The sequence below is a fragment of the Novosphingobium taihuense genome (genome assembly GCF_007830315.1).
Taxonomy (GTDB): Bacteria; Pseudomonadota; Alphaproteobacteria; order Sphingomonadales; family Sphingomonadaceae; genus Novosphingobium; species Novosphingobium taihuense.
The window spans coordinates 57672-115342 of sequence record NZ_VLKJ01000011.1; the positions used below are offsets into that span (position 1 = coordinate 57672).

At 62.2% G+C, this 57671-nt stretch carries 50 protein-coding genes (2 of these 50 cut by a window edge); 16 read left to right on the top strand and 34 right to left on the bottom strand.

Annotation, left to right across the window (positions count from 1 at the left end; genetic code table 11):
- Positions 1–358, top strand: the end of a protein-coding gene (locus IQ25_RS17555; RefSeq protein WP_246415554.1) for a DUF3237 domain-containing protein. 386 nt of this gene lie to the left of the window's left edge; only the last 358 of its 744 coding nucleotides appear in the window; its start codon lies beyond the left edge, outside the window; its stop codon occupies positions 356–358.
- A 4-nt stretch (positions 359–362) separates the two neighbouring features.
- On the opposite strand, the gene IQ25_RS17560 is transcribed toward IQ25_RS17555, so the two are convergent.
- From IQ25_RS17560 to ahpC, 4 genes are all read right to left on the bottom strand, one after another.
- The gene (locus tag IQ25_RS17560) at positions 363–1829 is read right to left on the bottom strand and encodes an ATP-binding protein (RefSeq protein ID WP_144907575.1); all 1467 of its coding nucleotides are present in this window, start codon (positions 1827–1829) and stop codon (positions 363–365) included.
- A 74-nt stretch (positions 1830–1903) separates the two neighbouring features.
- Positions 1904–3835: a glycoside hydrolase family 3 protein gene (locus IQ25_RS17565; protein ID WP_258537066.1), complete on the bottom strand. Its 1932-nt coding sequence runs from the start codon at positions 3833–3835 to the stop codon at positions 1904–1906.
- A gap of 170 nt (positions 3836–4005) precedes the next feature.
- A complete protein-coding gene (gene ahpF / locus IQ25_RS17570) occupies positions 4006–5565 on the bottom strand; it encodes an alkyl hydroperoxide reductase subunit F (protein ID WP_144907576.1) in 1560 nt (519 codons plus the stop codon).
- A 178-nt stretch (positions 5566–5743) separates the two neighbouring features.
- Positions 5744–6307 (bottom strand): alkyl hydroperoxide reductase subunit C, encoded by a 564-nt coding sequence (gene ahpC / locus IQ25_RS17575; protein WP_144907577.1) that lies wholly within the window; start codon positions 6305–6307, stop codon positions 5744–5746.
- Positions 6308–6648: 341 nt separating this feature from the next.
- Here ahpC and IQ25_RS17580 point away from each other — a divergent pair, with 341 nt between their 5' ends.
- The 5 genes from IQ25_RS17580 to IQ25_RS17600 all read left to right on the top strand — a co-directional run bounded on the left by IQ25_RS17580 (position 6649) and on the right by IQ25_RS17600 (position 11807).
- Entirely contained in the window at positions 6649–7788 is a 1140-nt protein-coding gene (locus tag IQ25_RS17580; protein WP_144907578.1) for an HlyD family secretion protein, read from the top strand.
- A 14-nt stretch (positions 7789–7802) separates the two neighbouring features.
- Positions 7803–9374 (top strand): DHA2 family efflux MFS transporter permease subunit, encoded by a 1572-nt coding sequence (locus IQ25_RS17585; protein ID WP_144907579.1) that lies wholly within the window; start codon positions 7803–7805, stop codon positions 9372–9374.
- A complete protein-coding gene (locus tag IQ25_RS17590) occupies positions 9374–10831 on the top strand; it encodes an efflux transporter outer membrane subunit (protein ID WP_144907580.1) in 1458 nt (485 codons plus the stop codon). The genes IQ25_RS17585 and IQ25_RS17590 overlap by 1 nt, the downstream gene beginning before the upstream one ends.
- An 84-nt stretch (positions 10832–10915) precedes the next feature.
- Positions 10916–11104, top strand: coding sequence for a hypothetical protein (locus IQ25_RS17595; protein WP_158637785.1), 189 nt, complete (start codon positions 10916–10918; stop codon positions 11102–11104).
- On the top strand, positions 11055–11807 hold the full coding sequence (locus tag IQ25_RS17600; protein WP_144907582.1) for a TetR/AcrR family transcriptional regulator: 753 nt from the start codon (positions 11055–11057) through the stop codon (positions 11805–11807). Before IQ25_RS17595 ends, IQ25_RS17600 begins: the two co-directional genes overlap by 50 nt.
- On the opposite strand, the gene IQ25_RS17605 is transcribed toward IQ25_RS17600, so the two are convergent.
- Positions 11776–13041, bottom strand: coding sequence for a YceI family protein (locus IQ25_RS17605; protein ID WP_144907583.1), 1266 nt, complete (start codon positions 13039–13041; stop codon positions 11776–11778). The two genes, IQ25_RS17600 and IQ25_RS17605, sit on opposite strands and share 32 nt — an antisense overlap.
- Positions 13042–13163: 122 nt before the next feature.
- Between IQ25_RS17605 and IQ25_RS17610 the strand changes: the two genes are divergently transcribed.
- On the top strand, positions 13164–13997 hold the full coding sequence (locus IQ25_RS17610) for a TIGR00266 family protein (protein WP_144907584.1): 834 nt from the start codon (positions 13164–13166) through the stop codon (positions 13995–13997).
- A 72-nt stretch (positions 13998–14069) separates the two neighbouring features.
- Here IQ25_RS17610 and IQ25_RS17615 read toward each other — a convergent pair whose 3' ends face one another.
- From IQ25_RS17615 to IQ25_RS17640, 6 genes are all read right to left on the bottom strand, one after another.
- Entirely contained in the window at positions 14070–16466 is a 2397-nt protein-coding gene (locus tag IQ25_RS17615; RefSeq protein WP_144907585.1) for a TonB-dependent receptor, read from the bottom strand.
- A gap of 91 nt (positions 16467–16557) precedes the next feature.
- Complete coding sequence (locus IQ25_RS17620) at positions 16558–16743, bottom strand: YezD family protein (RefSeq protein ID WP_144907586.1); 186 nt, start codon at positions 16741–16743, stop codon at positions 16558–16560.
- Positions 16744–17059: 316 nt separating this feature from the next.
- A complete protein-coding gene (locus IQ25_RS17625; protein ID WP_144907587.1) occupies positions 17060–17269 on the bottom strand; it encodes a hypothetical protein in 210 nt (69 codons plus the stop codon).
- A gap of 446 nt (positions 17270–17715) precedes the next feature.
- Positions 17716–18783, bottom strand: coding sequence for a phosphotransferase (locus tag IQ25_RS17630; protein ID WP_144907588.1), 1068 nt, complete (start codon positions 18781–18783; stop codon positions 17716–17718).
- Entirely contained in the window at positions 18783–19976 is a 1194-nt protein-coding gene (locus IQ25_RS17635; protein WP_144907589.1) for an acyl-CoA dehydrogenase family protein, read from the bottom strand. Before IQ25_RS17635 ends, IQ25_RS17630 begins: the two co-directional genes overlap by 1 nt.
- A 39-nt stretch (positions 19977–20015) precedes the next feature.
- Complete coding sequence (locus IQ25_RS17640; protein WP_144907590.1) at positions 20016–20777, bottom strand: SDR family NAD(P)-dependent oxidoreductase; 762 nt, start codon at positions 20775–20777, stop codon at positions 20016–20018.
- A 183-nt stretch (positions 20778–20960) separates the two neighbouring features.
- Between IQ25_RS17640 and IQ25_RS17645 the strand changes: the two genes are divergently transcribed.
- Positions 20961–21575 carry a TetR/AcrR family transcriptional regulator gene (locus IQ25_RS17645; protein WP_246415552.1) on the top strand — a complete coding sequence of 205 codons (615 nt, stop codon included), beginning with the start codon at positions 20961–20963 and terminating at the stop codon, positions 21573–21575.
- Here IQ25_RS17645 and IQ25_RS17650 read toward each other — a convergent pair whose 3' ends face one another.
- The 6 genes from IQ25_RS17650 to IQ25_RS17675 all read right to left on the bottom strand — a co-directional run bounded on the left by IQ25_RS17650 (position 21576) and on the right by IQ25_RS17675 (position 25804).
- Complete coding sequence (locus IQ25_RS17650; RefSeq protein ID WP_144907591.1) at positions 21576–22097, bottom strand: cytochrome c family protein; 522 nt, start codon at positions 22095–22097, stop codon at positions 21576–21578.
- A gap of 11 nt (positions 22098–22108) precedes the next feature.
- The gene (locus IQ25_RS17655) at positions 22109–22651 is read right to left on the bottom strand and encodes a methylamine dehydrogenase light chain (RefSeq protein WP_144907592.1); all 543 of its coding nucleotides are present in this window, start codon (positions 22649–22651) and stop codon (positions 22109–22111) included.
- A gap of 37 nt (positions 22652–22688) precedes the next feature.
- Positions 22689–23291 (bottom strand): thioredoxin domain-containing protein, encoded by a 603-nt coding sequence (locus IQ25_RS17660; protein WP_246415551.1) that lies wholly within the window; start codon positions 23289–23291, stop codon positions 22689–22691.
- The gene (locus IQ25_RS17665) at positions 23291–23851 is read right to left on the bottom strand and encodes a MauE/DoxX family redox-associated membrane protein (RefSeq protein WP_144907594.1); all 561 of its coding nucleotides are present in this window, start codon (positions 23849–23851) and stop codon (positions 23291–23293) included. The genes IQ25_RS17660 and IQ25_RS17665 overlap by 1 nt, the downstream gene beginning before the upstream one ends.
- An 8-nt stretch (positions 23852–23859) precedes the next feature.
- Positions 23860–25035, bottom strand: coding sequence for an amine dehydrogenase large subunit (locus IQ25_RS17670; protein WP_144907595.1), 1176 nt, complete (start codon positions 25033–25035; stop codon positions 23860–23862).
- Between the two features lie 88 nt (positions 25036–25123).
- Positions 25124–25804 (bottom strand): TetR/AcrR family transcriptional regulator, encoded by a 681-nt coding sequence (locus IQ25_RS17675; protein ID WP_144907596.1) that lies wholly within the window; start codon positions 25802–25804, stop codon positions 25124–25126.
- Between the two features lie 184 nt (positions 25805–25988).
- Between IQ25_RS17675 and IQ25_RS17680 the strand changes: the two genes are divergently transcribed.
- The 4 genes from IQ25_RS17680 to IQ25_RS17695 are packed head-to-tail and all read left to right on the top strand — an operon-like array spanning position 25989 to position 30183.
- Positions 25989–26465, top strand: coding sequence for a (2Fe-2S)-binding protein (locus IQ25_RS17680; RefSeq protein ID WP_144907597.1), 477 nt, complete (start codon positions 25989–25991; stop codon positions 26463–26465).
- The gene (locus tag IQ25_RS17685; RefSeq protein ID WP_144907598.1) at positions 26462–28624 is read left to right on the top strand and encodes a xanthine dehydrogenase family protein molybdopterin-binding subunit; all 2163 of its coding nucleotides are present in this window, start codon (positions 26462–26464) and stop codon (positions 28622–28624) included. Before IQ25_RS17680 ends, IQ25_RS17685 begins: the two co-directional genes overlap by 4 nt.
- Positions 28625–28634: 10 nt before the next feature.
- On the top strand, positions 28635–29612 hold the full coding sequence (locus IQ25_RS17690; RefSeq protein WP_144907599.1) for an XdhC family protein: 978 nt from the start codon (positions 28635–28637) through the stop codon (positions 29610–29612).
- A gap of 10 nt (positions 29613–29622) precedes the next feature.
- Entirely contained in the window at positions 29623–30183 is a 561-nt protein-coding gene (locus IQ25_RS17695; RefSeq protein WP_158637786.1) for a nucleotidyltransferase family protein, read from the top strand.
- On the opposite strand, the gene IQ25_RS17700 is transcribed toward IQ25_RS17695, so the two are convergent.
- The 3 genes from IQ25_RS17700 to IQ25_RS17710 all read right to left on the bottom strand — a co-directional run bounded on the left by IQ25_RS17700 (position 30171) and on the right by IQ25_RS17710 (position 36651).
- Entirely contained in the window at positions 30171–32300 is a 2130-nt protein-coding gene (locus IQ25_RS17700; RefSeq protein WP_144907601.1) for a penicillin acylase family protein, read from the bottom strand. The genes IQ25_RS17695 and IQ25_RS17700 overlap by 13 nt on opposite strands.
- Before the next feature lie 72 nt (positions 32301–32372).
- Entirely contained in the window at positions 32373–33392 is a 1020-nt protein-coding gene (locus tag IQ25_RS17705; RefSeq protein WP_144907602.1) for a response regulator, read from the bottom strand.
- Positions 33292–36651, bottom strand: coding sequence for a hybrid sensor histidine kinase/response regulator (locus IQ25_RS17710; protein ID WP_144907603.1), 3360 nt, complete (start codon positions 36649–36651; stop codon positions 33292–33294). The genes IQ25_RS17705 and IQ25_RS17710 overlap by 101 nt, the downstream gene beginning before the upstream one ends.
- Before the next feature lie 369 nt (positions 36652–37020).
- Here IQ25_RS17710 and IQ25_RS17715 point away from each other — a divergent pair, with 369 nt between their 5' ends.
- Positions 37021–39435, top strand: a complete 2415-nt coding sequence (locus tag IQ25_RS17715) for a TonB-dependent receptor (RefSeq protein ID WP_144907604.1) — start codon at positions 37021–37023, stop codon at positions 39433–39435.
- Positions 39436–39541: 106 nt separating this feature from the next.
- On the opposite strand, the gene IQ25_RS17720 is transcribed toward IQ25_RS17715, so the two are convergent.
- On the bottom strand, positions 39542–41104 hold the full coding sequence (locus tag IQ25_RS17720) for a tetratricopeptide repeat-containing sulfotransferase family protein (protein ID WP_144907605.1): 1563 nt from the start codon (positions 41102–41104) through the stop codon (positions 39542–39544).
- Between the two features lie 208 nt (positions 41105–41312).
- On the opposite strand from IQ25_RS17720, the gene IQ25_RS17725 reads away from it, so the two are divergent.
- A complete protein-coding gene (locus tag IQ25_RS17725; RefSeq protein ID WP_144907606.1) occupies positions 41313–41723 on the top strand; it encodes a low affinity iron permease family protein in 411 nt (136 codons plus the stop codon).
- 18 nt (positions 41724–41741) lie between these two features.
- The gene (gene fumC, locus IQ25_RS17730; protein WP_144907607.1) at positions 41742–43118 is read left to right on the top strand and encodes a class II fumarate hydratase; all 1377 of its coding nucleotides are present in this window, start codon (positions 41742–41744) and stop codon (positions 43116–43118) included.
- 12 nt (positions 43119–43130) lie between these two features.
- Here fumC and ligD read toward each other — a convergent pair whose 3' ends face one another.
- On the bottom strand, positions 43131–45653 hold the full coding sequence (ligD, locus tag IQ25_RS17735; protein WP_144907608.1) for a DNA ligase D: 2523 nt from the start codon (positions 45651–45653) through the stop codon (positions 43131–43133).
- A gap of 3 nt (positions 45654–45656) precedes the next feature.
- Positions 45657–46508 (bottom strand): non-homologous end joining protein Ku, encoded by an 852-nt coding sequence (gene ku / locus IQ25_RS17740; protein ID WP_144907609.1) that lies wholly within the window; start codon positions 46506–46508, stop codon positions 45657–45659.
- Positions 46509–46780: 272 nt separating this feature from the next.
- Here ku and IQ25_RS17745 point away from each other — a divergent pair, with 272 nt between their 5' ends.
- The gene (locus IQ25_RS17745) at positions 46781–47194 is read left to right on the top strand and encodes a hypothetical protein (RefSeq protein ID WP_144907610.1); all 414 of its coding nucleotides are present in this window, start codon (positions 46781–46783) and stop codon (positions 47192–47194) included.
- 3 nt (positions 47195–47197) lie between these two features.
- Here the strand turns inward: IQ25_RS17745 and IQ25_RS17750 are convergent, their stop codons facing one another.
- The 11 genes from IQ25_RS17750 to IQ25_RS17800 form a co-directional block, all read right to left on the bottom strand.
- Entirely contained in the window at positions 47198–48265 is a 1068-nt protein-coding gene (locus tag IQ25_RS17750) for a hypothetical protein (RefSeq protein WP_144907611.1), read from the bottom strand.
- Positions 48262–50592 carry a fimbria/pilus outer membrane usher protein gene (locus IQ25_RS17755; RefSeq protein WP_144907612.1) on the bottom strand — a complete coding sequence of 777 codons (2331 nt, stop codon included), beginning with the start codon at positions 50590–50592 and terminating at the stop codon, positions 48262–48264. Before IQ25_RS17755 ends, IQ25_RS17750 begins: the two co-directional genes overlap by 4 nt.
- 229 nt (positions 50593–50821) lie before the next feature.
- Positions 50822–51571, bottom strand: coding sequence for a fimbrial biogenesis chaperone (locus IQ25_RS17760; protein ID WP_258537067.1), 750 nt, complete (start codon positions 51569–51571; stop codon positions 50822–50824).
- A 28-nt stretch (positions 51572–51599) separates the two neighbouring features.
- Positions 51600–52097, bottom strand: a complete 498-nt coding sequence (locus tag IQ25_RS17765; RefSeq protein ID WP_144907613.1) for a hypothetical protein — start codon at positions 52095–52097, stop codon at positions 51600–51602.
- A gap of 71 nt (positions 52098–52168) precedes the next feature.
- The gene (locus IQ25_RS17770; protein ID WP_144907614.1) at positions 52169–52765 is read right to left on the bottom strand and encodes a hypothetical protein; all 597 of its coding nucleotides are present in this window, start codon (positions 52763–52765) and stop codon (positions 52169–52171) included.
- 3 nt (positions 52766–52768) lie between these two features.
- Entirely contained in the window at positions 52769–53338 is a 570-nt protein-coding gene (locus tag IQ25_RS17775; RefSeq protein ID WP_144907615.1) for a hypothetical protein, read from the bottom strand.
- Between the two features lie 6 nt (positions 53339–53344).
- Positions 53345–53935, bottom strand: a complete 591-nt coding sequence (locus tag IQ25_RS17780) for a hypothetical protein (RefSeq protein ID WP_144907616.1) — start codon at positions 53933–53935, stop codon at positions 53345–53347.
- A 42-nt stretch (positions 53936–53977) separates the two neighbouring features.
- Positions 53978–54502 (bottom strand): hypothetical protein, encoded by a 525-nt coding sequence (locus tag IQ25_RS17785; RefSeq protein WP_144907617.1) that lies wholly within the window; start codon positions 54500–54502, stop codon positions 53978–53980.
- 28 nt (positions 54503–54530) lie between these two features.
- Entirely contained in the window at positions 54531–55139 is a 609-nt protein-coding gene (locus IQ25_RS17790; RefSeq protein ID WP_144907618.1) for a hypothetical protein, read from the bottom strand.
- Between the two features lie 36 nt (positions 55140–55175).
- Positions 55176–55754 (bottom strand): hypothetical protein, encoded by a 579-nt coding sequence (locus tag IQ25_RS17795; RefSeq protein WP_144907619.1) that lies wholly within the window; start codon positions 55752–55754, stop codon positions 55176–55178.
- Between the two features lie 603 nt (positions 55755–56357).
- A protein-coding gene (locus IQ25_RS17800) for an AMP-binding protein (RefSeq protein WP_144907620.1) crosses the window boundary here: on the bottom strand, positions 56358–57671 show its 3' portion. 318 nt of this gene lie beyond the right edge of the window; 1314 of the gene's 1632 nt are visible here — the last part of the coding sequence; its start codon lies off the right edge, out of view; it ends in the stop codon at positions 56358–56360.

The window sequence follows — 57671 nt, forward strand, 5'->3', positions numbered from 1 at the left end:
CATAACCGGAGGCACGGTGAGCGGACCGAAGCTTGCGGGCGAAGTGCTTCCGGGCGGTGGCGACTGGCAGGTCATCCTTCCCGGGGGACTTACCAGCATCGAGGCCCGGTACTTCCTCAAGGTGGCCGATGGCACCGTCATCGAAGTGACAAATCCCGGTGTGCGGACGGCAGCGCCAGAGGTCATCGAGAAACTGGCAAAGGGCGAGAACGTCGATCCGTCAGCCTACTACTTCCGCACGACGCCGCGCTTCTCGGTCAAGGCCGGGCCCCATGAATGGCTTCGGCGGCAGGTTTTCGTGGCCCGCGGCATCCGCAAGCCCGACAGCGTCGTGATCGACTTCTACAGCGTGGAATAGGACCTCAGGCCTCGACCGGAGCGGTAGTCAGGCCCAAGGCCGGAATGCCCACCGAGCGCCTGCCACCGTAATCAGTTCGTACGACGATCAGGTTGCTCTTTTCGAGGTGTTCCAACAGGCGCCGGATACGGCCTGAGGAACGCGTGCCATAGATCTCGGCGAGGCGCTCGTCATCAGGGCACGGCGCGCCATCGACGGCGGCGCGGGCGAGCGTCAGGAACGGAGCAAGCAGATCGTCAGGCACGTCCTTGCCGATGCGCAGGAGGTCCTGCCATTCCGAAGCCTTGTCGTCCGCGATACCTGCCACGGCCATGGCAAAGCGACGCCGGAACGCTCCGAGGTCCATGCCGGGCAATATCCGCAGCATCCGGCATCGCACGGTGAAGTCCTGATAGAGCTGCGCTGCAGGCTGGAACGTACAATCAGTCTCGGCGGCCATTTCCGTCAGGATCGAGGCGATGCTTGCAGCCGTCTCCTCGGCTTCGAACAGGCTCGGTGCAACGGGGGGCTCGACCTGTTCAGAAGCGGGAACATAGCCCTCGATCTGCTCAAGAAGCTCGCCACTTTCGGGCACGACCAATTCTGGCTCGGGCGGCCGCGGAGGCGGTTCCATGGCGAGGGGCTCTGACAAGAGGATTGATTCCATCTCTGCCCCGCCCGCGTTCGGAAGCGGCATCAAGCCCTGAATGACATTGCGCGCACGGGTCTGGACATCGGCAATGCGCACGCCGACCGGGCGGCGCGCGATGGCAGGGCCAAGCCCAAGGAAGTGACCGCGTTCAAGATCGCGGATCGTCTCGGCTTGCCGTCGTTCCATGCCAAGCAGATCGGCGGCGCGGGCCATGTCGATGTCCAGAAACGTGCGGCCCATCAGGAAGTTCGAGGCTTCTGCAGCCACGTTCTTGGCGAGTTTTGCAAGGCGCTGCGTGGCAATGACACCGGCCAGGCCGCGCTTGCGGCCACGGCACATGAGGTTTGTCATGGCCGATAGGCTGAGACGGCGCACTTCGTCGGACACGTCTCCAGCAGCAGCGGGTGCGAACATCTGCGCTTCGTCAACCACCACGAGTGCAGGATACCATTCGTCGCGCGGCGCATCGAACAAGGTGTTGAGGAACACGGCGGCACACCGCATCTGGGCTTCGAGTTCCAACCCATCAAGCGTCAGGATCACCGATGCGCGGTGCTTGCGGATGCGGGCGGCGAGCTTGGCGATCTCCGCGCCATCATAGGCCGAACCATCAACCACGACATGGCCGAACGCATCAGCCAGCGTGACGAAATCGCCTTCGGGATCGATCACCACCTGCTGGACGATGCTGGCGCTTTCCTCGAGCAACCGGCGCAGCAAATGCGACTTGCCCGACCCACTGTTGCCCTGCACCAGCAGGCGGGTGGCAAGCAGTTCCTCGACGTCGATCCTGACGGGGGCGCCGGACCGGTCGGCGCCGATGACGATATTTGCGCTCACGCAGGAGGCTCTGGCGAAGCCCACGAGAGTCGGCAAGGCCGGGGCATGGCGATTTCCCCGGCCTTGATCGATATTCAGGGCAGAACGATGCCGTCGCCTCGCTTGTAGAGAGGTGCGACACTGTCGTCGGGGCGGCCGGGGTGTTGTTCTTCCACCGCCTTGGCAGACGACGGAAGTTCGAACGGCAGGTGTCCGCGCGCCTTTGCCTTGCCTGTGACGAGATCGACCAGCACAGCATCGCTGGCGCCGAACAACCCATAAAGTGCGCTAGCATTGTCCTTGAGCAGCGTGAGCACAGCGGGACGATCAAGATCGACTGCGACGATGGTGGGCACTTTGGCTGCTGCCATTGCCACGGTCTTCGTGGCCACGTCTTCAGCGCGAAAATCGAGGCGGCCCTCGTGCTGACGCGAGCCGAAGAAATGGTTGGGATGGAGAACCTCGAACGGCGTGGCGACACGGACCAGCGCGACGTCCGCCTCATCGAGATTGTCGACCACGGTCAACCCCCGTGCCCGAGCAACATCGGCAGAGACGCCAGAGAGCCAGACCTTCCGTCCTTGAGAGAGCGGCAAAAGGTTGCCCTTGTTCTCAAGCAACACCTGCGCCGCGCGCTGGGCCTTGTCCGCCTCGGCCTGGGTTGCCGGATCGCCGATCACTTTCGCGGCCTGCTCGACATCGACATAGGGGTTATCGAACAAGCCGAGCTTGAATTTGAGCGTGAGCACGCGGCGGGCTGCCTGATCGATGCGGGCGCGCGACAGCTTTCCGGCCTTGTATGCGGCAATCAGCGGGGCGGGATCGTCGACGCCGCCGAACTGGTCGATGCCAGCGTTTGCACCGAGAGCATAGCGATCGATTTCCGACAGGTTCTCGACGCCCCATGGCATCGCAATGTTATAACCTTGCGGCTTCTCGGCGGTTGGCCGCATGCACTGTTCGAGGCAGGTATTGGTGATCGCCCAATCGGAAATGACAATGCCTCCGAACTTCCGGGTCTTGCGCAAGAGACCTTCGATAAGCGGCTTGCTGAACCCTGCCCCAACCTGCGGCAGCGGCTTGCCACGGATGGTGACACCCTCGGCAATGACATAAGTGGGCATGACGCCGGCCGACTTTGCAGCGAGCGCCCCATCGAACGCGGCGACGTGCTGTGCGAAGCTCGCGTTGTCGAGCTTGGCGATACGGCCGTAGTAGTTGTGGCCATCGAAGCCTTCGGGTTCGGCTCCATAACCGACCCAGTGCTTGACAACCGTGGCGACGCCCGAGCGCACGAGGCCGTTCGGGCTACCCTGAAATCCGCGCACATAGGCTCCGGCAAGGCGGGAAACCATGGCCGCATCGGCTCCAAAGGTGGCCACGCCACGCGGCCAGCGCGGTTCGGTATAGAGGTCTGCCTGAGGACTGAGTGCCATGTGGATGCCAACTGCGCGATACTCGGCCGCAACCAGCTTACCGAAGCGCTCGACAAGTTTCTCGTCCCCGATTGCTGCCATGCCGAGCGTCTCGGGCCACTGCGAGAAACCCCCGCTGGCCGAACTGACGCCGACCGTGACCTGAAAGTGGTTGCGAGGGTCCGTGCTGATTGTGGCTGGGATGCCGAGGCGCGTGGCCTCAGCCATCTTCTGAATTGCGTTGTTCTCTTCGGCAAAGCCTTTGGCGTCAGGCGACAGCCGGGTGATGAAGCTGTTGACGCCGCGCGCCAGCAAAACCTGCGCGGCAGACTTGTCGTAAGCCTTGCCCACGCCGATGAGCGCCCCGCCTTCGGCTGCGAGCGTACCATGTAGCATCAGCGCGATCTTTTCCTCGACCGTCATTTGCCCGAGCAGATCGTCAACCCTCTTCGACGTGGCGAGTGTCGGGTCCTCATAAGGATCGAGCCGACCATTGTGATTCAGATCGCGATGGGGCGTGTCGGCAAGAGCAGGCCCGCTCAGTGCGGCATTGAACGTGACCGTTGCCAGAAAACTGGATGCGAAACGGAGTACGTGCCTGGAAATCGCCACTTATTCCCTCCCAAACATACTTGACAGCGCAAGACAGGGTGGACGCTAGGCGAGCGTGGTGCTGGATGCAACGATCAAAGCAGAAGCGGCGACGCAAACTTGTTGCGCCGCCGCCTGTGCGACCCGTCGGGCTTGAGACGAGCATTGCCCTCGGGATTTCAGCCTGAGATTTATCCCTGTCGGATCAAGTAGTCGAAGGCAGAAAGCGCAGCTTTGGAACCTTCGCCCATGGCTATGATGATCTGCTTGTAGGGCACCGTCGTGGCGTCGCCCGCAGCGAAGATCCCGGGAACGCTCGTCGCGCCGCGAGCATCGACCTCGATCTCACCGCGCGGGCTGAGATCGACGGCGCCCTTGATCCACTCGGTATTCGGGACGAGCCCGATCTGCACGAAGATGCCTTCGAGCTCGACCGTGTGAAGCTCCCCGGTCTCTCGGTCCTTGTATACCAGCCCTGTAACCTTCGCGCCATCCCCGAGCACTTCGGTGGTGAGCGCCGACGTGACGATCGTAACGTTGGGCATCGAGCGCAGCTTGGCCTGCAGCACGGCGTCGGCACGAAGCTGATTGTCGAACTCGATCAACGTGACGTGAGCGACGATCCCGGCAAGGTCGATTGCGGCCTCCACGCCCGAGTTGCCGCCACCAATCACGGCGGTGCGCTTGCCCTTGAACAGTGGGCCATCGCAGTGCGGGCAGTAAGCCACACCCTTGTTACGATACTCGTCCTCGCCCGGCACGCCCATCTGCCGCCAGCGCGCGCCGGTCGATAGGATCAGGGTCTTGGCCTTGAGGCTTGCGCCATTTTCCAGCGTGATCTCATGCAGGCCGTCCTCACCAGCTGGAACCAGCGCGGTTGCCTTCTGCAGGTTCATCACGTCGACTTCGTATTCCTTGACGTGGTTTTCCAGCTGTGCAGCCAGCTTGGGCCCTTCGGTGTGCTGGACCGAAATGAAATTCTCGATCCCCATTGTGTCGAGCACCTGGCCGCCAAAGCGCTCGGACAAGACACCGGTGCGAATGCCCTTGCGCGCGGCATAGATCGCAGCGGCAGCCCCTGCGGGCCCACCACCGACGACGAGCACGTCGAACGGCTCCTTTGCCGCGATTTTCTCTGCAGCGCGCGCCGAGGCGTTGGTGTCGAGCTTTGCGACAATCTGCGCGAGATCCATCCGGCCCGAGCCGAAGGGCTGGCCGTTGAGAAATACCGTTGGCACTGCCATGATCTGGCGACGCTCGACTTCGTCCTTGAACAGCGCGCCATCGATGGCGACATGCGTGACGTTGGGGTTCAGCGCGGCCATGATGTTGAGCGCCTGGACGACGTCGGGGCAGTTCTGGCAGGTCAGCGAGAAGAACGTCTCGAAGTGCAGCGGGCCTTCAAGGCCGCGCACCTGCTCAAGCAGATCCGCATCCTCCTTGGGCGGGTGCCCGCCGACATGGAGCAGTGCGAGGATCAGCGAGGTAAACTCGTGGCCCATCGGAAGCCCGGCGAAAACGGCCTGGGCCCTACCCTCGTCGGCACGGATGGCAAAGCTGGGCGCTCGCTCGTCGGTGCCGTCGAAGCGCACAGTTACCTTGTCTGACTGCGCAGCGATCTCTTCGACAAGACTGCGCATTTCGGCAGACTTGGGGCTGTCGTCGAGGGTTGCCACGAGCTCGATCGGACGGCGCAGGTTGCCTAGGTAGGCCTTGAGCTGGGCGGTGGTGGCGGCGTCGAGTACGGGCATGGTAACTTCCTTTGGACAGCAGGACCCGCGCGTCACCGATTGGTCGGCGCACGGGGGATCATTTCAGTTGCATGATCGGATACGTGGAACCGGCGGGCCGCCCATCAGCGGCACGGCCCATCCGGTGATTTTTGGCAGGACGTTCAACCCCACGCGGCGAACGTCCTGCCGAACTGGATCAGATCTTGCCGACGAGGTCGATCGACGGGGCCAGCGTGGCCGAGCCTTCTTCCCACTTGGCCGGGCAGACCTGGCCGGGGTTCTCGCGCCAGTACTTGGCGGCCTTGATCTTGCGCAGCAGTTCCGCAGCATTGCGGCCCACGCCCTCGGGGGTGATCTCGACCAGTTGGATGGTGCCGTCCGGATCGGTCACGAACGTGCCGCGATCGGCAAGGCCGACGCCTTCGCGCAGGATGTCGAAGTTGTTCGAGATCGTGTGGTTCTGGTCGCCCAGCATGTAGTAGTTGATCTTGCCGACAGCAGGCGAGGTCTCGTGCCAAGCCTTGTGGCTGAAATGGGTGTCGGTGGAAACCGAGTACACTTCAACCCCGAGGCCCTGCAGTTCGCCATAGATGTCGGCGAGGTCTTCGAGCTCGGTCGGGCAGACAAAGGTGAAGTCGGCCGGGTAGAAGAAGAACACGCCCCACTTGCCGAGCACGTCCGCATCACTCACGTCGACGAACTTGCCCTGATGGAACGCGGTTGCCTGGAACGGCTTCAGCTTGGTTCCGACGATCGACATAGACTTAAATCCTTCTCGTTGTGGATGGGTGAACCGTGGTGTGATTGGCGAGGTAATGCATGGGACGCCATTTTTCCAATGAGCAAATTTGCCCTGTTTGATTTACTGGCTCGATCAATAGCTCAAAATTGATGGTCCATTCGTAATGGAAGCGGCCTGACTGACCTAATGGGCAGCAATGACCGAATGCCGGAGAACAGCGGTTTTAAGCGCGTTCGGCGGCCTAGATGCAGATTTTGCACTATGCCTCGCAATTTCCTCACTTGAATTTCTCCCCGCCCTGAACCAAGTGGCAATTCGCAACGGAACGATTTCGTTCAATTCTTCCGAATGGACCCCTGATGGCTGCCACGACCGAATCCACCCCTGCCCCGACGACAGATGCAACCGACGGCCGTCGCAGGACGATTGGCCGGATCGCGGTGGGCGCTCTGGCCGCTGGCGCTCTCTACGGCGCGTGGGCGCTCTACGATTACGAGACAGTGGGCCGCTATATGCAGGACACCGAAGACGCTTATGTGAAAGCGGACGGCGTCACGATCAGTTCCAAGCTTGGCGGTTATGTGCGGCGCGTTTCCGTGACCGACAACCAGGCGGTCGAGCAGGGAACCCTGCTGGTCCAGATCGACCCAACCGATTACGACACGCGCCTCGCCCAAAGCAACGCGCAAGTCGATGTCGCGCGGGCCACCGAAGCGGCAGCGCTGGCTGCGATTCAGGAGGCGCAGTCCGCAACCGGGCAGGCCCGCGCCGCCCTGCAGGCATCACAGCGTGAGCTAGCGTATCTCAACGGTGAGGTGGCCCGCATGCGGCCGCTGGTGGCCAGCGGCGCAGAGCCGCGTCAGGCCTTCGACCAACTCGTTGCCAACCGCGACAAGGCGATGTCCGACGTATCTGCCAAGCAGGCAGCACTCGCCGCGGCCAATGACCGCATAGCAAGCGCACGTGCGCAGGCTGGCCAATCGACGGCCCAGATCAAGGCCGCGCAGGCCCAGCGCGAGGCTGCCAGCACCGACCTTGCGACGACCCGCATTATTGCGCCGATCGGCGGCAAGGTGGGCAATTCCACCGTCCGCCTCGGCCAGTTCGTCCAGCCCGGCCAGCGTCTGATGACAATCGTCCCAACGCAGGCGATCTATGTCGAAGCGAATTTCAAGGAAACGCAGATCGGCCTGATGCGTCCCGGCCAGCCTGTTACCGTGCACGTCGACGCCCTGCCCGATGTCGAATTCCACGGAACGGTCGAGAGCATCACTCCGGGTACCGGCGCGAACTTTTCGCTGATCCCTCCGCAAAACGCGACCGGCAACTTCACCAAGATCGTGCAGCGCGTGCCCGTTCGCATTCGCATCAACGCCGGTCCTGAATCGCGCAAGGTTCTGGTCCCCGGCCTTTCGCTGTCTGTCGAAGTCGACACGCGCTCGGCCAAGTCCGCAATCGATGCGATCCGCGACGAACAGGAACGGGCCCAGGCCAAGTGAGTGCGGCGGCGATCATGGATGAGGAATCGGCCAGCGCGCCCACACCGCCTTCTGACAAGGCCGATGTCGGCGCCTGGCTTGGCGTTGCTGCAGGCGCGATCGGCTCGCTCATGGCGACGCTGGACATTTCGATCGTCAACGCATCGCTGCCTACGATTCAGGGCGAGATCGGCGCGTCCTCGAGCGAGGGCACATGGATTGCCACCGCCTATCTCGTGGCAGAAATCATCATCATTCCGCTGACTGGCTGGCTGGAACGCGTGTTCGGCCTGCGCCGATTCCTGCTGATCGCGGCGATCCTGTTCACTGGCTTCTCGGTCATGTGCGGATTGTCGACATCGCTGACCATGATGATCTTTGGCCGCGTCGGACAAGGGTTCACGGCGGGCGCGATGATCCCCACTGCGCTGACCATCATTGCCACGCGCCTGCCCCCGAACCAGCAGCCCATCGGCACGGCTCTGTTCGGCTTGACCGTGATCATGGGGCCGGTGATGGGACCGCTCGTAGGGGGGTGGCTGACCGAGAACTTCAGCTGGCACTATGCCTTCTTCGTCAACGTGCCGATCAGTGCAATTCTCATAACGCTGCTCCTTGTCGGCCTGCCCAAGAGCAAGATGCAACTGGGTGAGCTGGTGAACGCCGATTGGCTCGGCGTCATCGGACTGGTTCTCGGGCTCGGCGGTATAACCGTGGTGCTAGAGGAAGGTCATCGCGAACAGTGGTTCGAATCTGTGCTGATCTGGCAGCTTTCGGCCATCACCCTTCTGGGCTTCGTACTTATCGCTGCCGGTCAGTTCACCGCAAAGCGGCCAGTGATCAAACTGGCGCTGCTGCGCAACCGGGCATTTGCAGCCGTGTTCACGCTCGCGCTGGTGCTTGGTGCGGTCATGTTCGGCACTGCCTACGTAATCCCGCAGTTCCTTGCTGCAGTTGCGGACTACAACGCAATGCAGGCAGGCAAGATCGTGTTCATCTCGGGCATTCCGGCGATGCTGATGATGCCGATGTTCCCGATCCTCGTCGCCCGCGTCGACCTGCGCCTGATCGTCGGAACCGGGATCATGCTGCTCGCACTGTCCTGCTACCTTGATGTGAACTTGACGGCGCAATCGCGCGGAGGCGACTTCGTGGTTACGCAACTTCTGCGCGGCCTTGGCACCGTGTTCTGCATGCTGTTCCTGAACCAGGCGGCAATCAGCTCAGTTCCTGTAACAGATGCCGGGGACGCTGCAGGCCTGTTCAATGCCGGGCGGAACCTTGGCGGTTCGATAGGGCTTGCCCTGCTGGCAACGCTTCAGGACGAGCGCTGGGAGTTCCATCGCTGGACCATCCATAGCGCGTTGGGAGCCAATGACCTCAACCTGCAGGATTGGGTTGGCCAGCAAGCGATGACTTATGGTGGCGGGCCGGAAGGTATGGCAATCGCGCTGCGCTCGCTTGACGGCATGGTCCTGCGGGACGCGCTCGTCATGGCTTTCAACGATGATTTCATGGCGTTGACCGTCGGCATCCTGCTGGTGGCACCACTTGTCTTTCTCTTGCGCCCGCTACCCAAGGGCTACCACGCAAAGGCCGCACACTGATGACTGGCACCTCTTCCATCCGTCGCACTGTCGGCATCACGGCTCTGGCTGCGCTCCTCGCCGGGTGCGCTACGGTCGGCCCGAATTACGACGGCGCGCCGCAAGCCGCCCCGCAGGCCGCATCGCGCGGAGCCTTCGTGCGCGCTGGCGATTCAACGCAGACGACGGCGCCGGCCGGACGGTGGTGGGAGAGCCTTGGCGATCCTGTGCTTAACAAACTGGTCGAGGCGGCTCTTTCAGACTCTCCGAGCATCGCCGTGGCAAATGCACGCGTGGCCCAATCGCGCGCATCTCTTGCCGCCAGCCGCACAGCCGTGCTCCCCACCGTCAACACCTCGTTTGCCGCGCCCTATATCAATGTACCGGGCAATCTCGTCGGCAATGGTGGTGGACGTGACGAGATCAATGCGTACAATCTGGGCTTCGACGCTTCTTGGGAGATCGACCTGTTCGGCGGCACCCGGCGCAAGGTCGAAGCGGCTAACGCGCGTGCCGAGGCTGCCGATGCTGCTGCGGCAGATGCCCGCGTCACACTTTCGGCAGAGATCACCCGCGCTTACGTGGGATTGCGGGCGCGACAAGCGATGCTTGGACTGCAGGACCGGCAGGTCGAGATCGATCGAGAACTGGTTTCGCTCGCAAAGCAGCGCTTTGCGGCAGGGACGATCCCGCAGCAACCGGTGAACGCTGCCGAAGCGCAGGCCTTCGCCAGCGAAGCCGACGCCGCGAAGTCGCGTGCCGAAATTGCCGTTCTCATCGACCAGATCGCAGTGCTGACCGGCAAGGAGCCGGGCGCGCTTGATACACTGCTCGGTACGCCTGTAGACGTCCCGCTGCCGCCTGCACAAGTTGCGGTGGGCGACCCGGCGCTGCTGTTGCGCAGTCGTCCCGACATTCGCATGGCAGAGCGACAATTGGCCGCAGCCAATGCCGATGTGGGAGTTCGCATCGCTGACAAGTTCCCCAAGATCTCCTTCTTGGGCTTGCTTGGACTTGGCGGGCAGAACCTTGGCGACGTACTCGATCCGGGCAATATCGTCGGCATCGCGCTTCCACAGATCAAGTGGAACCTGTTCGACGGTGGACGCGCTGATCGTCAGGTCGAGGTTGCAAAGGGCGCGTATGCCGAGGGTGAAGCCAACTATCGCCGCACTGTGCTCTCCGCGTTGCAGGACGCCGAAAGCGCACTCGCACGCTTTGGCGCTCAGCGAGTCGCGTTAGGGAAGGCCATCGATGCCGAAGGTCGGGCGCGCAAGAACGTTGACCTGCAGGCACAAAGGCTCGCAGCGGGGACCATCGGGCGGCCCGACAAGCTAGATTCCGAACGCCAGGCATTACAGCTTGCAATGGCGGCAGCATCGGCCAGAGCCGAGCTGACGACCCAGTTTATCGCGGTGGAAAAGGCACTTGGGCTTGGCTGGATGACTGACCAAAGTGCGTCTGGACAGGCTAAATGAAACGAAATCGCCCAATTTATAGTATATTGACTATCCATACAGCTAGGGCACTCTTCTCCCACAATACGCCGCAAAGGCGAGAAAGTGGGAAAGATGCGCTGGATTACCGATGCGGGCCTCCGCTTCTGGCAGGCCTATCGCGAAGGATTGGAGATGTCCTGCCCGGTTCACAACCGGATCGCCGAAGCGCTGGCAGAACGCCTGTGCGATCGGGATCGTCCGCATGACGGCGCCGCAATCGCCTCCGGAGCGCAGCAACCGAGCGTCCACTGATCTGCCACTGCAGGACATTGAAGGAGGCGATCAGCCATCCGCTGGCAAAGTTGTCGGTCGCCGAGGCCGCCCGTCAGTAGAAGAAGCGCAGCGTCTTCCGGCTCGAATTCTTGAAGCAGGCTGGGAAGTCCTGCGTGACCACGGCTTTGAAGCCTTCACTTTCGACCGCGTCGCGCGCCATGCCCACATCGGCAAGGCCACGATCTACACCCGCTTTGCAGGAAAGCGTGAGTTTCTCGAAGCCCTTCTTGCACAAAAGATGGTCGAGCGTCGGCTGAGGATCATGAAGTTGGGCGAAGGCCTGCCGTTGATCGAAGCTTTCTGCATTCGCGCGGCTGCCGTGATGCACGTGCTGCATTCACCTGAAGGGCTCATGATGGAGCGGCTGGTTGACTGGTGCGACCAGGAGTTCGGCAATGGTGAAATGAATTATCGCCAGGCAATGTACGTCGATGCCCTGACCAACATCACCGAAGAGTTGGAAGAGGTCTCGCGAGAACAGGATCTAACGATCGCCGACCCTGAACTCGCGGCCCGATTCTGGCTTGAAGGCCTGCTTGGCCATGCCCGACTGGAGACTTCGACACAGACCGTCGATGTGGAAGCCAACGAAAAGTGGGCGCGGGCCTACTCGGAGTTTTTCTTCGCAGGCCTTCGCCACAGCGGCGCAATCAGCGCGCCTTCTTCACCGCTTTCAGATTGAAGTCCACGCCGACCGCATCTCTCAACTGATCGGTTGCCGACCATTCAGCTTCACCGACGCCAAAGGCAAGACGCTGCAGCGTTGCATTGCCCGAAGCGGTTGCACGACTGCCGTCGATATTGAGGCTGAAACGAACGGTCAAAGGCTTGCGCTGTCCATGGAGCAAAAGCGTCCCCTTGGCCACGTAACGCCCCTCACCCGCAGCACGGATGCTGGACGATACGAACTGCGCCGTGGGATGGGTGCCGACTGCAAAAAAGCTGTCGCTGCGCAGCATGTCGTCGCGCTGGCTGTCGCCGCTCTCGACCGAGGCGAGGTCGATGGTCACACTGATCGATGAGCCCGGCAGATCCTCGGGATCGAACACGATGGTTGCATCCCACCGGGAGAACGATCCTTTGATCGCTTCCCCGTTGTACTCTGCCGTAAAGGCGAGCCGGCCGCCCTTCTCCAATTTCCAAGGCGTGGCTGTGGCCGAAGAAACAGCGGATTCTGAGACGACCGCAGTGGGTTCTTCAGGCGCTGTCGATTCCATCGGAGCTGCAATGTCTCCTTCAGACGACGCGGACGGAAGCGGGATCGGCGGCGTCACCAGATTTGCCGGAGCAAAAGAAAGCAACCGGCCACAGATGAGCGCTCCAATGCCCAGTGCAATCGCAACGAGCGCCGCAATGCCGATCACACCGTGCGATTTCATAGCGCCGGGCAGCATCCGCCCGATCACGTCCTCGCGCTTGAAATGATGGTAGAGCGCACCTGCAACATGAAGTCCGATCAGGATAATCCCGATCGTTCCCAACGCCCCGTGAAGAACCTCGGCAGGTTCATGGAATCCCTGCCCAACCGGAAGATCAGGCCAAGGAATCTTGCCGAAAAGCATCGTCTGCAGCCGAACCTTTGCGGTCGAGACGATGATCCAACCGGTGATCGGCCCGCCGATCATTACCGCGTAGAGCAATCCGTGCACAGCCGAAGCCAGCAGCATCTGCGCCCTTCCGTCCTTCACGGGCTCCGGCCGAGGCCTGAAAAGGCGCACAGCCAAACGCACAAGGCTCAGCAGCAGGATCGTAATGCCCACGGATTTATGGAACTGGTAACCTGCGAATTGCGCCGCCCCCTTGGGCAAGTCTTCAAGCGCCCAACCGAGCCCGATCTGAAACAGCAACAGCAAGGCGATGGCCCAATGCAGTGCGATGGCCGTTGCCGAGTAGCGCTCAGGACGCAGTGTCGTCATCTTCTTTTCTTCCCCCCGATCCGACGAGCGTCATAACAGCGCCGACGAAGACATGATATGCCCTCTCGCATCCGCGCGATGGATTGCTACATCTGCGTCATTGCTTCTTTCGGGAGACTTGCATGTCCAACAGTCCATGGGCCCACCACCGCAGCGCCAGCATTGCCGACGACATCGACTTCGAGATCAAGGGACAGGAGCTGCAATTCCTCGAAATCGAACTCGATCCCGGTGAAAGCGCGGTTGCCGAAGCAGGCGCTTTGGTGTGGAAGGACGGCACGGTCGGCATGACCACCGTGTTTGGCGATGGTTCGGGCGACGAGCAGGGCGGCTTCATGGGCAAGCTGCTGGGCGCGGGCAAGCGCCTCGTCACCGGCGAAAGCCTTTTCACCACGGTGTTCACGCACAACGGATCAGGCAAGGCACGCGTGGCATTCGCCTCCCCCACGCCGGGCGCAATCCTGCCGATCAAGCTTTCCGATGTCGGCGGAACGCTGATCTGCCAGAAGGACAGCTTCCTTGCGGCCGCACGCGGCGTATCAATCGGCATCGCGTTCCAGCGCCGGGTGATGACCGGCCTGTTCGGCGGCGAAGGCTTCATCATGCAGAAGCTCGATGGCGACGGCTGGGTCTTCGTCCAGATGGGCGGCACACTGGTCGAGAAGGAGCTGCGCCCGGGCGAGGAACTTCACGTCGATACCGGCTGCCTTGCCGCCTACACACCCGGCATCGATTTCGATCTCGTGACGGCAGGTGGCGTGAAATCCGTGCTGTTCGGTGGTGAAGGCCTGTTCTTCGCCCGGTTGCGTGGCCCGGGCAAGGTCTGGATCCAGTCCCTGCCCTTCTCGCGCCTTGCCGGGCGGATGCTCGCAGCGGCCGGGTCGCGCGGCGGCCAGAACCGGGGCGAAGGCTCAATCCTTGGCGGCCTCGGCGACTTTATCGGCGGGAATAATTGACCAAGAAAAAGGCCGGTGGATTACTCCACCGGCCTTGAAGTTACCGCATGCGCTGCGGGGTGGAGGCTCTCGTCAGAAGTTCTTGCGCAGGGTTAAGCCCCAGGTCCGCGGATCGCCGGGCAGGCCTGCGATCAGGCCAGTGTTGCCCGGTCCAACGAAGAGTTGGTCGATGTAATCGTGGTCGAATGCGTTGCGCACCCAGCCGTAGACATCGAAGCCGTCATCCGTGCGAAAACCGGCGCGGAAGTTCGACAGCGAATAGCCATCGACCCAAGTATAGATCGAAGGCGTCGGGTTTGACGAGAAGTTCGACCGGTAGCTGCCGTCATAACCAAAATAGACCTCTCCATTCTGCTTGAGGAAGGTCACCGGCGCATTGGCTTCCAACCCGAACGAGAATGACCACTTCGAAACGCCCGGCAGGCGCTGGCCCGAAATGTCGCAGTTCGCCACGCCGGAAAGCTCGGGCGGGCATGGCGCATCGACAAATTTGCGATACGTGGCATCGGTGTAGGCACCGTTCACGTAGGCATTGAACCGCTCGCTCGGACGGATCGAGAAGTCAGCCTCGATACCCTGTGAGCGTACCGCTCCGGCATTGGCCAGATAGCCACGCAGGACCCCGAACTGGCCATTGTTTACGTTGGCCTGGTAGTCCTCGATGTCTGTACGATATGCCGAGAGATTGAAGATTGCGCGGCGGTCCCAGAACTCGGTCTTCAGCCCGGCCTCGTAGTGCTGAACTGATTCAGGCTTGACCGTGGCAGCGGCGAGGATCGGATTGTTCGCTGCATCGGTGGGCACGCCGTTCTGGTTGATGCCACCGGATTTGAAGGTCTTGGCGTAAGTCGCATAGAACAGGATGCCGGGTGCGACCTTGTAGCTGGCCGTGAAGTCGTAGCTGAAGTTCCAGTCGCTGAACTTGGGTGAGATGGTCTGCGGCGTGAATATCCCAAGCTGCGCAGTCTTTGTGGGGCTCGTCGTTCCGTCGATCAGGATTTCGTTGCCTGCCGCCGTAAACACGCGCCTTTGGTAAAACCCGTCCTTCTTGTCATAGTTCACGCGCACACCCGGTTGCAGGGTCAATTCGGGCGTCACCTTCCAGCTTGCCTGACCGTATACCGCAACGCTGGTGTTCTTCAGATACTGCGTGTTGAGCGCCGTCAGGCCATCGAGCACATTCGAGTTGTAGAGGGCGTTGCTCGGCGCAAGGTTCCATTTGGTCGAAGCGCTGCCATGCTGTTCGGTGCCCTGCGTATCGATCCGCTGGTAGAAGCCGAATGCGCCCAGCACGAAGTCGAAGCGGTCCCCGCTGTAGTTATACCGCAGTTCCTGCGTATACTGATCCTGCTGCGAAGGGTTCTGCGACTTGGTCACGATCGGCAGGCCGGTAAAGTCACGGTCGTTCTGCGGCTTCCAGTCCCAGAAGCGCCATGCGGTGACCGAAGTCAGCGTGCCCGGCCCGATGTCCCACTTTGCCTTGAGCGAAACGCCGCCGATCTTGTTCCCCGCCTGCAGCGTGGCATCGAGATCGGTCAGGCGGTCATAGGGGTTGGTGCTGGGCACGGTATAGCCCTGCGCTGCGGCAAGCGCGGCAAACTGGCGGTCCAACGCGCGCTGCGTAGTACCCGTGCGAACGTAGACGGATCCGCAGCATGCGGCGTCCTGTTCGCTGTAGTCACCGGCAAGCGTGACGCTGAAAGTTTCGCTTGGCTGGAACAGCAGCTGGCCACGTAAGCCTAGGTTGTCCTGGCCCTGTATCCACTGCTTGGACGTCACATTGTAGATCGTACCGCGACGGTTGGTCGAGGACACGGCAAGGCGCGCTGCCAGCGTGTCGGTGATCGGACCGGAAACGGCGGCCTTGGCCTGCACAAAATTCAGGTTGCCGACGCTGACTTCAGCCTTGCCCTCGAAATCGAAAGTGGGCTGGTTGGTCGTGATGTTGATTGCCCCGGCGGTGGTGTTTTTCCCGTAAAGCGTGCCCTGCGGGCCGCGCAGGACTTCGATCTGCTTGACGTCGAGGAAGTCGAAGGTCGCCGACGCAACGCGGGCGTTGTAAACGTCGTCGATGTAGATGCCGACGCCCTGCTCGATCCCGTCGTTCGTCAGCCCGAATGGCGCGCCAAGCCCGCGGATGTTGACCGCTGTGTTCCGCGGATTGGACGAATAGAACTGCAATGTTGGGGTAAGCTGTTGCAGGCGGCCAACGTTGAACGCGCCTGTATTGTCGATATGCTCACCGCCCACGACCGAAATGGCCAGCGGTACGTCTTGTGCAGTCTCCTGACGGCGACGTGCGGTCACGACGATCTCGCCACTGTCATTTGCACCCGTACCGACAGATGTCGTCTGGGGATCTTCAGCAGCGGCAGCTGTGCCGGTGGCAGGTGCTTCGGCAGCGTAGACGCCATGCGAAGCCAATGCGAGCGACGCAACGCCGCCCGCGAGAAGGACGCGGAAATTCATCGTAGGACCTCATGTGTTCCCGAACGATGCTTCCGGCGGTCCGGTCAGCGGTTACGGTTGTTCTGTTCTTGAAACTGTGTGCGTGTAACGATCAGTTCGGCTTGAGCCGTCGCTTCTCGGTCACGTCGATCTGGACGACACGCCCTTCGTGGACAGTCAGCTGGATAGAGCCGTAGCGCAGGCCGGTCAGGGCTTCTCGCACGCTCGCAAGGCTTTCCTCGAGTTGGCGCTCTGCCTCGCCCGTGGTGGCGCCCCGCTTATCTGTGTGTTCGGTCATCGCCGGTTCGATCCTGTTGGCACGCCGGTACCCTGTCGATGATGATTCCATATTCGCAATACCCCTGCGCAGCTTCTGGCGAATCATTTCACCGTTGGACCAAGCCTATACTCAACCTATTCAATAGACATTAAACTTCGCCTGTTGCGTCTCCAAGCTCTCCTTTCAGCATCGAAACGAGAGCAACGGACACGGTGACAGCCACCCTTCGGATGGCCGCTGGATAAAGTCTATTTAAATGATAGACAATTAAGCTGCGTCGAACCGCGCTATTGTCCCGATGAGTTGTGCATAGCTTCTTGAAGGAGGGGAGAGGTCAGGGGTTAGTAACCACCAGCCTGAGTTTCGGAGCTTGGCGCACGATCTTACCCTCGCCACAAGACGCCGCAGCTATGCACTGCTTGAGGCAATCGACTGCCATCGCCACATGAAGCGCAGCCATCGCCTCGCCATGCAGGTCGAGATGAGCTAGCGCGTCCGACAGAGTCTCGAACACTTCTGCGAGTGGCTTTGTTGCAACCTGCATGGGCGACGCCTCATTCTGGGACCGGGCGACGTGCTCCAATCCGACATCCGTGGCCGTAGGTAACGCAGAATTTGCCTGTTCAAAGGGAAGATTACACCGCTTATGAGCAAGCTGGGGCGCAAGAACGTTGGCGCCGACGGGGCTTCTGCGGATAATTACTTACCAAACTGTATGTTAGATGAAGCGTAGGAGGCGTCTTCGGCGGTTTGGCAGAAGTGTGATCTGCATCACAAATCTTGTCCACAATGGACAGAAGGTGCAAATCGCCGCACAACGCCGCTTCTGAAGGCATCCATTACCTGAAGCAGCGCCAGCGATTCGCCGAGTTTCGAATTTTTTGCACAATGCACAGCGGCTCTCGGTCATGCCTTAAGACAGCCAATGAACCGACTTTCGGTTGACCTGCATTAACCTTCAGATCGAACCATTTACTCTTAAAAGGCCTTTCAGACGCAACGCTCCATCGCCTCGCGCGCGAGCCTTGCCAGCACCGGAAATGCCTCCGCTCGAACTTTCGCATTCGCCGATGCAGCGGTCCCACGCAGGTAGCGGCCCTTGATTCCGTGAAAGATGGCCGCGAGCCGGAAGAAGTTGAATGCCATGTAGAAGTCCCACGAGGGGATCGTGTCGCGCCCGGTGCGGCGGCAATAGGCCGCGACATATTCTGCCTCGCTCGGGATGTTCAAAGCTTCCAGGTCAGCCCCTACCAACCCCGCCACGATGTGCGGCGGCATGTGGTACATCATCGCGTGATAGGCAAAGTCCGCGAGTGGGTGCCCTAGTGTCGAAAGCTCCCAGTCAAGCACGGCAATCACGCGTGGCTCGGTCGGGTGGAAGATCATGTTGTCGCAACGGAAGTCGCCATGAACCACGCTGGTCTCGTCGCCGTCAGGAATAGCCGTGGGTAGCCATTCGACCAGAGCATCCATGTTCGGATCGCGCCCGGCCAGTTCGTCCTCGAGATATTGCTTCGACCAGCGCCCGACCTGCCGTGCGAAATAGTTGCCCGGCTTGCCATAGTCGCCGAGACCGACGGCTTCATGATCGATGGAATGCAACTGCGCGATCGTCGCATTCATGGCGTCGAAGTAGGCCGGGCGTTCAGCCGCAGGCACATCGGGGAACGTCGCTTCCCAGAAGATGCGGCCTTCCACCATTTCCATCACGTAGAACCAGCTGCCGATCACGCTATCGTCGGTGCACAGCCCATGGACATGCGCCACCGGGAAGCCGACCGATCCAAGCGCGGCCAGCACTTTCGCCTCACGCTCTACTGCATGGGCTCCCTTGAGCACTGGCCCCGGAGGCTTGCGACGCAGGACATAGGAGCGGCCGGGGGTGAGCAGCTTGTAGGTCGGGTTCGATTGCCCGCCCTTGAACTGCTCGACCGCCAACGGTCCCGCAAAACCATCGACGTTGGCTTCCATCCAGCGAGAGAGCGCAGCTTCGTCGAAGCTGTACCCTTCGCGGACGGGAGTCGTCCCGGCGTTGGCTTCCTGCGTCGCGGCCGACATTACTGTGCGCTCCCGGCTTGGGCATGACGCCAGTCGCGGCGGATCTTCTTGGCAAGGCTCCACTTGTGAACCTCTGTCGGGCCATCATAGATGCGGAAGGCGCGCACTTCGCGGAACATCTGCTCCACGATGGTATCGCCGGTCACGCCCGATCCACCCATGACCTGCACGCACTTGTCGGCCACGCGCATCAGCGCTTCGGACACCGCGACCTTGGCCATCGAGCTTTCGACCGTTCCGAGCGATCCGGTATCGAGCACGCCCGCGCACCAGTCGATCATCAGTTCGGCCTGCTTCAGATCGATCATGTTCTCGGCCAGCATGAAGCCTACGCCTTCGTGATCAATCAGCTGCTTGCCGAAGGCCATGCGGCGGTTGGCATAGTCGGACGCGATTTCCTGCGCGCGGATGCAGCCGCCCAGCCAGCGCATGCAGTGCGAAAGGCGTGCAGGGCTCAGGCGCACCTGCGCATACTTGAACCCCTCACCCGGCTCGCCGAGCATCTGGTCCGCTGACACGCGCAGATCCTTGATGTCGATCACCGCGTGGCCGCCCGGCATGGAACTGTCGATCGTATTTGGCACGCGCACAATCTGGATCGCCGGGTCCGGCAGGTCGACGAGGAACATGCACGCGCCGCCCTCCTCGTCCTTGGCCATGATGATGCCGACTTTCGCGCCCTTGGCCCCGGTGATGAAGGCCTTGCGCCCGTTGATCACCCAGTGGTTGCCATCGCGGCGGCAGGTGGTCTGCATCATCGAAGGGTCGGAGCCCGCACCGCCTCCGCTGGCGGGCTCGGTCATGAAAAACGCTGAGCGCGCCTCGCCCGAGACGAGTTGCTTGAGGAAGCGCTCCTTGAGTTCCGGGCTGCCGACCTTGCCGAGCAGGTACATGTTGCCCTCATCCGGCGCCTGCGTGTTGCACGCCAGCATCCCCAATGGAGACAGCCCCGAGCGGATCAGCACCACCGCCGTCTCACGCTGGTTGAGATGGCGGCCGTCAGACAGAATGTGCGGGGTGAGCACGCCAGCCTCGCGCGCCAGTCCGCGCAGTTCCTGCACCAGTTCATCCGTCGGCGCCCCGTGATCGTCGCGGCGCGGGTCGCTCTCATAAGGAACCACAACCTCGCGGACGAACCGCTCCACCCGATCCGCGATCTCCAATGCGGCGTCCATGCCGATGCCATTTGCCATTACGTATCTCCTGTATCGCGGGATCGTTTGGTAAGCTTGTCAGCGCGGCGCCATGCGGATCGCGCCATCCAGGCGGATCACTTCGGCGTTGAGCATCGGGTTGACGACGATGCTCTCGACCATGCGCGCATACTCCTCAGGCTTGCCAAGACGGCTGGGGAACGGAACCTGCGCCCCGAGCGAGTCCTGCGCTTCCTGCGGCAAAGACTGCAACAGCGGCGTCAGGAACAGGCCAGGCGCGATGGTGTTCACGCGGATGCCATAGCGTGCAAACTCGCGCGCAATCGGCAGCGCCATGCCGACGACGCCGCCCTTGGAAGCCGAATAGGCTGCTTGGCCGATCTGGCCTTCAAACGCCGCCACGCTGGCAGTGTTGATGATCACGCCTCGTTCTTCGCCCACCTGCTCCGCATCGAAAATTCGCGCGGCGAACTTGGACAGGACGTTGAACGTGCCGATCAGGTTGATCTGGATGATCTTGCTGAAGTCCTTGAGCGGGATCGCCTTGCCATCGCGACCGATGACCTTGGCCGGAGGGCCGATGCCGGCACAGTTGACCAGAATGCGGGCTTTTCCATTCATCGCCTCGGCTTCGAGGATGGCATTGTCGACCGCGTCCTCATCCGTCACGTCGACCTTGAAAAACGTGCCGCCGATGGCTGCGGCATGGGCCTGCCCCAGTTGCTCGTTCAGATCGAAAATCGCGACCTTCGCCCCAAGCTCGGCGAGTCGAGCTGCGGTGGCTCCGCCCAGACCGGAAGCGCCGCCCGTGACGATTGCTGCAAGACCGTTGATTTCCATGACCAATCCATCCTTCCGCCAACTGCCAATCCACCGTTCGGAAACCAGCAGGGACAATATCTACTCATCAGTAAGTATTGTCCAATTGGGTATGGTGTCAATCGCCAGTTTGCCCTACCCTGCGCAAACCAAAGCCCGGCCTTACCCGGCTTTCCAACTGGCATAACACGCAGGTATCCGTCCTTGGCTGAACGTTCGCCCTTCAAGACCGCTGCCGAACGCAGCGAAGAGCGCGAGGCAAAGCGCATGGCCGTGCTCAGGGCTGCCGTGCGGATGTTCAACGCGCGCGGCTACCACCAGACCTCGCTCGATGACGTTGCCGCCAGCCTCGGCATCTCTAAGCCTACGATCTACCACTACCTCGGCAACAAGGAGCAGGTGCTGGTAGAATGCCTGACGATCGGCATGAACCAGCTGCTCGCCGCTTCCGACGATGCACGCGAAGTCCACGGTCGCGGCATCGATCGCCTCCGCGCTTTCCTGCAGGGCTATGCCGAAGTGAACATGGAAGACTTCGGCCGCTGCAACATACTGACCGCGAACGAGGCGCTCTCACCCGATGCGCGCGAGACGATCCGCCTGCTCAAGCGCCGGATTGATGGCATTCTGCGCGAACTGGTGGAACAAGCGATAGCGGACGGCTCGGTCGCCCCTTGCGATCCGAAGCTCGCGGCGCTGACCCTTGCCAGCGCGCTCAATGGCCCTGCCCGCTGGCACCGTCCGGACGGTCCGCAATCGCCGAAGGCGATCGCCACGACGCTCGTCGATTTTCTGGTGGCGGGCCTCGCTCCCCGCTGATCACGGATTGCGGTAGAAGTCCTTGAACGAAGCAGGCGCTCCGCATTTCGCGATAGCGGTCGCCACATGCCGTCTGCGTTCTTTCACCAGGGAGGCAGAAGTAAGCGCGAAATGGCGCTCGTATCCAACTTCGTGCGCAGTAAACGGCTTCGTCCCCGGCAGCACGCTTTCTCCGCCCAGGCCAAACACCATGAAGTTGAGCATGTCCGCCAGCTGCTGGTTGTCGTTGATCCGGCTCTTGGCGATGTTGGGCAACCGTAGCAGATAGGCGCGCGTTGCGGGCGTGCACATCATGTAGCCCACCCGCCCACGCAATTCAGGAAGTCTGGCAGGCGCAGACAGCCCCTGCACGCCATGGCAACCGGCGCAGTGCTCGACATAGTCGGCCTTTGCCAGTTCCGGATCGCCGATCGCCGCAAGCCCAAGCGCCACGGTTTCGGCACGCGGATCACCCTTCGCCGCAAGCCCCGGCGCCACGATGGCGAGCACTGCTACCAGTCCTGCCAGAGCCAGCTTGCGCACCGCCGCCTCCGTCAGGCTGCGCCGATCATCATCGCGGTCGAGCAGTGATACTCCATGCTGCTCGTGCCGAAGCACCAGATGACGTTATTGTTGAGTTGCGGCAGATAGAGCTGCGTCTCGCGATCGGTATTGTCGCAACCGCACTGGCCGCAGGCAGGCTTTCCGCAGCAATCACGATAGGCGATCATGTAGGCCTTGCCGTCATCTGGGTTGATGCACGATCCCACCCACGAAACCGGCGAGGGCTCCGCTCCTGCCGGGCAGGTATGAATGCCACCGCCGCAGCAGGTGCACAGCGCGCCGTCGATGGCGCAGTAGCGCCAGTAGTTGCACTTGGTGTCGTCCTTGGTCTGCGCCGTTCGCGCAAACATGGTCTTCGCCTCGGGCGAACGATCCGGCTTTGCAGCTTCTGCGCGGCTCACCGGCAGCAGCGGGAAAACCGGCGCGGCCACCAGCGCGAGGCCAAGGCGCGACAGGATACCGCGGCGCGAGGTGCCACCGGCAAGGCGGCGCAACAGCTTTTCGCCCATCGCATCGGGATTGAAACGCTTCATCGAATGCCCCCTTTTAACGCTTTCCCGTCGCGACCGGTCAGGCCGCCTCGACCTTCTTCAGCTTGCCGATGTAGTCCTGCACCGTTGCAATGCCCATTTCGTGGGCGACCACGAGGCTCTCGAGATGCTCGCGGCTGTTCACCAGTCCCTTTGACAGGATCGTGCCCTCGGCATCGAGCAGCACCGCATAGGGCAGCTTGCCTACTTCAAAAGCCTGCCCCACTTCCGGCCCGTTGATGAAGCGGTAGCTCTCGAGCCCCTGCGCCGCGATCAGCCCGCGCTGGACCTGCACATCATCATCGCCAACGAAGGTCAGTTCCACGCGCTCGTCCTTGGCGAAGGAGCGCGCAGCCGGGATCAGCCCCTTGCACAGTGGACACGTTGCCGAGACGAACATCAGCAGGCGCAACGGCACAGTCTTTGAAGGACCACCGACAATTACGTCCTTTCCGTCAAGCGTATGCGCCGGAACCGCTGGAGCCTTGCCCCCAACCGCCGGACCACCGCTCGTCTGCAGCGCGCCTGCAGGGGCAACGCGCATGTGCAGCACGCCAACCTGGCGGGCCAGCGCCAGCAGCGCCACGACCAGTGCGAGAATGACCACCCAGGAAAGCACCTGGGCTACGATCAGTGCCGTCATCATCGCATATTCCTTTCGATGGCAAGCGGGCCCTTCGCCAAGGCCGCAAGGGCATTGACCAGCAGGGTCAGGAGATAGAGTGCCGAACCACTCGCAAGACCGATCCACCAGCCCGCAGAACCCGGTGAGGGAAGTTGTCCAAGTGTCGGCAGCAGGAGTGCCGCAAGTACCACGTTGCGCAGCACGAGCGTCCCGCTCAATGTCTGGCGCAAGTCGGAGCGACCGCACCCGCAGTCGATATGCGAACGGCCGCGCCGGATGTTAACCGCCATCGCCGCCGCGAACACCAGAAGCAGACCGGCAGCCGGGATTGCAGCAGGACCGATGCCGACAATCAGGCAGGCTCCGATCACCACTTCCGCGGGCGGAAGCAAGGTCGCTACCACGCCGACTAGCGCAGGCGGCAAAAGTCGATAGTTTGCCACCACGCCAGGAAACACCCGACGGCTGCGCAGCTTGGCCAGCCCGGCCGTCAAAAACAACGTGCCAATGCCGAACGCGGCAGCGTATCCGGCAATGCCCAGCGCCTGGCCAAGACTTGAGCCAAGGGTCGAAGCCATCTCGATGATCACATCGACTCCACGACCGTAATCAGGCCGCTGCCACCATTCTCGATCTTGTGCTTCACTTCGCCGGTCTTGGAGTCGATGATCACTGCATCCTTGCCACCGCCGTTAACCATGATCATCGCTGCATCATCTTGCGTGATCTGGATGTTGCTGGGCTCGTCTTCGACAGGGTAGCGCTTGACCACCTTCTTTGCTGCAAGATCGATGCCCCAGATTTCCTCGGCACCTTCCTTGTGGCTCCAGTATTCACCCTTGTGCATCAGCACCCAGAGCATGCCGGTGGGTCGGTGCAAGGCCATCGGCTGCATCCCGCCAGGATACCACGCGATGTCGAGCGGCTTCACGTCCGCCGCCTTCATTCCGCCCGCTTCCTGAATGGAAAACGGTGCCCCTACTTCCACCTTGGCCCCGACAGCTGCGGTGCGGACCACGCCGGTATAGCTGAGCATCACGACCTGCTTCTTCTTCCGATCGTAGACGGTGTTCGACCAGATCGGGTCCGCCGCGGCATCAAAGAAGGGTTCGGTGCGGGTAATGTCTTGCGTCGCCCCCTTGATCGCCACCGTGGCAATCGTCCCGTCGGCGCAGAGCGATGAGAAGCCCACGCCGGGATTGGGGATCATCCCCGCACAGCCCGGAAGCTCGATAGCGCGCACGAACTTGCGCTTGGTCAGATCGATGATGTTGACCGACGAGGCCGGATCGAAGTTGTAGTCATAGGCGGTCTTGCCGTCGTCGGTCAGCACGAAGTTGGTGGTAAACCCGCCGACAATCAAACGTCCCGGTGTCGGGATTTCGCCCAGAAGCTTCAGCGTCTTGCTGTCATAGACCGAAACAAGGTCCTGCCGAGTGCCCCGGTTTACCTTGGACCACATCGTCTCGGCCACGTAATAGAACTTGCCAGACGGGTCGATGCCAAGGTCCGAATCCCGGCTCGTGGCGACCATGCCGATCATCTTGCCGGTGCCGGCATCGAAGATGCTCGTCCCTGCAGACCCCCATCCGCCGCGCACGAAGAACCAGCTTGGCTTCGGCGCCTCCATGGTCATCACGCCGGGCTCTTCGGCCTCGGGCACGACGGCTTCGGCCAGTGCCACGGCGGCATTCATGGTGGCAAGCGATCCCGCTATCGCCGTTCCGATCAGAACCCGCGCCAACTTGCGTCCAAGCGTCATTCCGGCCCCCTTTGCCTAACCGACAGCAAGAGACTTGACGACTGTCCAGATTCGGTCAACGCCTTTTTTGCGCTTGCGAAGAGAACGGCTATTTCCGGTCGGTCAGACCTGCAATCTCTGCCGATGTTACGGTCTTTGCAAGCGCAACCAGCGCATGTGTCGCAATCGCGGTGAATGCACCCTTTCTTGAGGCCCAGGGTTTTTCGTAACCAAGAAACGGCGTCGCCCCCTCCATCGAGGCACTGATGTAGAGCGCAACGTCCCGCATCTCCTGCACGCTCAGCGCCGGGTTCAGCTCGCCTACGTATTCGGCGATGAAATCGTGGACGCGCTGGTAGAACAGCCGCACGCGATCGGCGACGAACTCGTTGTGGTTGGCCAACGCCCACAGCTCGGTGAACAGCCGCGTGGTCCGCTTGCCTGCGATGTCGTCAAGGCACATCACCACTATCAGCCGCAGCCGCTCCTCGGCATCGAGCCCCGGCTGGCGCACCGTGCGCTCGAGCAGCTTGTCGTAATTGCCGATGATGTCGTCCAGCAGCGTCTGGATCAGCAGTTCCTTCTTGGGAAAGTGATAGCTGACGTTGCCGACTTTCATCCCGCACTCGGCCGCGATGCGGCGGATGGTGAACGCACCCGCACCTTCGTCGATCAGGACGCGCAAGGCCGCCTTGAGGATCGCGTCGACGGTTTCAGTGCCGCGCGCGTAAGTGCCCGGACGCGGGGCGGACGGAAGGTCCGTGTCGAGTTTATCCGGGTGGGCAGCCATTGTCAGACGCGCATAACACCACGCAAGGCCAAGACCAAGGACGCACGTGAACAACGGGGCCAAGCTGAAATTTACCCAACAAGGCGCTTGACCGGCCCCTGATGGCTGTCCAGATTCAACTGCGCGCGACTTGGCAGTCCACGTCCGCGATCCCGGCATTCGGAAGACCCAAGGATTTGAGACGATGAGCATTTCCCTCACCGTGAACGGCCGCAAGCGCATCGTGGAAACCGATGCCGACAAGCCCCTGCTCTGGGTCCTGCGCGAGGATCTCGACATGCCCGGCACCAAGTTCGGCTGCGGCGCGGGACTGTGCGGCGCCTGCACCGTCCATCTCGACGGTGACGCCGTGCGCTCCTGCCAGACACCGATCGCCGATGCCGCCGGCAAGGCGATCACCACGATCGAAGGCGTCGGCCTCAATGACATCGGCAAGCGCGTGCAGGAGGCATGGGTCGCTCTCGACGTACCGCAGTGCGACTATTGCCAGGCTGGCCAGATCATGTCCGCCACCGCACTGCTCAAGCAGAACCCCAAGCCAACGCCCGAGGATATCGACGGCTGGATGAGCGGCAACATCTGCCGCTGTGCTACTTACATGCGCATCCGCGCCGCAATCCGCACCGCCGCAGGCCTTCCGGCCGAGGAGTCCGTGGCATGACCGACGCAATTTCGCTTTCGCGCCGCTCGTTCATCGCCACGTCGCTTGCAGGCGGCGCTGTCCTGACGCTCGACGCCTCGGTCGTCCTCGCAGCCACAACGACTACAGCTCCTTCCGATGTGCTTAACGCCTTCGTCCGCATCAACGCCGACAACTCCGTCACCATCGGTGCCAAGAACCCAGAAATCGGCCAGGGCGTGAAAGTCATGCTGCCGATGCTCATCGCTGAGGAAATGGACCTCGCATGGGAGCAGGTCCGCATCGAGCAGACCGATGCCGATGAAACGCGCTACGGCCCGCAAGTCGCCGGTGGCAGCACCGCCACCCCCCGGAACTGGCTGCCCATGCGCCAGGTCGGAGCCGCAGCCCGCGCCATGCTGGTTGCTGCAGCGGCAAAGAAGTGGTCTGTCGATCCGTCCAGCCTTTCCACAGCCAAGGGCGCCGTGATCCACGCCGCGTCGGGCAAGAGCGCGACCTACGCCTCGCTCGCCAAGGCTGCCGCCGCCGAAGCCGCACCCGATCTCGCCAAGGTTCCGCTCAAGGACGAGAAGACCTTCACGATCATCGGCAAGTCCAAGCCTGGCGTCGACGTGCCCAAGATCGTCACGGGTCAGCCACTGTTCGGTATCGACACCCGCCTGCCCGGCATGGTCCACGCAGCCGTCGTCAAGTGCCCAGCGCACGGTGGCACCGTTGCCTCGATCGATGACGCGGCGGTCAAGGCGATCCCTGGCGTTCTGGCCGTGACCGCCGTCAACAGCGGCTTCGTGCCTGAAGGCAAGTCCGATACCGTGGTGATCATCGCCGACAGCTGGTGGAAAGCCAGCAAGGCGCGCGAAAAGCTCGGCGTGAAGTGGGATGATGCTACCGTCACCGGCTTCACCACCGCAAAGTACGAAGCCGACGCCGCCAAGCTGGTCACCGCCGCCCCGCAGGCGAGCCTGCTCAAGACCGGTGATGCTGATGGCACGCTGGCCAAGGCCGCCAAAGTCATCAAGGCGGACTACGATTACCCCTTCCTCGCTCACGCCTCGCTCGAACCACAGAACTGCACCGCGCTGTTCAAGGATGGGAAGCTGGAAATCTGGGCTCCCAGCCAGGCTCCGGCCGGTGGCCGCGCTGAAACGGCCAAGCTTTGCGGCCTCTCGCCCGATGACCTGACCATCCACCTCACGCGCATGGGCGGTGGCTTCGGTCGTCGCCTCATGAACGACTACATGGTGATCGCAGGCCAGGCGGCAAAGGCTCTCCCCGGAAAGCCGGTAAAGGTCCTCTACGACCGCACCGACGACTTCCGCCACGATTTTTACCGCCCGGCTGGCTGGCACCGCTTCACCGCAGGCCTCGATGCCAGCGGCGCGCTGGTAGCCCTCAAGGACCACTTCGTCACCTTCGGCAAGGACGGCAAACCGATCCGCGCCGCGCAGATGGCGCCGACCGAGTTTCCCGCGCCGGTCGTGCCCAACGTCGATCTCGGCATCAGCTACATGGCGACCAACCTCGCCACCGGCTGGCTCCGCGCCCCCACCTCGAACGCAATGTCCTTCGTCTGGCAGTCATTCATGGACGAGGTTGCCGAGGCAGCCGGGCTTGATCTCCCCGAGTTCATGCGCCGCACCCTTGGCGCCCCGCGCGAAATTCCCGGCGAGCGGGTCGGCTTCCACACGGCCCGTGCCCGCGGCGTGATCGATGCCGTGTGCAAATCGGCAGGCTGGAAGGGGCGTGAAAAGGGACGAGGCTTCGGATTCTACTTCAGCCACCTTGGATACTTCGCTGAGATCGTTGACCTTTCAATGAAGAACGGCGCGGTCAGCATCGACAAGGTCTGGGTCGCCGGAGACATCGGAGCGCACGTGATCAACCCGATCAACGCGATGAACCAGGCGCAGGGCTGCGTGATCGACGGAATAGGTCAGGCTCTCATCGGCCAGAAGATCGTGCAGGAAGCGGGAGCCATCACCGCCGAGAACTTCGGCGATTTTGCCCTTATGCGCATCGATGCTGCTCCGCGCGCCATCGCAGTCGAGTTCGTGAAGACCGATTTCCCGCCAACCGGCCTTGGCGAACCCGCCCTGCCACCGGTCATTCCCGCGCTCGCAAACGCGATCTATTCGCTAACCGGCAAGCGGCATCGCCGACTGCCGCTGGAGATGGTATAGCCCGCGATCTATGGTCGCCACGACTCCGCTGGACATTCTCAACTTCCTCGCTGCCCGCGCGGAAGAAGGCATCGACTGCACACTGATCACGCTCGTTGCCGTGATCGGCGGATCGTCGCGTGGGGTCGGCGCGCAAATGGCGGTGGCGGCTGACGGACGGCGGATTGGCTCCTTTTCGGGCGGCTGCGTCGAGGATGCCGTCGCGCGAGAAGCCATTGACTCTCTGGACGAAGGCTGGGGCCATGTCGTGCGCTATGGCGTGGGCTCGCCCTATATCGACATCCGCCTGCCATGCGGCGGCGGGATCGATCTGCTGTTCACGCCTCGCCCCGATCCTGCAGCCATCAAGCAGGCTCTGCGGCTACTGGAAGACCGTCACCAGGCGGCCCTGCGCATCGAATGCGACAAGGTGGCTCTGGTCCGCAGCGCCGAGCAGGCCGCCTGGGATGGCAGGGCGCTCACCCATTGCTACCAACCTCCGCTAAAGGTCCACGCTTTCGGTCAGGGCGAGGATCTCACCGCTTTCTGCCGCCTGGCCAAAGCTTTCGGCACCAAAGTTCATGCGCTGTCTCCGGAATCCGAAACCTGCAGGGAGCTGGAAGCGGATGACATCGGGACGACCTTCCTCCACTCCCGGAACGTCTTGCCGCTGGCAGCGGTCGATCCGTGGTCAGCCATCGTCTTCCTCTTCCACGGGCGGGACTGGGAAGAAGGCCTTTTGCCGCAAACTCTGGCCTTGCCGGCGTTCTATCACGGTGCAATCGGCAGCCGCCGCACCCATGCCGCCCGTCTTGAAGCCCTGCGCGGTGCCGGTGTTTCCGAAGACCGCATCGCCAAGCTTCGCGGCCATATCGGGTTGATTCCGGCTACGCGCGATCCGGCAACACTGGCCATCTCCGTACTTGGCGAGATCATCGTCGAGTACAATGCACTGGCCAGCTGGACTTACTGGACCGGAACCCCACTGGAAACAGAAGCTGCTCAATGAGCCCTGCGAAGTGAGCGCTGAAAGCATCGCGCTCGTTCTTCTGGCGGCCGGACGCGGATCGCGTTTCGGCGGGGCCAAGCTGGCCGCGTTACTCGATGGCAAGCCGTTGGCCCAACATGCCGCCGAAAGCCTGGCCGCCCTGCCCGTTGCACGACGCATCGCGATCTGCTCACCAACCACGCCCGAGTTGCCGGGGTTCGAGCGCGTTCTGCTCACCCCACCCGACGCGCCGCTTTCCCGATCGATTGCGACCGGGATCGCCAGCGCAAGGCAGTCGCAAGCAGTGCTGTTCGCACTGGCCGACATGCCACTTGTGCCCACCGACCACTACGCCCGCCTGATCGCGATGTTCGATGGCAGCATGATCGGCACACGAGTCGGAGCACTGACAATGGTCCCTGCCATCTTCGGCGAAAGCCACTTCTCTGCACTGCAGTCGCTGCGAGGGGATCGTGGCGCAGGCGCTCTCCTGCGCGATGCACCGTCAGTGGACCTTGCCGAGGGGTTCGCTCTGGACATCGACACGCCAGAGGATCTGCAGAACGCCAGACAACTGCTTCAAGGCCGGTAACTGCGCTCCACATGGCCGGAGAGGTCTTCCGGGTAGAAGTACACAGGGCGCATCCTGCCAGAGGCATAGAGGTCTGCCTGGTCGTTGAAGTGCGGTGATGCCTCGCGCCCGCTTGCCCCGCCTGAGGACACCGCCATCGCTCTCACCTTCGGTCCGAACTCCACCACCGCGACAAAACTGTTGCCGCTCGTGCCATACCAGCGCCGCGTACCCGGATACTGCTTGGCTCCAAACGATGCGAGCGAGCCCCAACGCGCCGAAGCGAAGGCGACCGGAAGGCTCGGCTTGTCGTCCGAGAAGGGCTGGATAATGGCGGCAGTCGTCCGCTGATAGCGATTGACCTCGCCCCAGGGCACCTGCCACCCGCCAAAATCCGCAGTCAGCCGCGCAACCGCCCGTGCCAACGCGTCGCGGCGCTGCGCCGCTGACGTCTGCCGCATTGCCTCGAACGCGTTACCATGCCGGGGTAGCGTCGCCTGAACGCTCGCGCTCAGCTCCTCGCCCCAATAGTTGGCAAGGCTCATCGCCTGTGAATCCACCGACCAGCGCCGGTCCCACCCCTTGAGTAGCGCCACTGGACCTGCCAGCGCATCGTCTGCCGCAACTTCGGGCAGACCGGGGATCAGGTCTTCGAACAACGGCATGTGCGGATCGTACGCCAGCGCACGCAGCGCCTCGAGATCAAGCGCCTTGGCCTTGCCCAGCAATTCCAGCGCATGATCTCCGCGCGGATTGGCGCCGACCTGATCGAAGGTCGCTGCCCACCGCGCTGGATCAAGCGTCCCCTCGCCCGCCGCGCGCCAAGGCGCATCGTTAGAATTGTACAGAAAGCCCGATGGCGGATTGAGCACATCGGGTCGTTCGCTCGCCCGATATACCCCGCGCCAATCCGCTGCCGGATTGCTGCCGTCCACCGGATCGCGATAGTCGAAGCGTGCATCGCGGCGCGGCGCGAACTGCGGCAGAAACAGCGAGATATTGCCCGCCCGATCGGCAAAGAGCGTGTTGTTCGAGGAATTGGCCTTGAGTTCGGCCGTCTTCAGAAACTCGGCCTGCGAGCGCGCCTTGGTCCGCAGCCACGACTGGCTGAGCGCCGCTACAGGGCGGTGCATCAATGAGAGGGTGATCCACTTGCTTTTGCTATCACTGCGCACCACCGGGCCATGCTCGCTGGCATAAGTGATGAAAGACTTCTTCCCTATGCTTCCATCCGGCCTGCGGTAACGCAGGATGACTGGCTTTTCGGCGAATGGCTTCAAGACATTTCCACGCTTATAGAACCACTTGCCAGACTTTCTTGATACCACCTCGACAAACTCGTCGACGTTGTCCGCACCGCTGGTCGTGTGCATCCAGCCAAGGTTTTCATTGAAGCCCTGATAGATGAAGAACTGCCCCCAGGTCGAAGCACCATAGGCATGGAGGCCTTCGTCGCTTCGTATCTCCAGCTCTGATCGGAAAAATAGCGAAGTGTGGGGGTTTATCAGCAGAAGTGCGTGCCCATTGTCAGAGAGCTTCGGCGCAATCGCAATACCGTTCGATCCACGCGGCTCGTTGTCGCGCACGGTTTCCATCGCCAGCGCCAGCGGGCTCGCCTCGCCCCCATAGAATGCGGCGAGAGGCTTGATCGGTGCCTTTTCGATATCGCCACCGATCGAGCCCTCGGTGAACGACAGCGCCATCCACGGCTCGAACCGCGAAAGGACCTTGGGCTTGTCATCCGGATGCGTGGCAATGTAGTGATTGAGCCCCGCGGCCCATGCATCCATCAGCCTGCGCAGCCACGCAGGCGAGCTTGCATAATCGCGCCTGAGCGCTTCGGGATCGATCCACAACCGCTGGCGCAGGTCCTGCCACAGGAAGTCTTCGCCCTCTGCCTCTGCCCGCCGCCCCAGTGCCGTCAGCAGGTTCGCCTCTACCCGCGGAAAGTCGTCCTCGGCCTGCGCATAGATCGCACCGAACACTGCGTCGGCGTCGGTCATCCCGCGGACATGGGCGATGCCCCAGTCGTCGCGGGTTATATCGACGTCATGCCGTCGGCCTTCCGCAGCCGATGCAGGCAGGCTGGTCAGCAGAAGCGCCGCAATGGCGCTGCGGGAAAGGGGCCGGATCTTCATCAGAAGAACATAGCGCCTTTCCCGCAGCTTGGCGAAGGAAGAGGGAGAGAGCGGCCCCTTCGCCAAACCGGTTCATGCAATCGTGCGCACCGCAAACGCTGCTGCTGCCGCGCGCGTCTCCACGCCCAGCTTCTCGAACACCTGCTCCAGATGCTTGTTCACGGTGCGCGGGCTGATCCCGAGGATCTCGCTGATCACGCGGTTGGGCTTGCCATAACTGATCCACAGCAACACCTCGGCCTCGCGCTGGGTCAGGCCATAGCGTTCGCGCAGGCGCTCCACCTCGGCACCCTCGCGGATCAGGTTGAGCCGGATCAGCAACTCGCGCCCCCCCGTCTCGTCGCCCCGCATCGGTCCGACCATGACCAGTTCGATGGTCTGACCCGCCGCATCGAAGCGCAGAGAGGCCTCGGGATTGTCCCGCTGGGCCAGCAATCGGGCGACCGGCGCCGCAAACTCCGCTGGCAGCCCTTCCCCTTCGCCCATCCCGCTCATCAGCCGTTCCACCTGGGGCGTAGACCAGAGCAGTTGTCCCGCCCGGTCCACCGCGAAGAGATGCCGCCCCGTGGCGTCGAGCGCCGAGCGCCCCGCCTGCGAGACCCGCGCCGATGACAGATGCACCCGCATCCGCGCCAGCAGTTCCTCTATGGCGATGGGCTTGCGCACATAGTCCACCCCGCCCGCGTCGAGTGCGCGCACCGCATGCTCGGTCTCGGTCAGGCCGGTCATGAAGATCACCGGAATGTCGGCCAGCCGCGGCTGTTTCTTGATCGCCCTTGTCGTATCGAACCCATCCAGCCCCGGCATGATCGCGTCGATCAGGATAAGGTCGGGCGCAACGTGCTCCAGCAATTCCAGCGCATTGCTGCCGTTGGTCGCGATCAGCACGGTCATGCCTGCGCGCTCGATGGTGTCGATCAGAAAGTGCAGCGATTCCGGATTGTCGTCGACGACCAGGACCGTGTCCCGCCCCGCCTGCCCGGTCAGCGCGTCACTGAACTTGGACGACGCCTCGTCGGAGGGCCTCGCGCAGGCCCTTGAAATCGAAGCATTCGAGACTGGTACGCAAGTGTGCGACGAAGCGGGCTGCATCGGGAACGGCATCCTCAAGTTCGGAAAGTCGGTTCTGGATCGCGCGGACGTTGCCGATCCGGGCAAGGCTTTCGATTTCGGGTACGAAGGGCAAAGCGGCGGCTGGCAGGTGCAGTTCGGCAACAGAGGCGGCTGGCACCTTGCGCGGGCTCCCGTCCTCGACGGTCCACGTCAGGTCCAGCTGCCACGACAGCGCATCAAGCAGGCTGTCGAGTTCGATCGGCTTCGTCAGGAACATGTCGTGCGGATCATGCCCGTCCCCCCCGCGGCGGAACTGGTGCGCGTCTGCCGAGACCATGACGATGCGCAACGCGCTGCCATGCGCCGCCCGCAGCAGACCGGCGGTCTCCCACCCGGTCTTGCCCGGCATGGAGATGTCCATGAACACGATGTCCGGCCGCGTCGCCGCCGCCAGCGCGATCGCGGTATCGCCATCGCGCGCACCCATCACGGTAAAGCCGAGCGGCCGCAGCAGATTCTCGATCACTGCCGCCTGTGCGGCGTCGTCGTCCACGACCAGCACCCTGCGCCGCGCGCCCTCATAGCCGCTGATCACGTCCGCCCGATGGCTCTGCACCGGCTGTGTTACCGGGCGCGAGAGCATAAGCCGCAGCGCGAACCGCGTGCCTTCGCCCAGCGTGCTGTCCACCGTCAGATCGCCGCCCATCACGTGGACCAGCGTCGAGGTAATCGCCAGCCCCAGCCCGATCCCCGGCTGCCCCGCCGCCGAAGTGCTGTTGCCGCGCTCGAACGCGCCGAAGATCCGGTCCATGTCCTCAGGCGCGATGCCTATGCCGGTGTCGATAACCTCAAAGGTCGCGATTTCGCCGCGCCAGCCGATACGGAACGTTACCGAGCCGGCGGGCGTGAACTTGATCGCGTTGGAGATCAGGTTGATCAGCACCTGCCGCAACCGCTTCTGGTCGCCGCGCACGAATTCGGGCAGCTGCTTGGGCGTTTCCAGCTGGAACTTCAGCCCCTTGGCCGACGCCTGCGGCCGGAACATGTTGGCGATCTGCTCGACAAAGGCGGGAAGCCGGATCGTGTCGCGCGACAGCCGCAGCACGCCCGCCTCGACCTGCGCGATATCCAGCAGCCCGTCGACCAGGTTGGACAAGTGCTCGCTCGACCGACAGATCACCCGCCCCGCATCCTCGGGCTTGAGATCGCTGCCCCGCTCGAGTAGCTGGGCATAGCCATAAATCGAATTGAGCGGCGAGCGGATCTCGTGGCTCACCGAAACGAGATACCGGCTCTTGGCCGCATTGGCCGCTTCGGCCACCTCTCGCGCCTTCTGCAAGGCGGCGTCGGTCGCCTCATGGGCGACGATTTCCTGTTCCAGTTCCCCAAGGTGCCGCCGCGTCTCGTCCTGCGCCGCGCGGCGACTTTCATGCGCCAGCACGATGAACCAGCTGCCCACGCCCGACATGAAGAAGAACACCAGAAACACCGCGAACAGGATCGACCAGACATGCGTCGCCAGCGCCGGATAGACCCGCGCATACTCGCGCCCGATCAGCCCCAGCACCAGCATGTTGGCCAGCGTGAACGCGCCAGCGACCCCGACGAAATGCCCGGTTGTGGTGTGCACATATCGCGCCAGACGCCGCGGCAGCATCCGCTCGGCCAGGTTGGTGAACTGCTCGGTCGCCCTGCTGCCTTCCTTGCAGACATCGTGACAGCGCGTCTCGAGCGTGCAGCAAACCGAACAGATCGGCCCCGAATAGACCGGGCAATGCGCGGTATCGCCACGCTCGAAGCGGTTCTCGCAGATCACGCACGTCTGCATCGCCGCCTCTTCAGGCGCGCGCTTGCGAGCGATATAGTACCGCCCTCTCGTGATCGCCGCGAGTGCCGGTGCTGCGGCAAACGCCACGAACAGTCCGATCACCGGAGCAAACGCTTGGGCCACCTCTCCCGCAAAGCCCAGCTGGCACAGGGCCGAGGCCACCAGCGACAGCAGCATGGCACCGGTGCCAACCGGGTTCACGTCATAGAGATAAGCCCTCTGGAACTCTGTGACCTGCGGCCTCAGGCCCAGCGGCCCCGACACCAGCAGATCCGCACTCAACGCCCCGATCCAGCCCGCAGCGAGGCTGGAGTAGAGCATCAGCACGATCTCCATCGACCGGAAGATCCCGAAGAACAGCAAGGTCGTCGCCAGCCCGACATTGAACGCCAGCCATACCGCACGAGCTGCATAGCCGTGGGTCAGACGCGAAAAGACGTTCGACCACGCGATGGCACCTGCATGGGCATTGGTCACGTTGACCTTGAGCTGGCAGACCATGACCAGCACCGCCGTCATCACCAGCCCGCCACGCACAGACCCGGCGACAGGTGCAAAAGCCTCGCCGAACATCGCACCCGGCGTCGCGGCAACGTCGGGCGCTATGCCCGATGACACGGCCCAGGCCGCGAGGACCGAGCCCAGCAGCAGCTTGGCCCCGCCGATCAGCAGCCAGCCAGGGCCTCCCAGCACCACCGCTGTCCACCAACGCCGCGCGCCGATGACCGCGCGCGGCGGCATGAAACGCAGGTATTCGACCTGCTCGCCGATCCGCGGCAGCAACGAAAGCAGCACCGACAGGGCAAGACCAAAGGACACCAATTGCGGCCTGGGGGCATAGATGCCGGTAAAGTCCGCCCAGGCGGTGATCACTTCACCGCCACGCCAGAAGACATAGGCCAGCGGCATCTGTTGCAGCACGATCCACAGCGGCTGCGACCAAATCTGGAAGCGCGAGATCGTGCGCATTCCCTGCAGCGCGATAGGCAGCACCACGATAGCGCACAGGATATAGGCAAACTCGATCCCGATCCCGGTGAGGTCCTGCACGGCCACCGCCATGATGCTCGCCTCGATGGCGAACAGCAGGAACGTGAACGAGGCATAGATCAGCGCGGTGATCGTCGAGCCAAGATAGCCGAAGCCCGCGCCACGCGTGATCAGGTCGATGTCCAGCCCTTTGCGCGCCGCCTGCACGGCAATCGGCAGGCTGGCAATGAACATCAGCAGGCACCCGGCAAGGATCGCCGAGACGCTGACGCTCATGCCGTAGAACAGCGTGATCGTCGCCCCGATCACCTCACACACCAGCGACGCGCTTGTCCCCAGAGCGGTCTGCAGGACCACGCGTGATGACCAGTGCCGCGCAGCCACGGCAGTCTGTCGGTGGGCATGATCGTCAAGTGTCAGTCCGGCAACCCACTGGTTGTAGGATCGGCGCTCAGGAACGATGGTGACAGCGCGCGGCATCGCCTCAGTTTGCCCCGTCTGGCGCGCGAACATGCCGCACCACGGCAGTTGCAAACGGCACCAGGCCCGGAAGCGCTAGGAATTCTGGCGACATAACAATGTCCGTCGGCGGCACCATGTCCATGGCCCGATAGTGGCGGTCCAGGACGCTCCCGAGGATGGGCCGATTTACGTACGCCCTTTGGTGCGAACGCTATCAGCCTACGTCAAATGACCCATAGGCTCCCTTCGGCAAGCGTTTAGCTTTGTAACCACTCTGGATGAAAGTGCCGGGCCAGAGGCGTGACGGGTCAAGAAGGCTCCAGACAAAGAGAGCCACCGGCGGGGATGACTGAAGCCACGAGACAAAAACAACACAGTGAGGGTTTCATGCAATTTTCCCTGAAGCGCGCAGCGCTCCTCTCGGCCAGCGCGCTCGCCGGTCTTGCCGCCCTTCCCGCCCTCGCGCAGGAAGCCCCCGAAGCCGACGCTGCTGCCGCCGAAGCCGGTGAAGCGCCCGGCACCGAGATCATCGTCACCGCCACGCGCCGCGCCGTCTCGCTGCAGAACGCGCCGATCAACATCTCCGCCGTCACTGCCGAGAACCTCAAGGATCAGCGCGTCGATGACGTGCGCTCGCTCGCAGCGTTCACGCCGGGCGTCACCATTCAGGATACCGGCCCGCGCTCGACCGGCTCGATCGTCATGCGCGGCCTTTCGGCCAGTGACTCCAGCACCTTTGGCGCCAATGGCGACAACACGCTGGCCACCTACCTCGGCGAAATCCCGCTCTATCAGGACTTCAAGTTCATCGACATGAACCGTGTCGAAGTCCAGTTGGGCCCGCAAGGCACGCTCTACGGCCTCGGCACGCTTGCCGGTGCAATCCGCTACATCCCGAACCGTCCCGATCCGGACCGCTGGGAAGGCACCTTCCATGCCCGCGTCTATGACGTTGCCCATGCCAAGGATCCTGGCTTCGTCGTCGATGGCGTGATCAATGTGCCGATCATCCCCGGCAAGGTCGCATTCCGCTCGGCCACGGGCTATTTCAACGATCCGGGCTTCATCGATTACAATTACCTGCTGAAGACTCCGGGCGTTTCCAACCCGCAGCCCAACCGCCCCGGCACCTTCTTCGGCTCGATCGGTACTCCGCAGCAGATCGCAGACAACTTTTACTCCTATGCCGACGCCAACTTCGAGCACACCTTCACCAGCCGCAACCAGCTAGGCCTATATCCGTTCGACGGCCTGAAGGTCACGCTGAGCTACGTTCGTCAGCAGACAGACACCAACGGTCGTCAAGCCAACGGCGGCGGCGTATTCGGAACAGGCAAGTACGAAGCGCCATGGCGCTATCTTGAACCGGCAAAGCGCACGTCTGACCTCTTCGCGGCCGAAATCGAAGCTGAGCTGGGGGACATTGCCCAGCTCGTCTCGGCCACTGCATTCACGCGCCAGAAATTCAAGAGCTCGGTTGACGTGACCGACCTGCTGCTTGACCTCGACTACGACTATGAGCTGTTCCCGGCATTTTCGGGCTATACCCGCTCGAACGGCGAGAACGAGCAGTTCAACCAGGAAATCCGCCTCGTCTCCACGCACGGCGGCCCCTTCAGCTGGGTTCTCGGCGGGTTCTATAACCGCCTCAAGACCAATTCGGACTATCGTGAGATCGTTCCGGGCTTCCCGGCATGGGCAGGTATCGATCGCCCGGACGAAGTCGAGTATGCATCCTACGTTCGCACTGACACCAAGGAAAAGGCGGTGTTCGGCGAACTGACTTTCCAGCCGTTCGATGCCCTGACGCTGACGGCCGGTGGTCGCTACTTCAAGTACGATGCCTACGTCATCGGTGGTCAGGCATTGCCGCTGTTCCAGACCTTCCCCAACATCAACTACCGATCACAGCCAGGCAACACGGGCAAGGACGGCACCGTCTGGAAGTTCAACGGCTCGTACAAGTTCTCGCCCGACCTCATGGTCTATGCGACCTACAGCAAGGGCTACCGCATCGGCGGCGTGAACCGCGTCGCGCCATGCCAGCTTCCGCTTGATCCCAAAAAGCAAAACCTCTGCGCCCTGCCCAACGAGCGTTCGTTCCAGCCTGACAGCACCAAGAACAAGGAAATCGGCATCCGCGCCAGCCTGTTCGGTGGCAAGCTGCGCACCACGCTGGCCGTCTTCCACATCGACTGGGATGGCATCCAGCTTGATGGCCAGACAGAGAACGGCGCGATCGGCATCACCGTCAACGGCGGCAAAGCAGTATCGAAGGGGGTCGAGTTCTCGTTCAACGCGCGGCCATTCGACGGCTTCAGCGTGCAGGGTAACTGGTCCTACACCGATGCGCACCTGACAGAGGCTGTCCCTGGCCTCCTCCAGATCAACAATCCGTTCGGTGAAAACAAGATCGATGGTCGCCCCGGCGATCGCCTTCCGGGCTCGACCAAAGTCTCGGGCTCATTGGGCTTCAACTACGAGTTCCCGGTGGGTGAAGACAAGATGACGCTGAGCTGGACTTCCAGCTTCACCGGCAACATCTTCACCCGCGTCGGCGCACGTGCCGGCGGCGAGATCCTGCCGTCCTACACCACGCACAGGGCATCGATCGCCTACAGCGTTGATGAAACGCTCGAATTCCGGGTCTATGCCGACAACATCTTCGACAAGTACGCCGTGGTCTCGGTCTCGAACGACCTGACCCGCCGCATCGTCAACGATGGCGTTGTTTCGCGCTATTACGCCAACTCGGTGCTCAGCCCGCGCAAGGTCGGCATCGAAATGACCAAGAACTTCTGACGTTTGCGCCGGCCTGCTCCACGCAGGCCGGCACCCGACTTCCTGCGAAGACTGGGCCGCCGATCGCAAGACCGGCGGCCCTCTTTTCATTTGTAGTCAGGAAAGATCAGTCGAGCGGAATGCCGTTGGCGGTGAAGAATTTCGTCACCTCGCCAAGGTGCTGCTCGTATTGCCGCCAGCGCCCGACAGAGCGGGCATTGATCGGCTCACGCACCTGCTGCGCGCTGGGCGTCGCCACCGCTGCGGCGTTTTCGTGGAAGGCAAGGCACGCCGGGTCCCATTCAAGGCCGCAACTGGCAAGCATGCGGCGCGTCTCGACTTCCTGGTCGGCGACCAGCCACTCGTAGGTAACCTCATGGATTCGCCCGGGAAACCGCTGTCGCCAGAACGCCATGAGGCGCTGGAACAGCAACACGTAGCGCGCCGTGTCCATCAGATCGTATGACCAGCGGTAGTACGGCGATCCGGTAGCGAAGAGGTGCTTGTAATTGCTCCACACGCTGTCCATCGCGCCGCGCCGCAGGCAGACGACGCTGGCGTGCGGAAACGCCTGAAGTATCCATCCTATATACAGGAAGTTCAGCGGAAACTTGTCGGTGAACCGCCCTTCCCGCGCTCCGGCGTTCTGCCGCGCCCGGGCAAGGTAGAGTTCTCCCAATTTCTGCGCCGAAACTCCGCCCAAGGCCTCCACCGTCGGCACATCGAGCACCAGTCGCGACGAGGACCCTGCCAGCTGCTTGACCGCCAACGGCATCGCCTGAAGTTCCCCCGCAGACGTGATCTGCGGATGCGACGACAGGATGCGGTCGACCAGAGTGGTGCCGGTGCGCGGCAGTCCCACGACGAAGATCGGGGCGTCCTCGATCCGGCTGTCGGAAAGGAGCGGAAGGTCGCGCGCGAAGGTTCGGCGGATTCCCTCGAATACTGCTTCGTCGCTCTCGAACCGGTAGCCGAAGTTGGCCCTGAGTTTCGCGCTGGCGAGCGAGAGTTGCCCGAATGCCTCCGAGAGTTGCCCCTTTGCCTCGGAGAGTTGGACAATTGCATAGCGCAGCCTGACTTCTTCGATCGGGTCAGTAACTTGTGCCAGAACCCCTTGAATTCGCTCAACTTCCCCAACCATCGGCTTGCGCCTCAGGCCTGCTAGGCCAAGGTGCGCGCGGCCATGGGCGGGTTCGATGGCAAGGATCGCCTCATAGGCTGCAGCTGCCTCGTCCACACGCCCGAAGAAGCCCAGGGTGCTCGCAAGATTGAACAGGAATTCAACACTTTGCGGCTCCCCGACCACCGCCTTTTCGAACAACGGCAAAGCCTCGTCATGCGCCCCCAACCGCGCAAAGACACACCCGATCGTATCCAGCACCAACGGGTCCCCACTACCCGCCAAAACAGCCTTCCGCGCGGCCTCCAACGCCTCCGCCTCACGCCGGGCAAGCAGCAGGATGCGGGCTTGCTGGGCGAGGTATTCGGCGTTTTGAGGAGCAGATCTTACAACTGCGCCAATGGCTTGCATCGCATCGCCAACGCGCCCGCTCTCGGCGAGGGCAACCGCCGCCACGAACCCTGCCTCGACATCCCGCGGATCGCGCGACAGCGCTTTGCCGGCCTCGGTGAGAGCATCGGAAATCCTGCCGGAAGCAAGAAGTTCGCGAAGGATGCTGCCGGTCGCCATGCACCAAGCCTAGCCGCGCAACTCCCGCCACGCGCTACGCAAATTGACGCAATCGGGAAGGTGCGGCCCGGAACGGGCCACCTGTCCGAACGTTCAGGTGCGGAACCATTCCGGGAGACCTGCGATGCCTGCAAAATCGGCCGCCCAGCACAAAGCCGGCGGTGCCGCGCGATCGGCCCCGCCCGCACTCGTGCCAAAGGATTGAGCGTTGGACCAAACCTTCACCGCGATTGCCAACAAGGTATCAGGGCTCGCCGGGCGGCCTGCGACATTCGTCATCGCGCTGGCCATCATCATCGGCTGGGGCCTGAGCGGCCCGCTGTTCAAGTGGAGCGATACCTGGCAGCTGGTGGTGAATACAGGCACCACGATCATCACCTTCCTGATGGTCTTCCTGATCCAGAACAGCCAGAACCGCGATGCCGCAGCGATGCAGGCCAAGCTCGACGAACTGATCCGCGCAGTGGACAAGGCGCGCGAAGGCTTCGTCGGAATCGAGCATCTCACCGACGACGAAATCTGCCGCCTGCGCGCCGCGCTCGAACGCGAAGTGGGTGCATTGACTGACAAGCAGGCTACAGCAGGCGAGACGGTGGAGCGCCTGCTCGACCGGACCTGATCTTACCGGAGGGCGCAAATGCAGCGGATCGAAACCGACAGCCTCGGCGAAGTGCGCGTTGACGCGCAGGCCTATTGGGGCGCGCAGACCCAGCGCAGCATCGAGAACTTTCCGTTCGGCGCGATGGAGCGGATGCCTGTCGGGATCATCCGCGCGCTGGGCGTCATCAAGCAGGCGGCAGCGCGGGTCAACCGCCGGCACGGGCTGGACGCCGGCTTGTCGGACGTGATCGATCAGGCAGCAGCTGAAGTTGCAGGTGGCAAGCTCGACGACCAGTTTCCGCTGGTGATCTGGCAGACCGGAAGCGGCACGCAGACGAACATGAACGCCAACGAGGTGATCGCCGGCCGCGCCAACGAAATGCTGACCGGCGAGCGCGGCGGCAAGAGCCCGGTGCATCCCAACGACCATGTGAACATGGGGCAATCCTCGAACGATACCTTTCCTACCGCGCTCCATGTTGCTGCGGTCGAAGCGCTGAACCGTGAGCTCATTCCCGCACTCGACAAGCTGTCGGGTGCGCTTTCCGGTTGTGCGATCGCGTGGAAGGGCGTGGTCAAGATCGGGCGCACGCACCTTCAGGATGCGACACCGCTAACTCTGGGACAGGAGTTCTCTGGCTACGCACAGCAGTTGCGCAATGTTTACGACCATTTGCGCCACGTGGAGCTGCACCTGCTGTGCCTGGCGCAAGGCGGCACGGCGGTCGGCACCGGGCTCAATGCACCGGAGGGCTTTGCCGAGGACATGGCCGCGCAGATTGCCGAGTTGACCGGCAGGCCGTTCTCCACCGCCCCCAACAAGTTCGAAGCGCTGGCATCGAACGATGCGCTGGTACAGCTTTCAGGCACGCTTTCGACGCTGGCCGTGGCGCTTACGAAAATCGCCAACGACATCCGCCTGATGGGCTCCGGGCCGCGATCGGGCCTTGGCGAGCTGGAGCTTCCGGCGAACGAGCCAGGCAGCTCGATCATGCCGGGCAAGGTCAACCCGACGCAGGCGGAAATGCTGACGATGGTGGCCGCGCAAGTGATCGGCAATCATCAGGCGGTGACCGTCGGCGGAATGCAGGGGCACCTCGAACTCAACGTGTTCAAGCCGATGATCGGCGCGGCGGTGCTGCGTTCGATGCACCTGTTGAGCGTGGGCATGGAAAGTTTTGCCAAGCGCTGCGTGGAGGGGATCGAACCAGACCGGAAGCGGATTGCCGAACTGGTCGAACGGTCACTGATGCTGGTGACGGCATTGGCACCCGAAATCGGGTACGACAACGCAGCGAAGATCGCCAAACATGCCCACGAGCACGACCTCAGTTTGCGGCAGGCGGCGCTGGCACTGGGACTGGTGGACGAGGAGACGTTCGACCGCTTGATCCGGCCGGGGGATATGGTCTGACGAGGAATTCGCTTAAACATCCGGCAGTGATTGTTCAGCCATGCCCCAGCCGCGCAGGAGCTTGCTTTCGCTGCGTTTCAGCAAAGCCTCTGCGCCGGCGATGGTGAAGGCATGAGCGCTTTCGAAATCGTCCAGTTCGCCCCAGTCTATCGGCGTGGCGACAGGGGCATTCTCGCGGGCACGCGCAGAATAGGGCATGACGGCGGTGCTGCCGCGCTGGTTTCGCAGCCAGTCGATGAAGATGCGGCCCTTGCGCTTGGCCTTGCTCATCGTGGCGACGTATCGTTCGGGGTCGGACAGGGCCAAAGCCTTGGCGAAGCGTTCGGCAAAGCTGGCGTGGGCTTCCCATGTGTGGTCGCGGCGGAGCGGCAGGACGACGTGAATGCCCTTGCCGCCCGAAAGCATGGCAAAGCTGACAAGGCCGAGGTCTGAGAGACGATCGCGGATGTCCTTTGCTGCGCGCTTCACATCGGAAAAATCGAGACCTTCATCGGGATCAAGGTCGAACACCATTCGGTCGGGCGCTTCGACATCGTCAGCCTTGGCGCACCAGCCGTGGAATTCGATCGTGCCCATCTGCACGCAGGCAAGAATGCCGGCTTCGCCGGAGACGTGGAGGTAGTCTTCTGAATTACCGTCCTTTTCCTTGATGGGTACATGGTGGACATGCTCGCCGAACGAGCCGCTGTCATGCTTCTGGAAGAAGCATTGCTTGGCCCTGCCCTGCGGACAGCGGACAAGACTGACCGGACGATTGGCCAGGAACGGCAACATCGCCGGAGCAATCTTGGCGTAGTAGTCGGCCAGATCGCCCTTTGTCTGCCCACGTTCGGGAAAGATCACGCGGCTGCGATTGCTGATCGTCACGGCTTGCCGGGGCGGTTCGATATGGACAGGGCGTTCGGGTTTCACGTCCTTGGCCTTCTTGTCCTCGCGCAAACCCACGAAGCTGGCATGACGCACTCTTCCTTCTCCGGTAAATTCCGCAAAAGCCACTTCGGCGACCAGTGTGGGCTCAAGCCACAAAGCGCCCCGTGCTTCGGTTTTTGGCACTTCAAGAGCGCGCTCTTCGCGACGGAGCGGTTCGAAGCGGGCGGCGAGATCGTCGAGCAAGTCGGCGTCGAAACCGGTTCCGACCTTGCCCTTGTAGACGAGGTGATCGCCTTCACCCTGTGCGAGGAGCAGCGAGGCGAATGGACGGTTCCGGGCGGTCGATTTCGTCATGCCGACAATCACGAATTCCTGGCGCAGGATGCATTTGACCTTGAGCCAGTTCTGCGTGCGCTTGGGGACGTAGGGCGCGTCGGCGCGCTTGGCGATGATACCCTCCTGCCCGGCGCTGCACATCGCCTGAAACAGCTTTTCGCCACCGCCAATGATGTGATCGGCGACGTGAATTGGCGGCGACGCAGCGGACAGCAAAGCAGCCAAACGCTGCTTGCGCTCGATATTGGGCAGGGACTTGAGGTCTTCACCCTCAATCTCGAGCACGTCGAAGGCATGGAACGAGAGCGCGTCGTCCTCACCCTGCTCGCCGTGGCCGCGCCTGAGCACGTTCTGCAGCCGCGAGAAGTCGGGATTGCCGTCGTCGTCTGCGGCCGTGATCTCGCCGTCTATCAGGCAGGACGGCAGATCAAGCGCGGCCAGATGCCGGACCAGAGGCGCAAACTTCTCGGACCAGTCGAGCCCACTGCGGGTGTAGACTCGCACCTCCCTGCCTTTGACAGCAATTAGCGCACGGTAGCCGTCGAACTTTATCTCATGGAGCCACTGGCTGCCTTCGGGCACGCCATCGACCAGCGTGGCGAGTTGAAGCGGCTGGAAGGCGGGCAGCGGCGCGTTGCGCGGCTTGCGCTTGGGCGGCGCCTTAGAGACCTTTGCATTGTGGCTGCTCGCCGCCTTCATTTCCGCGGCAAAGTCGCTTCCCTTCTTGCCCTTGAGCGAATGGCTGGCGCGCTTGTCGGCGGCAATCTCGGCCATGGTCCGTCCTGTAAGCACGCTGGTCAGCGCGCGCTCCACCAGCAAGTCACCTTCTGCGGCAAAGGCATCGTCGATCTTGCGCAGGAGCCAGTTGTCGCGCTTCTCGTTGCCGCGCTTCTTCAACCGGATGAGCAGCCATTCGCCATTCATCCGCTCTCCATCAAGGCGGAAATGGAGATGGCCCTTTTCGAGGTCCCTGGCGCTCTTGCCTTCGACTGGCGCCCAAGTGCCGCGATCCCAGAGCATGACCGTGCCGCCGCCATATTCGCCTTCCGGGATGGTTCCTTCGAACTCGGCGTAACTCAGCGGGTGGTCCTCGGTCTGGACGGCGAGGCGCTTGTCATTGGGGTCCGGACTGGGCCCACGAGTTACGGCCCAGCTCTTCATCACGCCATCGACTTCGATACGGAAGTCCCAGTGCAGCCGGGTCGCGTCGTGCTTCTGGACGATGAACAGGTTGCCGGTCTTGCTCGACTCCAGCTTGCCCGAAGGTTCGGTCGTGCGGGCAAAGTCACGCTTGGCGTTGTAGGTCTCAAGGGGATTGCGCTTGGTCATGAATCAGGCTCGCTTGCGGCGTGATGGAGCGGCCTTCTTGCGCGGCGGACTTTCGCCTTCATCCTTGCCGTTGCCAAGCGATTTCTTGAGCGCGGCCATGAGATCGATGACGTTGCCGCCCTTTGGCGCTTCATCGGCATCGGGATCTTCGACGATCCGCTTGCCCTTGGCCTTGACCTTCTTTTCGATCAGCGCGTGGAGGGCATCGACGTAGCGGTCGTGGAACTTGTCGGGGGCGAACTTCGCGGTCTTCTTCTTGATCAAGCTGGCGGCAAGATCGAGAAGTTCGGGATCGGCATCGCGTTCGGGAATGTCCTTGAACCAGCTCTGCGCGCGCTGAACCTCGTCGGCATAGCGCAGCACTTCCATGATCAGGCCGCGCCCGCAAGGTTTGAGCGAGACGAGCTGTTCCCGCCCGCGCACAGACAACTGCCCGAGGCCTAAAGTGCGTGTCTTGCGCAAGGCTTCACGCAGAACGATGTAGGCGTCTTCGGCCAGATCGTCTGCCGGCACGACAAAATATGGCTTCTCGTAATAGAGCACATCGATCTCGTCAGCGCCGACGAACTGGACGAGTTCGAGCGTCTTGCGGCTCTCGATGCGGACAGATTCGATTTCCTCGTCATCGAGCAGGACGTAGTTGCCGCGCGAGACTTCGTAGCCTTTGACGATCTCCTCGCGGTCCACCGGTCCGACACCGGCCGCGACCTTCTCATAGCGGATGCGCTTGCCGCTCGGTTCGTGGATCTGGTGGAAGCTGATCGCCGCGCCGCTGCGCGTGGCCGGATAGACCTCGACCGGGATCGAGACGAGGGCGAGGCGCAATTGTCCCTGCCAGAATGCGCGGGCGGCCATGGGCAGCTTCCTTCCGAAAGGACTGGCGCGCGCGGAAGGGCGCACCTGCTTCCCCTGCTCTATGCCTCATCACCAGCGAGGTTCCCGGCGCCGACAAAGGCGCGTTCACCATTTTCCAACTGCATAAGCATTCAAGCTAAGGGGTTGCACGGAGAAAAAAGCCGAAAAACCGTCCTTTCCTAAGTTGGAGGACGAAAGCGTTAACCAGAAGCAGGAACCTCGCCTTGGGAGGAGATGCGACATGATGCCCTTATGTTAATGGAGACAGCATCATGAACAGAGGCAGGAAGTCGATCCTTGCACTTGCCGCCGTTGCCGCACTTGGCGTCACTGGCGTGGTTGAGGCATCGCAGGGCGTGGCAACGATCACCATCAGCGGGCAAGTGCCACTCGTGTGCCGCGTGAGCGTGGACAACAGCGCCAGTGTTATGTTGAGCGCGAATGGCAACAAGAGCCTTCTGCGCGAATTCTGCAACAATGGCGCTGGATATCGCGTGGTTGCGAGCTATTCCAAGCAGCTGGCCGCTGGTCGGTTGGTGGTTGACGGTCGCTCGATCCCGCTCAATGCTTCGGGTGAAGTGCTGGTCAGTGACGTGGCGAGCGCCGCTTCGAGTGTGCGGACAATCGCGATCGAAGGCGATGGCAAGCTGACCGGTTCGATCCGTTTCCGCATCGAACCGCGCTAAGCTTCAGAGCGTTATGCTGCCACAGTCGGTCGGGGCTGCTGTCCCGGCCACAAGTGGCGAGATCGTGACGACAAGGTTCTCCGTATAGTTTGGAGAAATGTTCTTTGTCGAACCTCCGTCGATCAGGGTGCCCTGCACCGGCAGGCGATCTTCGACCGCATCGCCAACACCGGCGCGGGCGCAGGTCTGGGTGATGGCAGAGGTATTGCCAGGCGACCGCGTCTGACCGAGAAAGCGCACCGAATAGCGGATCTGCTGTGCGGTGTTGGTAGTGCTGGCTCCGTTGGGTGTCAGGACATAGGCTTGGCTGTCACCGGCAGAGAGTGAGACCTGGTACGGACCGGAGCTTTGCACACGCACATAGTTTGATGCCAGGGTCTTGACCGTGGGCGCCTGAGCATTGGTCACTTGCGCGAGTTCGCCGAAATCGAGCGCGGTGCCTACATAGCCCGCGCGCAAGGCGCTTACGATGTTGATCGGCATGCGCACGGCGTTGGCAAGAGTCCCGGTCTGCTGCGTGGGTGAACCGCCGCCGGTGGTGCTGCAGCCGAACCAGGCATCGAATGGAAGTTCGCTCGCCGCTGTGGCATTGAGGTTGCGCGGAAGCGTTACGGCGAAGTTGACCACGACCGTGTCGGAATCGCGGTTGTTTCCGGTGAAGTCGATCTTGAGGAACCGCGCACCCGCGCCCGGTGTAAGCGATGTAGGGGAAACGGCCGGGGTAGCTTCGTTGTAATCGTAGAAAATGTCGAGACCGATGCCCTCGACAGATCCTGCAACGACAGCGGACGTCGGGATCACGGTGGTCCCAACGGAATCGGCATCACGGCCCTTCAGGTAAAAATTCACGATGTCCGTCTTCTGACCGCCAGCGCCATTGACGCGACTGAGCGAGAGCGTGACGTTCGTGGTGAAGCCGGTCGTCTCGAATGGATCGTAGGTCACGGATGTGGCCGTGGCTGAGCCGGCGATGCCGCAGGTTGCAGCCTGGACAGCATCCGGTAACGAGAGCCCTGCCCCCGTCAAAAGCGCAAGCAGCCCCTTCAGCAGGACATTTCGCGTCATCCTCATTTGCCTTCCCTTGCCCTGATTGTGCCGAGCTGGATCACGCCATTTGCATCGGCAGGAACTTCGATCTCGAACGTCGAGCGCGCGGCATCGAGCATCTCGATCCGCCACTTGCCCGGAGCGAGTCCGGTTGCGCCAAAACGCCCCTGACGGTTTGTGAATACGGTCTGGGCGGCCCTCTCTGGATGGGCGACCTCGGTTGCCGTGCCGCTGACGAGCGAAACCGGTTGACCATCGACATCGATCATCACGCCCAGTGCGGTGACGTTGTAGTCCGAACCGACGGTGACGACGTAGCCGCTGCGATAGGATGGGAAGACGCGGAATGCGCCTTGGCCAATGTCTGTGCCGGGGGCGGCATCCTTGACATCCAGCGGCACGGTGCGTTCGGAATAGGACGGAAGACTGGGCATGGTAGCCGTGCGCAGAGTGCCGCTATTTGCCGCATTCCCGAAGCTTGATGCGTCGACGATGACATCCGCCTTGCCAAGGCTGCGGTGCGGTTTGACGATGGCGAAGCTGTCAAAGATCGGGCGCCCGACCGAAACGGCACCATCGGCAAGGGCAAGGGACGTACCCAGCCGTAAGGTACTGCGCTGGTTGAGGCTGTTGCCGAAACCACGCGTATAGGTGCCGAAGTGACTGAAGCCCAGTTCGGCGCGGTTGGCGAAGTAGTTCGCGTTGACCGAAACGCCCGCGCCATTATCCGACCGTTCCACATCGGCTGTGACGTTGTAGCTGCCTACGCCGCTGCCGCTGAGGGTCTGGTAGGAAGAGCGGAAGCGGTTATCGCGCGTGTCGTACTCCGAACGAACCGTGGAATAGCGGCCAAGGCGGACGATAAGGGAGACGAAGCCGCTGAAATCGCGACCCAAGGTGTCACGCTGATAACGCGCTTCGGCATTGAGCGTTGCGCGTTCAGTCAAGCGCCAGCCGCCGCTGAGGCGGTAATTATGCACGTCCGGCCGCCCACCCCTGCCCTTGGAAAAGCGCGCATCCAGCCCGGCGAACAAGCTCGTCGTAAACGCGTGGGTATACCCGCCGCCGAGCTCGAAGCGGTAGGGGTTCTCGGGCAGGAAGAACGCCACAGGAGCAAAGCGTTTGCTGCGGCGTTCGATGAAGACATTGAAGGTATCGCCGAGGCCACTGGGGCGTTGGATAAGGCGCTGGAAGGTTGCATTGAAGGCGTGACCAGACCCGATTCCATCGACATGGCTGAATGAAACGTTCGTGCCTATCGTGCCAAAGCGCGTGCCCACTACGGCTTCGAAACCTCCCATGCGACTGTTTGCGTCTGCCTGAAAGTTCGCACCGAGCGTGAAGGCATCAGAAATACCTCGACGATAATAGCCCGAGGCGATCCAATCATTGCTGTAACGCGGACCTCTGAGCCCGAGCGGCGCCTTGACCCCGGCATATAGGCCAAATTCGCTGAGGCCCTTGCCCAGCTGTGTCTGATCGACGAACAGGTTGAATTGGACAACTTCGGTGCGACCAGTGTCATCAAGAATATTGAGGCGAATGTCGTTTCCACCCTGCGTGAACGGGAAATCTCGCAAGTTGTAGTTGCCAGGCGCTAGCTGCAAGCGGCGAACTTGCTGGCCATTGACGACGACTTCCACTGTCGAAGCACGATCGAGCCGGAACGCACGATCGCCCCGCGGGCGAACGACCTGCTGGGGGTTCAGTACGCTGTAGGACCGAAATATCGAGATGCCGGCAATGTCTGGCGCAGACTGAAATCCTCTTGCCTGCGTTTCAAGGTCGCCTGCTGATATGCGAACGAGTCGCCGCGTATCATCGAAGACCAGCCTGCTGCCCAATCGCTGGAAATCGCCGCCGAACGCGCCCGGCTGCCAGATGGCATCGCTCTCCACCACGATCGAGCCAAGCCGCACGGCACCATCAAGCAGCATGATAGGAGAGCGTAGACCTTCGTCAAAGCCGTCTTCTACCAGATCCAGCGAACTGCGCACGTTGATATAGGCGCTGAAGTCAGCAGGCTTCAGCAACTCGCCGATGCGGGTCCGGTCCAGAGCCGAGACCGACACAGCGCGCGAGGCGCGGCGCTCCGTTGGAATATTGAAGCGCAACTCAAGCGTGCGCGGATCATACTCGACCCCGATGCCGACGGGCGCGAAGTCTCCCGGACCGACTTGAACCTTGCCGCCAAAGCTGGTCCGCAAGTTCTCCAGTACGTCGGGCGAGAGGAGTTCGGACAGGACCTGCACGATGCGGATAGACGGAAAGGTGAGGCGGTCGTCCGTGTCTATCTGCAGCGGAATATCACCGAGATAGCTGCCGCCGTCTTTCACGGGGACTGTCAGCACCACGGGCTTCCCAGTGGGATTAAGCTTCTGCGTGCTGAAAGCAGGAGCAGGAAGCTGATCCGACATAGTGGCCGCGCCCATCCCCGCGACGGCCGACGGCGAAATGCCTGCGCGATCTGTTGTGCCTCCTTGCGTCGGTGCTGCATCGGCCAAAGCAGCGGGCGAACGCCCGAACATCAAGACACTTGCGCCGATGGCAAAAACGCGACGAGCCCCCCCGTGCATTGCTTCAACCTTCCGGACTGATGCTTGCCTCGACCGTGCCGTCTGCCAGTGGCAGCTCGACCGGCACGGTGACCGTCCGCGTCTGGTTCGCGCCAACAAGGCCAAAGCCGATGGTCTGCTGGATCTCCGGACCGGACAGCGTACGGCGGAACTGCTCCTTTCCGGCGGTATCCTTCTCTATGATCCGCAGTTTGCTGGCGCTGAGGTAGCCGTGGACGGCAGACGGGTTTGCTACGCTCAGCACCGCCACCGGCTTGCCCGCAGCATCCTTGCCAACCTGCGCGCTCCTGATTTCCAGGCGCGGTTTGGCGCCAGCCGGTGCGACACTGGCGAGCACCTGAAAGTTATAGAGGATCTGGATGGCAGACTGGCCTTCCGGCAGTTTCACCGGCAGTTGCGCCACGGTGATGTAGTAATGCTTGCTTGAAGCCAGCGCTGGATCACCAACGTATTGGACGCGAAAGCTCTGGGTCTGGCCAGGTTCGATCATGGCTTGCGGGGGAAAAACCAGCAGGTCGCCGGGATCCTTTCCGGTCGGCGATACGCCATTCTCGGTCAGCTGCAGTTCCTGCACGCTCAATTCCACCGGAAGCGGATTGGCGAAAGTGTTTTCGACTGTCACGACCTGCGACATTTCCCGACCTGACGTCTTCATGTCGATCACGACTGGCTGGACAGTCATCGCTGTCGCGGCTTGCGAGACAAACATCGATGACAGCGCCACTGCGGCAAGGAAGGTGGAGAAGGATTTCACGAAAGTCTCCGTGCCCGCAGGCGATAGGTCAGTCAGTTGGCTGAAGCTGAATCACAATGGTGTCGTCGTATGAGCCGGCGACCAGCGGCGTGCCACCTTCCGGCGTGGCCACGCGCAGGGCGATGTCCCCCGTGGCACCGTTAGGGATTACCAGCGCAAGGCTGCCGGCATTGCTCGCACGTTCGACCTGTGCTCCTGCCCAGTTGACGCGAAGGGCATAGGGCAGAAGTTCTGCAAATCCCTGCCCGGGCGCACCCGCAGCACCGATGCGGCCAAGGCCGCCCTTAGCGGAGATCGCCGTGACTCTGTGTGATGCGTTGCACGTGGCCGGAATGGCGAGTTCGACAGTGGATGGACGGGGCAAGGCGGTGTCTGGGTCGACCAGGCGTGTGAGCACTACCCTGCCGCCACCATCACCAGTCGAGGAGAACGAGGCATTGGAGCTTGCCAAGGCACGTGGCGTGCGCACCACGCAGCCGAATGCCGCCGTAGCGTTCAGTTCAAGTTGGCGACTGCCCCGGTTCACTTCCTGAGATCTAACGGACACAGATCCGACGAAAGCGGCAGGCAGTGCCACGAAAAACAGAAGTCTCCGCATCAGCGTGGCTCCAGCGTGATGCGCAAGGTATCGCCATACACCCCTGCAAGTACGGGGGCATTCACACCGTTGTTCGAGGCACCTGCGAGTATGGCGAGGCGTAAGGTCACTGTGCCGGCGGTTGCCTGATCGACGTTGATCCTTTGCTCTCGGCTGCTGCGCACGCGCGCGTCAGTCTGAAGAACGCCCGTGGCAATCCCCCAGGTGATGCTGGCATCATAAGGCAAGGCAGTAGCAAAGCCCGGCGCATCGCTGACTTGCCTGCCGTCGGTTGGCCAGAGCCCGTTGTTCTGCGACTCAATGCGGATCCGGTGAGGATAGTTGCAGGCTGCTTCGAAGGAGACCGAGGCACTGGCCGGGCGTGCGGCAAGCGTCTGCTGGTCGAGCAGCTGGGTGACCTGCAATGTATCACCACTGAGACCATTGAAGTTGACGAGTTGGCCAGTCTGCAGTTCGCCGCCAGCGAGCGTGCAGACCTGTGGTGTTGAGCCGGTTACAGGCAAGCCGTGAACCGCCGATGTCTGCTGCGCAATCGCCGGATCGGTGCCAAATTGCAGCAGAGCGAGCGCCATCAAAGTTGCGGTTTGCCTGCGCATGGCTCAGCTCTCCGGTGTGAGCGTGACGGTCACGGTGCCGCGATAGGAGGTGTCCGCAACCAGTCGCAGAGCGGCTCCACCGGTCGTGGTGAAACTGCCAATCCCTACCGAAATCGGTCCGGAAAACGGTGTGTCACGCTGCTGCAAGGACGAAGGATTGGATGCAGCCGCAGTCGCAAACGTAGCGGGCGTAGCCGTCCATCCCGAAGCGGTCGCTGTAAAATCGACGCTGCGTGAAAAGCCAGCGGGCGCCGAAGAGGTGAATGTCTGCGCAGTAATCGGCGACGCCGAAACGGCGATCGAACTGCGTGCCGAACAGAAGCTGCCTGAGAGAACCTGCGCCGGCACCGTGAGATCAGTGCGCAGGAAGCCGGTGCTGGTATCGACAAGCACGCCAAGATCGAACACGCCACCCGCTTCCGAGACGGAACCGCCTATACAGATTGCCGGGACGTTGCCGACGACCGCGAAACTCTCGCTGTCAGTGGCAGACTGCCCCGCTGCCGGGGCCGACGCTGCAGCGGAGGCCAATGCCAGTGCAACGAGTGTTGCCGTTGAACGCGTGTAGGTCATGCTGAGTTACTCCGAGACCGGCACGGGGCCGAGCGTGACGGTGACGAGACCGGTGTAATTTCCCGCAACCAGCAGGGCGTTGCCGGGAGCCGTGAAGGAGGAGAGCGAGACATCGACGTCTCCAAGCTTCGGTTCGGGCTGAGTGGTGCCGCTACCGGACGCGTCCGGATTGGTACCGTCGAACGCGGCCGAAGTCGTTGCTTCAGCATCGCCGCTGCCCCATCCCGAGGCAGTTGCGGTGTAATTCACGGCTCGGGCAAAGCCGGCGGGCGGTGCGGCTCCGGAACCGTCGACAAGGGCCGACGCAGTAACGCCGAGGACTGATCCTGCGAAGTTGCAGAAGCTGCCGGGCAAGGTGACAGACTGGGCGCTGAGAGCCGCAATTCGGCCAACACTTGCGCCCGAGGTCTGCACCATCTGGCCAATATCGATCACGGCGCGCGAAGGTTCACCCAGGATGCACAAACGAGCAACCGAACCTGACACCGCCACTTGTCCTCTCGCCGTATCGGATGGCCCTTCCTGCGCGGCGGCAGGCACGGCAATTCCGAGCATGGGAAGAAGGATCAAGGGTGACCTGAGAAGATCGGCTTTCATCATCGTGCTCCTGAGTGAACGTCAGCGCGTGTCGGTCTATGATCAGACGGTAGGTGACAGGGTGACTTCGACCTTGCCCGAATAGGCACCTGCAACGAGCTTCTTGCTGCTGGCCGTCGAGGCACCGAGGGTGACCACGATATCACCCGAGAACATGTTCACGGTGGTAGCAGTGCTGGCGAGATCATCGGTGCTGCTATCAGTGAACGTCTGCGCATTGGCAGCGACCGATGCCGTGTAGTTGACGCGATCGGTGAACGCCGTTTCCGCGCCGCTGGTGACGGCCTGGTCGCCGGTGAGAGCGGTTGCCTTGACCGAAAGTGTGGCAGCGGAATTGTTGCACCAGCCGTTCAGCGTACGGGTCTGACCATCAACCTTGCTGGCATCGAGACCACCGTCGGCGTCGGCGAGTTCGCCCAGCGGGAGGTCAGCCGAGGCGGTGACGAACTTACACTTGGCAGCGACCGAGCCGCTGACATTGACGGTGCCGGTGACCGGTGCGGCAAGAGCGGGGGTGGCCACAGCGGCAAGCGCAGCGGCAGTGGTAAGGAAAGCAAGCTTACGCATTGGGTATCTCCAAGATTAGCGGTGCCGATCAGGCAGCAGGCTGGACGTTGACGGTGATGGTGGAGGCGTAGTTTCCGGCGACAAGCAAATTGCTGCTGCCGCCACGCGTGGTGAAACCGAAGGCCCGAACGGTGACGTTGTTGGCCGACGTGGCAAGACGGCCCACGGTTGCAGAATTCGAAGCCGCTGCACCGGTGGCAGTGTTGTAACTGACGGTAGCGTTGCCACCGGCAGCAAGGCCGACTTGCATTTCGGCCGTGTAATCAATCTCGCTCGCATAGCCTGTGGCAGGCGCAGTACCCCTTGTCCCATTTGCCAGCGTATCGGCGGCGATGGCCAGAGAGACAGACGCAGCGGTGCAGACGACGCGGGTGATGACCGGCGATCCACCTGATGCAGCGCTGGTGGTCCCTTCGAGTGAAGGAGCCAGCGTGCCATCCGCCTCATCAAGCGCGCCAAGGGAAATCGTGCCGCTGAAGCTCGATGTTGCTGCGCCGCCCGGTGCAACGACCGAACAACGACCCTGAACGCTTCCAGTGACGTTGACGGTACCGGTCGTCACCGTCTGGGCCTGTGCAGGGGCGGCAGCGAAGGCAAGCGCCGAGCCAGCAGCTAGTAAGGAGAGGACGCTCTTCATTCATTTGGCCTTTCGATGTCTTGGGGTGACGACTGGTCAGATGGCAGCGGAAACCGTGACGGTGAGCGTGTCGGAGTAGGCACCCTGCACAAGGACGCCGGGCCCCGAGTAAGCTGGCGCACTGACCTGAAGGTAGGCGCCGGTGAGGTTCTGCGAGCTGGGCGTGATGCGCAGGCCCTGATTTTGCGTGGCAGGCCCGATGAACGAACAGGGAGCACTTGCACCCGCGATAAGCGAAGAAGCTTCGCACTGCCCTGTTGCGCTGGTGCCGCCCGCCCCGACCAGGCCGAGCTGCACGGTGTATGGTGCCAAGCCGGTGTAACCAGGTTCACTTGGAAGCGCTGCAGTACGCAGTCCTCCGTTTGCCGAGGTGACGGCGACGCGTGCCGCTCCATTGCAATTCAGCACGAACGGAAACTGGTTCGACCAAGCAGCCTGATCGATCAATCCGGCATCAAAAGAACCCGAAGGCGCGTTGTTTACAGCGAAGCCGCAGCGCCCTCCGACAGACGCGGTAACGGGGAGGGTGAGCATGACAGGTGTGCCACCGACATAGGCAGTCGGCCCTGCAATGGTCGACTGGGCGATGGCGAAGGACGGCAGGAGCAGGCCCACCCCTATCGATCCAGTTTTGAGAAGCCGTAACAGCGGCATGCGATGCACCCCATTGCCCACCATCGTCTCCTAAGGACTTCGGCAGGCCTGAACGGCGCATTGTCGTGTCTCGATACTGCCTCAGCCCAGTGCAGGCGCTATTCAACACGCCCGGAACTGACCTATTGGACAACCGGGATGCTGAAGGACTTCAGCTTTTTTCATCGAAACATCGGCGAAGTGCCGCAATTGGTTAACTTGTCCGTAACCTTTTACGCAGCGCTTCAATGAGGCGTGACTCACGATTGATGCATTATGGATCAAATATGCCCCAGATGCGTCCTAATTGGAGGATTAATACTCAGGGTTAACAGCCCCTAGCGGCTTCAAGCGCCTAGAAACTCGTCGATGCCGTTAACCATTGAGGTTGGCTGTTTAGCTGGATTTAATGAGCCGGCGGCGCCAGTGTGTAGAGGCAAGCGGTTGGCAGACGAGGCAAATCGCGGCGCCTGTCCAGCCAAATATGGTTAATGCGTTGCTTGTCAGTGCTCGCGCAAAAATCCGGTTTAAGCGGGGATGATCTGACATCCTCGACGCCGATTCGTTCCCGAGTCGCGCGCCAGATCAGGCCTCGCTCACCAGCTCTGCTTCCATTATCCTGCGCATTTCGAACTTCTGCGCCTTGCCCGTTACGGTCATGGCGAAAGCTTCGACAATGCGGATGTGGCGCGGGATCTTGTAGTGGGCAATCCGGCCTTTGCAGTGGCTGAGAACGTCCTCGGCAGTCAATGCCTCCCCTGCCCGCGCGATGATCCAGGCGCAGACTTCCTCGCCGAACTTCTCATCCGAAACGCCGAACACCTGCGCGTCCTGGATGGCGGGATGCGTGAGGAGGAACTCCTCAATCTCGCGCGGATAGATGTTCTCGCCGCCGCGGATGATCATGTCCTTGATGCGGCCGGTAATGCGGACATACCCATTCGCATCCATTGTCGCGAGATCGCCTGAATGCATCCAGCCTTCAGCATCGATCGCTTCGGCGGTCTTCGCCGGATCGTCCCAGTATCCGAGCATGACGGCGTATCCGCGCGAGCAGTATTCGCCCTGCGCACCGATTGGCATGGTTTCCCCATCGGGTCCGACGATCTTCGCCTCGGCGTGAGGATGCACGCGGCCGACCGTTCCCACGCGCTCTTCGATGGGATCGTCAGTTGCGGTCTGCGTTGTCAGCGGACTGGTCTCGGTCATGCCGTAGCCGATGGTGACCTGCGTCATGTTGAGGCGATCCATGACCTGCCGCATTGTGCTGACGGGGCATGGCGAGCCGGCCATGATGCCGGTGCGCAAGGTGCTGACGTCATAGTCGTCGAGGTCCGGCTGGGCGAGGATGGTGATGAACATCGTCGGCACGCCATAGAGCGCGGTGCAGCCCTCTGCCTGTACGGCTTCCAGCGCCAGCCTGGGATCATAGGCCTCGCCCGGATAGACCATGGCAGCGCCGCTTGTCAGCGAAGCCAGATTCCCGAGCACCATGCCGAAACAATGGTAGAGCGGCACCGGGATGCAGATGCGGTCCTTGTGGCCAATCTTGATCGTGCGGGCGGTGAAGTGGCCGTTGTTGAGGATGTTGCGGTGGGTGAGCGTCGCCCCTTTTGGGAACCCGGTGGTACCGCTGGTGAACTGGATGTTGATCGCATCGTTCTGGTGGAGCGTTTCCGCGACTGCTTCAAGCCGCTCCATGTCGGGTTCTGCTCGCAAGGCATCCCATGGTTCGAAGCCTTCATGCAACTGTGAGCCGAGCACAACCATGCCGCGCAGCATTGGCAGCTTGTCCGCCCCCAATTCGCGCAGCATCACTACATAGTTGCTGGACTTGAAGCTCGCTGCGCTGACGAGGAACGTGCAGCCGACCTTGTTCAGCGCGTACTCCACCTCGCT

What these genes read in the sequence shown, in the direction of transcription:
- ahpF (WP_144907576.1), bottom strand. Translation starts at nt 5,565, where the DNA reads ATGCCCGTACTCGACGCCGCCACCACCGCCCAGCTCAAGGCCTACCTA.
- ahpC (WP_144907577.1), bottom strand. Translation starts at nt 6,307, where the DNA reads ATGTCGATCGTCGGAACCAAGCTGAAGCCGTTCCAGGCAACCGCGTTC.
- IQ25_RS17580 (WP_144907578.1), top strand. Translation starts at nt 6,649, where the DNA reads ATGGCTGCCACGACCGAATCCACCCCTGCCCCGACGACAGATGCAACC.
- IQ25_RS17585 (WP_144907579.1), top strand. Translation starts at nt 7,803, where the DNA reads ATGGATGAGGAATCGGCCAGCGCGCCCACACCGCCTTCTGACAAGGCC.
- IQ25_RS17590 (WP_144907580.1), top strand. Translation starts at nt 9,374, where the DNA reads ATGACTGGCACCTCTTCCATCCGTCGCACTGTCGGCATCACGGCTCTG.
- IQ25_RS17600 (WP_144907582.1), top strand. Translation starts at nt 11,055, where the DNA reads ATGACGGCGCCGCAATCGCCTCCGGAGCGCAGCAACCGAGCGTCCACT.
- IQ25_RS17605 (WP_144907583.1), bottom strand. Translation starts at nt 13,041, where the DNA reads ATGACGACACTGCGTCCTGAGCGCTACTCGGCAACGGCCATCGCACTG.
- IQ25_RS17610 (WP_144907584.1), top strand. Translation starts at nt 13,164, where the DNA reads ATGTCCAACAGTCCATGGGCCCACCACCGCAGCGCCAGCATTGCCGAC.
- IQ25_RS17615 (WP_144907585.1), bottom strand. Translation starts at nt 16,466, where the DNA reads ATGAATTTCCGCGTCCTTCTCGCGGGCGGCGTTGCGTCGCTCGCATTG.
- IQ25_RS17620 (WP_144907586.1), bottom strand. Translation starts at nt 16,743, where the DNA reads ATGACCGAACACACAGATAAGCGGGGCGCCACCACGGGCGAGGCAGAG.
- IQ25_RS17625 (WP_144907587.1), bottom strand. Translation starts at nt 17,269, where the DNA reads ATGCAGGTTGCAACAAAGCCACTCGCAGAAGTGTTCGAGACTCTGTCG.
- IQ25_RS17630 (WP_144907588.1), bottom strand. Translation starts at nt 18,783, where the DNA reads ATGTCGGCCGCGACGCAGGAAGCCAACGCCGGGACGACTCCCGTCCGC.
- IQ25_RS17635 (WP_144907589.1), bottom strand. Translation starts at nt 19,976, where the DNA reads ATGGCAAATGGCATCGGCATGGACGCCGCATTGGAGATCGCGGATCGG.
- IQ25_RS17640 (WP_144907590.1), bottom strand. Translation starts at nt 20,777, where the DNA reads ATGGAAATCAACGGTCTTGCAGCAATCGTCACGGGCGGCGCTTCCGGT.
- IQ25_RS17655 (WP_144907592.1), bottom strand. Translation starts at nt 22,651, where the DNA reads ATGAAGCGTTTCAATCCCGATGCGATGGGCGAAAAGCTGTTGCGCCGC.
- IQ25_RS17660 (WP_246415551.1), bottom strand. Translation starts at nt 23,291, where the DNA reads ATGACGGCACTGATCGTAGCCCAGGTGCTTTCCTGGGTGGTCATTCTC.
- IQ25_RS17665 (WP_144907594.1), bottom strand. Translation starts at nt 23,851, where the DNA reads ATGGCTTCGACCCTTGGCTCAAGTCTTGGCCAGGCGCTGGGCATTGCC.
- IQ25_RS17670 (WP_144907595.1), bottom strand. Translation starts at nt 25,035, where the DNA reads ATGACGCTTGGACGCAAGTTGGCGCGGGTTCTGATCGGAACGGCGATA.
- IQ25_RS17675 (WP_144907596.1), bottom strand. Translation starts at nt 25,804, where the DNA reads ATGGCTGCCCACCCGGATAAACTCGACACGGACCTTCCGTCCGCCCCG.
- IQ25_RS17680 (WP_144907597.1), top strand. Translation starts at nt 25,989, where the DNA reads ATGAGCATTTCCCTCACCGTGAACGGCCGCAAGCGCATCGTGGAAACC.
- IQ25_RS17685 (WP_144907598.1), top strand. Translation starts at nt 26,462, where the DNA reads ATGACCGACGCAATTTCGCTTTCGCGCCGCTCGTTCATCGCCACGTCG.
- IQ25_RS17690 (WP_144907599.1), top strand. Translation starts at nt 28,635, where the DNA reads ATGGTCGCCACGACTCCGCTGGACATTCTCAACTTCCTCGCTGCCCGC.
- IQ25_RS17700 (WP_144907601.1), bottom strand. Translation starts at nt 32,300, where the DNA reads ATGAAGATCCGGCCCCTTTCCCGCAGCGCCATTGCGGCGCTTCTGCTG.
- IQ25_RS17705 (WP_144907602.1), bottom strand. Translation starts at nt 33,392, where the DNA reads ATGCAGCCCGCTTCGTCGCACACTTGCGTACCAGTCTCGAATGCTTCG.
- IQ25_RS17710 (WP_144907603.1), bottom strand. Translation starts at nt 36,651, where the DNA reads ATGCCGCGCGCTGTCACCATCGTTCCTGAGCGCCGATCCTACAACCAG.
- IQ25_RS17715 (WP_144907604.1), top strand. Translation starts at nt 37,021, where the DNA reads ATGCAATTTTCCCTGAAGCGCGCAGCGCTCCTCTCGGCCAGCGCGCTC.
- IQ25_RS17720 (WP_144907605.1), bottom strand. Translation starts at nt 41,104, where the DNA reads ATGGCGACCGGCAGCATCCTTCGCGAACTTCTTGCTTCCGGCAGGATT.
- fumC (WP_144907607.1), top strand. Translation starts at nt 41,742, where the DNA reads ATGCAGCGGATCGAAACCGACAGCCTCGGCGAAGTGCGCGTTGACGCG.
- ligD (WP_144907608.1), bottom strand. Translation starts at nt 45,653, where the DNA reads ATGACCAAGCGCAATCCCCTTGAGACCTACAACGCCAAGCGTGACTTT.
- ku (WP_144907609.1), bottom strand. Translation starts at nt 46,508, where the DNA reads ATGGCCGCCCGCGCATTCTGGCAGGGACAATTGCGCCTCGCCCTCGTC.
- IQ25_RS17745 (WP_144907610.1), top strand. Translation starts at nt 46,781, where the DNA reads ATGAACAGAGGCAGGAAGTCGATCCTTGCACTTGCCGCCGTTGCCGCA.
- IQ25_RS17750 (WP_144907611.1), bottom strand. Translation starts at nt 48,265, where the DNA reads ATGAGGATGACGCGAAATGTCCTGCTGAAGGGGCTGCTTGCGCTTTTG.
- IQ25_RS17770 (WP_144907614.1), bottom strand. Translation starts at nt 52,765, where the DNA reads ATGCGCAGGCAAACCGCAACTTTGATGGCGCTCGCTCTGCTGCAATTT.
- IQ25_RS17775 (WP_144907615.1), bottom strand. Translation starts at nt 53,338, where the DNA reads ATGACCTACACGCGTTCAACGGCAACACTCGTTGCACTGGCATTGGCC.
- IQ25_RS17780 (WP_144907616.1), bottom strand. Translation starts at nt 53,935, where the DNA reads ATGAAAGCCGATCTTCTCAGGTCACCCTTGATCCTTCTTCCCATGCTC.
- IQ25_RS17785 (WP_144907617.1), bottom strand. Translation starts at nt 54,502, where the DNA reads ATGCGTAAGCTTGCTTTCCTTACCACTGCCGCTGCGCTTGCCGCTGTG.
- IQ25_RS17790 (WP_144907618.1), bottom strand. Translation starts at nt 55,139, where the DNA reads ATGAAGAGCGTCCTCTCCTTACTAGCTGCTGGCTCGGCGCTTGCCTTC.